This window comes from Companilactobacillus alimentarius DSM 20249 (genome assembly GCF_002849895.1).
Classification (GTDB): domain Bacteria; phylum Bacillota; class Bacilli; order Lactobacillales; family Lactobacillaceae; genus Companilactobacillus; species Companilactobacillus alimentarius.
In genome coordinates, this window is sequence record NZ_CP018868.1 from 1 (window position 1) to 57671 (window position 57671).

Consider the following 57671-nt stretch of genomic DNA (forward strand, 5'->3'; position numbering starts at 1 on the left):
GCTTTTAACTTCGCCACCGTCCGCGGCAAAAACAACCTGGGCGTTCATCAAGCCCAAATAAATCGCAGTAGCTCCAGTAGTTGCTAACGCTTTTACTTTGCTGAACTTCATGTTATTCCTCCTTCCTATCGTCTTCTGATGTTCGTAATTGAATTTGTTCTGCTTGCGTTTCTTCTGGTTCACGCTGATAGAACTTGTTCAATTGTTCCTCGGCAATTTGCTGGCTTGGTAACGGATCAGTGGCTAATTTGACGCGACCATTTTCACTTGTGGCTAAGTAGTATTCTTTTTCAGACTGACCAAGTTCTTGCGTTTCCAAAACATGTAGATTATGTTCGTAACGTCCTAATGCGTTATCAACTTCCAACCCATAAAAACCAAGAAAGCCTTCTAAAAAACTTTCACCAAAAAAGGTCATTTCATTTTTAATTTGCTTATATTGATGAGTTGGCTTATCACTAACTAGCTTTTCAGTTTTTTTGGCGTTCTTGCTGTCTTGATGACGATTAAACCAACTACTGATTTTTAATGGGTCGGTCTTAATCTGACGCTTAACGGTATTTTTGATTAATGCTTTCCGTACCTCGTCAATTGGTTTACCTTCCTGTTTCAATCGGTCTTGTAACTTGTCTTGATCCGCCAATTCTTGTTCGTCTTTAACCACGATAGCTTTCTGGCCATTATGAATTAGCTTGCCATTAATGCCCTGCCAGCTTTCTACTTTCATTGGATCACCTCCTTATATTGTTTGTTGGGTTAGAAATATTAAACAACTAGCTTTCCCCTAACCCGCCCGGTAAAATGGATTGTTAGGAGGGTGACACCTAGAAGTTGCGATTCTAGGTGCTGATCCCCGTTAGCACTACTATTGCTGACGAGGACGCCCTCTTTTTTTATGTGATCTCTGATCCATTCAATTCCTTGTGCTGATATTAGTTTGCTTTTGCCACCCTCCATAATCATATTTTTGGGTACTTCGCCCTTATGACGGCGTAGCCATAAACTTACATAAGAACGACTGCGGCCTAACTTTTGGCTAGCTTGACCAAGGTTATACCATTCTTCTTTTGACACATCTTTTACCCTCCTTTCTTTAACCTATGGCTCTATTATATCGCTAAATGTACTCATTGTGTTCATTTAATTTTACATTTAGATTACAAGTGCATGCCCCCATCTTCATGCCGGTTTCGAGTTTGGTGTTGCCGTTGCTTTTTCGTCATTTCCCACTCGGTTTCTTTCAGTCCACGTTCTTGCTTTTGCCGTTGGTAATCTTCATCACGAGCATATAGAACAGTCATGATCGCATCACTAAAGGCCGTCTTTAAGTAATAGGCTGGACTAACTGGCTTATAATTTAGCGGTTGATAATGCCCCATATTTGCTTTTCTGTACTGGTCGTCCTTGGCTTGTTGCCCTTTTAACTGCTTTTGGATTTTCTCGATCTGACTGTTCTTAATCGTCGGATCGGCTTTGCATTCGCCAAAAAAGAGTTGTTTAGTGCCATCATGCTTTAAAACCCGTTGTAAGTGATGATTTTCTAACTGATCTAAGCTAAGCTGTCCCGATAAATAAGCTAGTCCTTGTTGATGTTCTTGGGGACTGAACACCTGTGGTGGATTTGCTTGCCACTGTTCAATTGTTTCAGCCTGACATGGCTTTAAAGCAGGATCATAGTACATCACGGCTGTATAGGCTTGTTCCTGTTTAGTCATTGGTAATTCATCTAAATCGCCTTTGGGAAAGGCCCTTTTCAATACTTCATGGTATTGCGTTTTAATGACTTGCTTAACGGCCATGATTGTTCGCAATTCTTTGACTGCGCGAGTAATCTTTTGCTGCTCGGTTGGTGAATACTTTTCTAGTAGACCTTGATCAACGTGTTCTAGACTTTCTAAGCTATCATCATGAATCATCAGCGTATATTTAAGCTCGATTTTGACTTCCTTTTCTTGTTGCATTAATAACTTAAAACCAACGTATGGCCGCTTAGTAAAGGTCAATAATTGTTGGGTCAACAAATCATCACGAATGTTCATTAAACGTTCGTTTAATTCACTACCCTTGAAAACTGTTTGTTCGCTATCGGTTTCCTTAATTAATTCCCGTCGTTCAGCCGCGGTTGTCTGTTCAAAATCAAGCTCTGGATAAAGTTTTTTAGTCGTGCGATCAACCACTTTATTTAAGAGTTCATCTGCTTTTTTGAGTGAGCTTTCTTGTTGGTTAATCGTCAATAATTGCTTAGTGACATCTTCACCAACAGCGTGCTTAATTAAGGTACTGTTTTTCCAATTAAATAGCATGCGCCGCTTATCATCTAAACTTTCCAAACTAATATAAGTTTTCAGTTCGTGGCTTAACTCTTTGACCACTTTTTTCTCGTTAAACGAGAAGTGTTTACTTAGGCTATCTAAATGACCTCTATTAATTACTTTTTCTTGGTTATTTTATAGCCAGCTTTGGACTTACGATAGTTCTTAACTTGTTGGTTAAATTCTTTTCTTTCATGCCGCTTACTATTGATTCCCTCATGTTGAGTTGGTGTATCATCTATTCCCTCCTCGATAAATGATTTTTCGCTGATCCGATCGGGAATATTTTTTTGCTCTAAAACTTGATTTACACTAACCGCCCAATTGTGCCGCCATTGATTGATTTTTTCTTTTTTATCCCAATCAACCAACCAAATTTTTCGGTTTCTCACATTCCCTGCAGGGGTCTTAGTTTTTATTACCATGACTATCTAAAATGTATTCGTTTTTGTTTTCTGTCCCCAAGTACCATCGGGGTTAAATGGGCGATTGGTTAACATCACATGAGCGTGCGGATTACCTGGGTGGTCGCGATGAATTGCCACGTCGGCTACCATGCCCTCATCAACAAAATTTTCTTGCACATATTTTGTCAGTAATTCTTTCTGTTCGGATTCACTTAATTCTACCGGTAAAGCCACGTTAAACTCTTTTGCATACCGTGAGTTTGATTTACGATCTTTCTTTTCAACTTCATTCCACAACTGCTCTCGATCACTCGCCCATTCAGGTGAATTTTTTGGCGTCAAAATAAAGCTTTCTGGCATGATCGATCGGGCATAAAAATAGTGGCGACCTTCCTTATCATCAAATAGCTTTTCACCACTTCGATAAGCGGCACTGGCAATCGCACTTCGTCCTTTACCAGCACTAATATTACTAAAACTCATATGAAAAATTGCCATGTCGGTCACCACCTTTCTTGAGTTTATGGGTTTGACTTGTTGTCGCCATCGGCGACTTCTAATACAGGTTTAATGGGTTTAGCACAACGTCATCAAAGATGACGTGTAAGTGCGCATTGACCTCGTTTCACTCGGTCTTCTGATTCTCTTATCTTTAACTTAGTGTATGCCTTCCGCTTCGCTATTTCAACTTTTATACTTTGACTTAACGTTTCCCTATGATATAGTGTCGGTGATTATTTCTAATATGATTGGAGGGATCGTTATGTCTCAAAGTAACTTAGAAAAACAAGAATCTAAATTAAAAGCCCTTAATCAAAAAATTAAGGACGAAAAAATAAGATTGAACAACGGCTAGGTAAACAAATCATCAGTCAAGCCAATTTAGATTATGCTAATTTGTCTAACGATCAGATTAAGCTTTTAGCCAAGCAATTTTCTGAATTTTTAAAGGTAAAGTCCGTAGATCATTAGCCATACGAGATGGGGAAATTCCATGTCTAATCAATATGAAAAACTAGTCGAGCAGCAAGCGCGTTTAAAACAAAAAATTGAGCGAGAAGATTTTAAATTACGACAATCTAAATACTATGAAAATCGGCAAGCCCGCAAAGCCCGTTCTCGCCGATTAATTCAAAAAGGGGCTTTGCTCGAAAAATACTTTCAAGCTGATAACCTCTCGGTCGAACAAACCGAAGAACTTTTAAAAATATTTGCTGACTATGTTAACGCCCATAAACCGGATAAATTAAAAAACGATCAACCTAATAACTAGGCCGATCGTTTTTATTTTCTGGATCATTTTTAGGCTTTACTTCTGGGTTTTGATCTGCAAAATTTTGTAACTGCTTTTGCACCTTTTCTGGATAAGTAATATTTTGGTTTATCCAAGGAAAATGCCTCAAATCGTTCTTAAAAACTTGTCCCTTCTCTCTTGCATAAACAGAGGTAAACTTTTCGCTATTATCATAGATCATGACCTTATCAGATTTAAAGGCCACTAATGGCAAATTATGTTTGGATTGCTGATAACGTTTCTTGATCGTTGCTACTGGAACACCGTGGCCACCTTTTTGTACCCGTTCGTTGACCCTTTGGATAGCTAAATTTTCATCTCGCAAAGCAACATATAATAAAGTCACTTCAAAGCCATTTTTGTGAGCTTTGTCAATCAAATTGAGTTGAGCTTTGCCTCTACCTGCCAGTGTTGTTTCTACGTGAATACTTTGCTGGTGATCTAAAGCATAGTGTAGTTGTTTGATTTCTTCTTTCATGGCTTTTAAGTTGTCACTATCTTTATGCCAATCGCCACCCATTTGTCTTAAAAGTTCATCAGCGTTAATCCGTTTTGTTTTGTCAAACAAGATGGGAAATGTATCGTATAGCGTACTTTTTCCTGCTCCGTTAATACCAGCAACAATTATATATTGGGGTTTATCTATCAACGGACAAAGTCCTTTCGCTTAATAACCTCATCTTGCCTTTTATCTAAAAAGTAGGTATATAAAGCGTCATATACTTTGCGCTTTTCTGGATCTGGCTCATGTAATGACTTATCAAGTAAATCTTTTAAATCAGTTTCTTTGGCAATTTCAAAAAAGTCATTAATTGTGATTGTATCTTTCATGTTCATCACACTTCCCAGTTATTAATTTATTTAATCTGATAAGCCATTAGTCCTCATCTGGATCATTGAGCCAATCAGCGACTTCTTTAGCGTCTTTGAACTCTGTTACTGGTGTCTCTTTGGTAGCCTTTAAAAGGCTTAAATTAGCTCTTTCGGCTTCGCTCAGGGCTGGTTTAAACGGTAATGCTGCGTCAGCTACGATCCGCTTATAAAACATATTGATCGCGGTAGTTGGGTTTAGACCTAACTGGCTTAAAACGGCTTCGGTATTATCTGCCAATTCTTTGTCAATCTGGACTTGTACGCGTTTCTTTTCCTTAACTGCCATGATTTTCTCGCCCCCCTTTATTACTACTCACATTATACTAATCTTTGAGTACCATCTCAATTAGTCTGCTTCTTTAAAAGTTGTGAATTTAAGTTTGCTGTCCTTTCCGCAATGGCACTTATACAACGTTCCTAAAGTGCCCGTAAGCGCATTTTAAAACTCGTTTAATATAATTATGCTCTATCTGTTTAAAACAGCTTAAATGGCCTTATATAGCTTTTTAGTTTTAAGCACGCTCATCGTTAGGGTGTTTGGCCGCATATTCTCTAGCCGCTTGTTTATTCCACCAAACGCCAAATAGGTTTTGCATGGTGCCGTACAAGTAGTTTTCCACGTTCTTGATGTGCTTCTCATTGCTTCTAAGGGCGTTAAAGTAGCGTCTCAAGGCTTTAGTCATCAAAGGCTTCAGTTCCTCATCATCAAGTGGAATTATGACGCCAATGTCCTGATGATCCTTTTCAACTCGATATTTAGCATTCAAGATGATACCAATAAACCGGCGCATTTGTTGCGGGGTACGGCACCAAAAACTAAGTAGTTGCACAGCTTCGGGTTCTAAGAAAACCGGTAAGCCACTGTCTTCATCAGTTAAGAAGTCATTAGCATGGGTCACCAAATCTCGGTTTTGGGTTTCTAGTTCTGCTGGTGAAAAATGGGCTGTGGAAAAGTCCAACTTTTGAGTATCTATATTGTATCTATTAGTATCTAAATTATTAGTATAGTCTAGATCTTGTCTCTTTTTGAGAAGTCCGCTTGTACCAAGGGATTCAGACGTATCAGAAACGGTATCATGCGGGTTTCTCTTTTTGAGAAGTCCGCTTGTACCAAGGGGTTCAACGGTATCATGCGGGTTTCTCTTTTGAGAAGTCCGCTTGTACCAAGGGGTTCAGGCGATTTTAATGGCTCTCGCTTAATATAAACGTCTTTTGCTGTTACTTCCAAATCTGCCAAATATAATCTATTTGGTTCGTTTTTGCCTGATCTTGGATTAAACCCCATATGTTTTTGATACAAAAGGTTCGCGTCCATTAATTCGTGTTTAATCTTATTGATTTTATTATTTGACCAGTTTCGTAAATCTTTTAGTTCATTGTTTGTGTATATGAAATATACGTTGTTATTTTCGTCAACCCAATTATTGCTTAGTGAGTAACTTAGACGATCGCGTAACACCGAATAAAGTAAAATGGCACTATCGCTAAGATCCTTATATTTTTCCCCTTGGAGTAAGATCTGCGGCAAAGCGTAAAACTTTACTTCATAGGCCCTTTTAGCATTTGTAAAGTTGAAGTTTGATTGATCCATAATAAAAGCTCCCTTTCTTAACTGACACACGTCGTCTTAAAGAGAGTTGCTAAAACATCTGACTTGTTTTAAAATACAAATCTGATATGCTTTAACTGAATTACAAAGCGAACATTGGACGTGATCGGCTTTGTAAATTCACCGGCATGTGTCTATTCTGGGTTGCCCATACGGCAACTTTTTTTAATTTCTAACAACAAAAATGGACTAAATAGCATTGGTTAGCCACTTAGCCCATTGGATTCAATTTGTTTTTAACTATCCTTCACTTGTCCCATAGGACTGGTTTGCGGTATAATTAACCTACAAATTAAGAACAATGTTCAGACGATTTTAACTTGGCGGTCTAAATCGTCTGAATCTAAGTAGCTCGCTATTAGCTACTTGCTAAACCTAAAATCCCCGATTCCTCGTGAATCGGGGATTTTTCTGTTTAGCTTGATCTATTTATTCGGTTGTTAAATTAATCTTAGTCTAGCATAGCGCTTACCTACAGGCAACCGTATTTGGTTTAGTGCACTTTACTAGTTTTTACCTAATCACAAATTAATCAAGCGAACAAATTGCGTATTTACTTGTTTGATTAATTATTTATTTATTTAACTGCTAAATTGCATCTATGATTGAAGCTAAGAATTCTGAACGATTTTTAAATCCGTTTTTTCGGGCAGCCGTATCCATTTTTTTAAGTTGACTTTCAGTAATTGAGAAGGTCACAGATCGCTTACGCTCTACTTCCTTTCGGCTGATATTTTTCAAAAATGCGACTGCATCTTTCTTGTTGTCTTTCAATGTAGTTTCGTAACTTTCTCTCATTTCTTCGTCTTTTTTATGGTTGAATGAATCTAAACTCATAATCTAACTCTCCTTACTTGGTTTTATTTGCTAATTCTTGAAAAAGATGATCGGCGTGTTCTATGAACTTTTGATTTTGCTTTAAAATGGATTCATCATGATTGGCTAATTCAAATATTGAAGCGTGCCTTGCAGTAGCTTTATTAAAGAGCTCTCTTTCAGGAATTATAGTTGCGACTGTTTCATCGCCTTCTATGTGTTTTAGCAAATCGCGAGACATGCTTGTATTATGTCTAATCATATTACCGATAAAGAAAAGCTTTGCGTCAACGTAAGTTTCGCCAGTTCGATAGTCAAAAAGTGATTTTCTGAATTTTTCGAGTCGTGTTTCTAGGTCAAACTTGGCATTGTAGCCATGTTCACTGGGTGTAATGGGACTAAGCAGGTAATTACTGATAGCAATAGCGTTTTTAGTGATGGTGCTAAAATCTGGGTGCGTATCAATTAAGATATAGTCATAGTCGGTTAAGCTTAATGAATCGGAGTTGTTTTTAAACCACATGAACAACATCATTTCTTTGTTACTGTTATTTTCTAGATAACTTCCTAAAACATCTAGGTCTATAAAACCGGCTATTAAATCTAGATTCGGTCCGACACTGTCAATTTTTACTTTTTGAGCATTGTCATTTTCTTTAAACGCTTCAGCGATGGTATTGTTTCGTCGTGTTTTTTCAAAAACGGTTGTTAAATTGCACTGATGGTCTAAATCTATTAATAGAACCTTCTTACCATGTTTGGCTAACCAATCACCATAATTTAAAGTCAAGGTTGTTTTACCAACACCACCCTTGATAGCAGTAAAAGTAATAATCTTCATCTTGATACCTCCTTCATCTAGCTTAATTATATCATTAGTAGACAAATAAATAAACAAACAATTTATTAAATAATTAAGCTGACAATTAACTCATTTTTAAAGCTCATTTTTAAAGATTCTATATTTTTTGCGATATCTGATAAAGGTCGTCCGTTTAATCCCTGTATTACGGGCAACATCTACATCACTCATGCCTGCCTGATAAAGTTTAAAAGCATGTTGCAAGCGGGGATCGTCTTGGGTGTATTGGGGTTTGCGTCCATGATATTTGCCCTGCTGCTTGGCCAGAGAAATCCCTTGTTGTTGACGCTCAATGATCCGCTTACGCTCACTTTCAGCCTGGTACTTATACAGTTCAATAATGAGATTGGTCATGAGTTGACGTAAATTGGGGTCAGCAATCCCCGTCATGGACGGTAAATTCAACACATCTAGGGTGGCACCCTTATTTTGAATGGAGTTCATGATCTGAGTTAAATCCTGGTTGTTTCTGCCTAAGCGATCTAGTTCAGTGACCAGGACAATATCACCCTCACGAATATAGGCCAGCATTTTTTGCAGTTCTGGCCGATTAGTGTTAGCCCCACTTAATTTATCCGTAAATAATTTATCAACGTCTTTTAAAGCCGCTAACTGTCGATCTAAATGTTGCTCCTTGGAACTCACACGCGCATAACCGATTTTAGCCATTTCCAGTTCTCCTTTTGGACAGTTCTAATGAACATTTGTAATTCCTAGTATAGCACAGAATCAAAAAAGGCCACTAGGGTATAGCAGAGCGGACCACTTGAAACTTCTAACTCCACTAAAATCCGAGAAATGACCAAGAAAAATGACAACTCTTCGAATATTGTTACTTCAAATTAAAATCAAAAATGATTACCTTAAAAATTGAGGTTTTTTAATTAAAATAATATTATTTTATGCTGTGTTATCCGCAATTCTAAATCTGGATCATAGTGATATTTGATAGCTTTGTAGCAGTATGTAAATAAAATTATTATTCTGATAAAGGCAAGCAACGATTGACAATTCTGAGCGTTATTTTTCGAATCATGGCGTTTTTATATTACAATGATCCTAGAAAAAGTAAAGTTATGGAGGCGATTAGATGAGTGATTTGGATCAGACAAACAGCTATCGATACGTCATTGTTGGTGGCGGAGTGGTTGCTGGCTATGCCGTCAAGGGAATTCGACAGGAAGATTCAGAGGGTGAGATCTTAATTATTTCGCAAGAGGCGGATGTCCCATATGAACGACCGGCACTGAGTAAAAAACTATGGCTAGATGATGAATTTACTGAAGAGAACATTCAGATTGGTGCTGAAAATTATCCCAATGTGACTTTTAAGTTCAAGACAACGGTTACGGCTATTAATCGGCAAGATAAGGTCATTACATTGGACGATAGTGAGCAAATCAAGTATGAACAGCTATTGCTAGCAACTGGCGGAGAACCTAGACAAATCCAGGGACCTTCTGATCCACATGTGCTAGTCTTTAGACAGTGGTCAGATTATCGCAAGTTACGTAAATTTAGTGGTCCGAACAAGCGAGTTGTGATCATTGGTGGTGGATATGTTGGTACAGAGCTCGCATCGTCACTGACCCAAAATGAGACTGAAGTTACGATGATTTTTCCAGAAAAAGCGCTGGGTGAGGGTAAATTTCCTGAGCCTATTCGGACTGAGTATGAAGCCACGTTCAAACGCAATGGTGTCACACTGATGAGTGGTCAGTTTGTCCAATCATATCAACGCCAAGGTGACCACTTGACTCTATTGACAAAGGATGGTACGGTGATCGCAGCCGATACGATCATTGTTGGGTTAGGCGTTACGCCGCGGATTAGTTTAGCTGAAGACAGTTGTTTGGATTTAGCTGATGGTGGTGTGAAAGTTAATGAGTATCTCAATACTAGTGACCCAGCCATCTGGTCTGCTGGAGATATTGCCTCTTATCCAGATCACATCTTGGGTCGGCAACGGATTGAGCACGTGGACCATGCCCGACTTTCTGGTGAATTAGTTGGCCGTAATATGGCAGGTGCTCACATGAGCTATCAGCATACCCCATACTTCTATTCCATGATTTTTTATATTTCCTGGCAAGCAATCGGTAATATTGATCCTAAATTGCAATTGATTTTTGATCGGCGAACGCATGGATCGCTTGTCTATTTCATAGATACCGATAAGTTAGTTGGTGTTTTAGTTTGGAATGTTAAGGTGAATCTTGATGATGTTCGCGCATTGCTTGCGAACGCTCCAGCTACAGATGATCTGGTGGGCTCCATTCGAGAGAAGAAAGCTTAGTATCTGGATGAGATATCGGTGAATCATTGCGTCATCACTAATGTACTTTAGAACAAAATGGCCATCATTAACGATGGCTCAGTAGCAAATAAAAACTAGCCTTGAGTCATTTTAAAGTGCATGAAGTGCAACACAAAAGTTAGACAAAATTGAATATTTTTAAACTGCTAAGGCATGTTCCCTGTATTCGCAGGGAGTCATGCCTTTTGTTTTCGGCTGTTCGTCAAATCAAGTTGATGGCGGTTCAAGTTAACAGTTAGACCATAAATGGTCTAGCTGTTTTTTTATTTGGCTGATGAGCTTGCTCGAAGCCAAAACATTTGAATATTTATACATTCAGTAAAGTTGTTCCAACTACGATATCCATAGGCACTACTTTTTATCTTTTTTGTTCTTCCAATGATTCCCTCTAAAAATCCGTTGGAATATTTAAGCTTCAGTGCATTTAATACTTGTTTACGATATTTTCTTAATGATGTCATTGTTTGATCCATAGCGGTATTGAGTGGATGATAATTGAGTAGTATCTGATTCATTGTATCAGTATCGCCTGTTCTAATAGCCTTTAAAATATCTTGATATACTTCGTAGGACTTGGCGAAACCTTCGTCCAAATCTAAACACTTTGTGATTAAATTTAGATCCGTTTCATAATAACCAACACTGTACTGATACTTAGGGTTTATCTTTTCGATGGAATCGAATGATTCCAAGAATTTTTTCCAATCTCTCTTCATGAACAAGTATTCTTTATTTCTTTTAGGCATTCGTTTCATTACCTGTATTCTAGTTGAATTGAGAGAACGATTCATCATCTGAACGATATGAAATCTATCAACAACGACTTTGGCCTTTGGAAACAACTTTGGTACTAAATTAATGTATCCGGCATTTAAATCCAAAGAAATAGTTTTTACCTGTCTTCTGACTTTCAAAGGAAATCGACTGAAGTATTTACTGATTTGATATGAAGTTCTTCTGGGCAAGATATCACCCGTACGATGATTATCGCTATCTAACCAAATAAAGCTCATTTTGTCAGTAGACATAAATTCATCAAATGCCATGTGCTTAGGAAGATGTTCAGGAAGTGATTTCTTGTGCATCTTGGCTTCTTCATCGATGATACGTTGAACGGTCTTATCGGAGACGTTAAAACGTCTGCCGATATCCTTCAATGATGTATTAAAAGCAGTTTCTGATAAGATCATTTGTCTAACAGGTTGTGCGATTTGACAATATTCCCAAACATAACTAGTTTTGGCTACAAAGATAGAGTTACAAGATTTACATTTATACTTTTGACGTTTCAGACTTATATACGTTGGACGTAATGATAATGATGGAACGACTATCATATTTTTATTAAATCCATTCTTAACTAAGTGGCCTGCAAGGCCACAGTTAAGACAACGGTCAATCTGTTTAGTTAGCATTGCAAAATAGACTAAGGACTTGATGCCATTAACTAACATAAATTTTGGGTCTTCAGTAAAGATAATATTCTCATCTTTCATTTCAAGAGCGTTTCGTATAGACTTATTACTTAGGGACATCATTCAAATTCCTTTCATTGTGAAGCTGTAGAGGGTAGAACATCTAAAGGTATGGATGGTGTCTTTTTGATGTTCTAAAATAGTTTTATTAATAAATGGTATACAAAAATAGAGTTGATGGCAAAATGCCTATCAACTCTATTTATCGTACAGCCGTTTTTTTGTGAGAGCGTAAAATATCTTGTGTAAATGCATAAAAGATTTCTGAATTGTATAGAAATAGGGAATGCCTTCCCTTATGATATTTAGTAACCACAGAAAACATCACAGGAGGCATTCCCCATGAATGAACTTACCACAGAAATTATCGCTGCACTAGCCCAAAAGCAAGATTTGGACGAAGTTTTTCGTCACCACCTCGAAATTGCGATTAACCAGCTGCTTCAAACCGAATTGGCAGAGTTTTTGGGTTACGAACGCTACTCATACGCTGGGATTAACACTGGTAATAACCGCAACGGCAGTTATGAGCGCTCGTTTGATACGAAGTACGGCCAACTTAACTTAACCATTCCTCGAGATCGCAATGGCCGGTTTGAAAATCATACCTTGCCAGCCTACGGTCGGCACAGTGATAATTTAGAAACAACGGTCATTCAGTTGTATACCAAGGAAATTACCACTGCTGAAATTGCCGAACTCATTGAGAAAATGTACGGTGCTCACTACTCCAAAGCCACGGTTTCCAACATGACTAAAGCCGTCAATGAACAGGTTCAAGCTTTCCAGCAACGTCGACTGGCTTCACAATATGTGGCCATCTTCTTAGATGCCACTTACTTGCAGTTAAAGCGGGATACCGTTCAAAAAGAAGCCGTTCATATTGCGATTGGCATTCGTCCAGATGGTACGAAAGAAGTGCTGAACTACCAAGTGGCGCCAACGGAATCGACTGGAATCTGGACTGAACTGCTGGGAACCTTGATCAAGCAGGGCGTTAAAGATGTGCTGTTGTTTGTGGCCGATGGGTTAGTTGGTTTGGATGAAGGCTTGAATCGGCATTTCCCTAAAGCCAAACGACAACGTTGCCTGGTTCATGTTGGGCGGAATCTGATGAACAAAGTTCGCGTAAAAGACCGCAAGGCCGTGATCAGTGACTTTAAACAAGTTCATCGGGCCGCCAACCGTGAAGCAGCCGAACTGAAACTGAATGAGTTCGCCAACAACTGGCATCAGACCTATCCCAAATTAATCAAAGATCTGCTTAAAATGCCGAATTTACTCACTTTCATGGACTTTCCACCAGCTATCCGGCAATCACTATACTCCACTAACCTGATTGAGAACTTTAATAAGCATCTCAAGCGCACCACCCACCACAAAGAACAATTTCCAACGGAAGATTCACTGGATCGCTTCCTGGTTTCTCAGTTTAATGTTTATAACGAGAAGTCTCTGAAGCGGATCCACCGAGGGTTCAAAGGACTCCAGGACATCTTGGAAGCATCATTTATTTAAGTTAGATACATATTATATGTACGAAGGCATTTCATTTACACAAGATTCTTGACGCTACCTTTCAATGGAACTGGTGGTCAAAATCGCATTGTAGTTGCCATGCCCCAAGCTGGTTTTACGCGGGCCTTTTTGTAAAATATATTGAACAACTTGGTTAATATGTTCATCGGTCTCAAAGTCAGCCGGAGTTAAATACGTTTCTTCCAAGTCCTTGACTGACATCGCTTGAATCTTGGCTTGAATTTTTGCTTCATCAGCTGTACTCAGCAGGCGGCCTTGCTTATCGCGACGTGCTTTGACGCGCTGGGTTTCTTTCTCGAGGGCCCGGGTTATTAACGTATCTTTGCCAATTGTTGTTACATGTTCGACGTTAAACGGTAACACGGCTTGGTCCTCTAAGGCATCTCGCAAGTTATAAACGTGACAGACTTTACCAAATAGCTCCTCAGTCGTGACCGCTAGATCACCCTTGAGCTGTTTCTTATTTTCATTAAAGATGGGGGTGCCGGTGTAACCATACCAATTACTATTGACAAACGCTGCCCGAATTTCCTTTTGCATCTTACCAAATTGCGACCGGTGGGCTTCATCAACAAAGAAGATCACCCGTTGCTTTAAAGTCTTACTAAAGCGGGATTGCTTACCGGTTGCCAGCTGGGCTTGCGTTTTTTTGACCGCCCGATGGAGCTTTTGAATCGAGGTGACCAAGACCTTACCGTCATTTTGTTGCAACTTACGCATTAAATCACCGGTATTTTGGGCTTCGTTAATGGCAATATCGTCATTGGCAGCATAGGCACTAAAGTTGCTAGTTGTCTGTTCATCTAAATCCCGCCGGTCAACTAAAAAGATGACCTTATCGACACCAGGATCTTGCGCAGCTAATTTAGCGGTTTTATATGAGGTGAGTGTTTTACCAGAACCCGTGGTATGCCAAACAAAGCCATCTTGATGGTCATGAATTCGGTGCATCACGGCTTCAATCGCATAAATCTGATAAGGCCGTAAGAGAATTAAGCTCTGACGTTCTTGGTCGATGACCGTATATTCACTGACCATTTTGTGGGCCATGGGAATATTAAGGACTTGGCGCGTAAACGCTAAGCCGTTTTCCACGGGGTGATTATCCCGCGTTCGCCAATTGAACAAAAAGGCTTTATTGAAATGATCCGGTTCGGCATTCGCAAAATACGCCGTACTATCCGGCGTCATAATCACAAACATTTGCAACAGCGAGTAAATTCCCGTATATTTACCTTCCTGTGCGTATTTTTCAATTTGATTAAAAGCCTGGTTAAGTTCGACCGTGGCTTTTTTTAGTTCCAATTGAATTAAGGGTAACCCATTAATTAATAAGGTTACGTCAAAACGGCGATCAGGATCGACATCTTGAGTACCAGCTAACCGTGGTCGCACTGCTTGCCGTACCACTTCATAACTAGATTTACCGCCAGCAACGTCCGCTTTCCAAAACAACTCGAGCGTCACCGTGCCCAGCTTAGCATCATCACGTTCAACTTCAACTTTGCCAATGCCATTTTCGGCGGCTAGTAACTTAGCTGCTTCGTAAGGTGTCCGGACCTCAATCGCCCGTTTAACCTGATTAAATTCGGTATCAGTTAAAGGGTGTCCCTGCAATTTAGCATAATTATTGTTATTTAATTTATCACGAAAATTAGCCCATAATTGATCCGGCGTCGCACCATACAGGTCTTTGCGTTCCACCCATTGATTGCTTCCAGTCGTTAAGGTTTTAACAACTTCTTTTTCAAATGACAGTTCCAACATAAAAACATTCCTTCCCCCACCTTTAAATTACTCACTAGTTTATTATACGCGAACAGATTAGCGTTTAGGCTTCATAATTTAATATAGCTAGGATACAAATAAAGCCAAATAGACAAGCATCAAAAAAACGGAAGGTTAATTATTAAGAAGCTGTCCAAGATCTATGATTTTTGATATACTTCTATGTAAAAAGCGAGTTTAAGCTATGAAAAATTATCCCAGCAATACTACTCGGCAACAATTTGAATTAATTCGACCAGCTTTAGAAAATTTTCGTAAGCGAACTAAGCCTCGAAAATATGACCTCTACGAGGTCTTCTGTGCGGTCCTATATGTCTTGAAAACCGGTTGCCAATGGCGTCAAGTCCCCGGTGATTTCCCAGAATGGCGGTCAGTTTACAACTATTACAAAATTTGGTCAACTAAAGCTGAGCCTACGGCTGATTCTTTATTGGAACAAGTTTTAAAAAAATTGTCATTGCTCGGCGAACTTACCAAGGACGTTCAGCTTTAACTTCCTTTATTATCGTTGACGCTCAGAGCGTCAAAAACACCGCTACTGCTGAAAACAAAGGTTACGACGCTGGTAAGAAAATCTCGGGGATTAAGCGCCATCTGGCAGTTGATATCAATGGCTTTCCGCAGGCCATTCACATGACGCGAGCGAACGTCTCTGATCGAGACGGGGCCAGTGCAATGATCGCTTTACATGCCATGCATTTACGCCAGGTTCAAAATGTCTTAGTTGATGGTGGTTATTCAGGCGTTAATTTTCAGCTCGATGTAGCCAGTAATTTAAACGCAACCGTGCAGGTTGCGAAGCGCAATGAGTTGCATCGATTCGAAGTCATGCCCCAACGTTGGGTAGTCGAACGATCTTTTAGTTGGCTAGAGAATTGTCGGCGACTTTGGAAAAATTGTGAGCGTCAATTAACCACCAGTCTGCAAATGGTCGTTTTAGCGTTTTTAGCACTATTACTTAAGAGATTTTAGACAGCTTCTTAGAAATTGCTTTTAGTTTAAAACTTTCGTTGATAAAGAAATTGCAAATTGAATCTGGTTTTGTTGAGACGCGTTTACCAGTCTGGCGTTTGATCCCAGCAAGTAAATAGAACTTCTGGTGATGTCTGACTACTTTGCCAACATAGACGATTCGAGTTTGCTTTGCCTCGCGTTTTGTTAATGCTTTATCTGCGATATTGATTAGCTTGGTTTGAGTTTGGGGTGCTAATTGTTGGTTAGACTGAGTGTCGGAATTTGTTTTACTTGCGAGTACAGTTAGGGTACCTGCGATGATTAACAGGGCAATTGCCCAGATTGAAAATATCAGCTTTTTCATTATTGACTCTCCAAAAAATAATAGACCCTTAGTTTATTATTTTGGGTCTAAACTTTCTGGTATTGGTGAAAGCCAATGCCAGTTTTTTATTGTCTTCTTTTGGGCATACAAAAAGGACCTCACAGTCCAATGTTATGATTTAAGCAACCAAACCAAATCGTACAAAGGAGATACTGTGATGCCCCAATTAAATTCTATCTTAAATCTTCTAAATATAACAGACACAAATATCGATATCTTAAATTCAAATGACAAAGTGATATTCCGTGGCAGTCAAAAGCTCCATATCAAGGTCATCGAAGGAAGATTATCGTATCGCTTGAAGAAATGTCCTAATTGCGGGTTCGATTGCTTGATCAAGAACGGAGCTAGAGAAACCAATGTCCGCTTAGGCAGCCTCAACGGTTCCGAATATCATTTGAAACTCTGGAAGCAGCGCTATTTGTGTAGATCATGTAAAACGACTTGTGGAGCACATACTAACCTGGTAGAAAAGAATCAATCAATGTCTCGTCAAATAGATCAACTGATCATACTTTTGGCAAAACAATCCTTTACCTTCAAATCCATCGCTATGATGCTGGGGATATCTGCTAGCACAGTCGCCAGAAAGATATATGGCAGACTTCAATTACCTAAAAGAGCACGTTTACTACCAAAGAATATCTGCATCGATGAGTTCAGGTCTGCCAATCATTTGTTTTCTTTTATAGCTTGCGATGCAGACTCTCACCAAATGATCACCCTTTTGCCCAATCGTCTTTCGATGAAGATAATCGAACACTTTAAAAGAGAGTATTCATTATCTGAGAGACAACAAGTCGAATCAGTCTCGATAGACCTGAATGCCAATTATCAAGGTGTCATAAGAAGATTATTCCCAAACGCAAAGATAATCGTTGATAGATTCCATATCGTTCAACTGGTCGGAAGAGCGCTGGATAAAGCACGTTTGTCTGTACTGAATAGTCTCAGTGACAAAAAGTCTCGTGAATACAAAGCTCTTAAAAGCCAATGGCGGATGTTCCACTTATTTGATGATGAATTGGATCAAGCCAACATTAGATATATCTTTGGTATCAACGAGTATATGACTCAACAGAATCTTGTAGACATTGGTCTTGATGCCGATCCAGTATTCAAAGATGTATACCAGACTTACCAGAACGTTCTACGTTCAATAAAATCTAAGGACCCTGAATTGCTTAAGCAAACATTGCAAGAATATAAAAACAATGGGAGCTCAATGGATACTGCTATAACCACTTTTAAGAACAACTACAAATATCTAGTCAACAGCTGCGAATTGCCATATTCCAATGGTCCTCTTGAAGGATTGATTGGAAAGATCAAAAAGCTTAAACATAACTGCTATGGGTTCCGGAATCTCCATAACTTCTTTGTGAGGATCAGACTTATCATCGCATAAAAAAACCACACCATAAATGGTGTGGTAAATGCTCTAAAAAGTCTCACCAATACGATTTGACTTAGAGCCATTATTTTTTGGTGGTTTTCGCAAGTCATCAAAAAGCTCACAGAACAGCCCCGTTTAGGCGTGCTCTGTGAGCTTTTCGATTAATAAGTTGTTGCTTCCAATAAGGCTGGTGATTGTGGTTCTTCTTGTTTAAGAACAACCACCTGACTGTTAATCTTTAAGGCACGAGAGATAATTCGGTTGATGTCATTGTATAGGTGGTCATCGACGCTATTGGATAGGTTACCAACGTTAACAATCAGCTTGTTTAGTTGGTTTGTATCAATTGCTTGGTCAATTTCAGCTGTGTCAGTTAATACCCGCTTGTTATTAATGGCAGCAACATCGTCAGTGATTGTTTCAACCTCTTGTTCACTGATTTCGTTGCTAGTGGTCTTTTCAATTTGGGCATTTGTTAAGTCCGTTGGGGATTTGCTAATTTGAATTTCAGATAGAGACAGCTTTTCTGAAATTCGTTTGAATAATGCCAGATTTTTAGGTAATCCCATTAAGACGATTGGAACAGTTAAGTCAATAGTTTCAACCAGATACTTATTGATTTCGCGGTAGTAACGCTCTAAATCAATCTGTTTTTCCTTGCTTGTTTCATTGTGGCCATGGAAAGTTGTTGAACCACCTTGACCAGTAAAGTTAAGTTCACCACCACGTTTTTCTGATCCTAATGTTTCCACTAGGTCGGTTGGGGCGTCTGCATCTAATTTCACGGGTGCAACTGTTTTATCAACAATTTTGAATAGTCTGAATGATGTTCCCTCTAACGCTAACAAGTAATACATCTTGTTTGGTTGCTCACGTAAAATAGATAGTAAGTCGGGAGATTTGCTAATTGTTAACTTTACTTCGTCAACAGTTGTCCGTGGTAAAACGAACAACTCTAAAGTATTACCTTGAATGAATAACGTTATCCCTTGGTATGGTAGGTTCTGATCAATCAAGTTGTCTACCTGACGTTCAAGCTCTTTATAGTTTAATTCAGGGTGTTCCATAGAATATTTTTTAATTTCTGTAAGCGCACTCTTTAAGTGCAGACGCTCATCTTGTTGGTATTTTAATTTATTTAAATTAATACTCAAGGTGAGTACATCTTCATTCGGAGTCAGTGTCTTCAGCAAATTTTTCAGTGTAATTAGTTTTGTCATTTATGTCACGCTCCCTTTGTTTGTATAACTTTATTATAACAAAAAAGTGAGTAGGGAGGGTCAAATGAGTCTGATGCCTACCGTAGCAACTTTCCATTAAGCACCTTGATTTGATTCGAAACGTTTATTTAGCTTCCGCTCGCTATATTCCATTAAGGATGTGGGGTCAATGTCGTATTGACTACAAATTATCAGTACTTGGTCAATGACGTCTGCAAGTTCTTCGTTTAAGTTATCAAACTTTTCATAGGTTGATAGCTTGCGCTCACCTGGATGATCGCGACCGAATTCAATTGAACGGATTGCTCTTGACAGTTCACCAACCTCTTCGGTCAAATAATTTAGCCTAACTGGAGGAGTGTACTTATACCAATCTCGTTGTTTGTAAAAGTCTACTAACCAATTTTCATGATCTTTTAAATTCATCCACAATTCCTCCGTGATATTATTATCGTAGTGCTTTTAATTATATGATTGTGGATTGAAGTCAATATTTGAGACAGATTTTAAGAGACATTCAGAACCGCGTTTACCTTCCACAGCTCAAATAAATCATTAATCGCGATTAATAACTTATTTGAACCCTGGAAAGCATTAAATCAGGCGGCCATTTGGCTCGTAAGTGTTGCAATTTCAACTTGTAAGGGGGTCTGGTAGCCCAGTGAACTATGAATTCTCTTCCTATTTTAGAAAGCATGCACATATTCAAAAAGGACGGCAGCGGCAGTTTCATAATCTTCAAAGACCGGCACTGGATAAACACATTCCTTTTTGAGGGAAGCGTGAAAGGATTCCATTGGCGCATTATCATACGGACAACCCTTACGGCTGTATGAGTGGCGGATATGTAGTTCAGTTAAACGTTGATTGTAATCATCGCTGGTATACTGTGATCCTAAATCCGTATGGATAATCAGGTCCCCAGTAATGGTTCGATTTTTAACCGCGCTTTCAAGGGTCTTTAAGACTAAATCAGTAGCCATCTTTTTTGAGAACGAATAGCCGATAATCCGTCGTGAGTGCAGGTCCATGATGGTTGATAAGTAACACCAGCCATTACGCTTCGTTTGAATATAGGTCATATCAGCGGTCCATTTTTGATTTAAACAAGTGGTTGAGAAATCCTGCTTAAGCAAGTTGGGACGCTGTTCAACCTTGGTTTTGGAAGCCGAAGCCGCTTTCCACTTATTGACGGTAACGGAGTGGATATCCAGTTCCTTCATGAGCCGGGAAATCCGTCGTGGACTGCACCAAAGCTGCAGTGGTTGAAGTTCCAGATTCAATTCATGGTGGATCTTCATAACACCGTATCGCTGCTTAAATTCCGCAAAGATCCGCAGAATCCGTTGTTTCAAGTCTGCATCTTCGGCCCGGCGTTTTGAAGGTTTGGGGGATCGATAACGATAATACTGAGCTCTGGAAACACCGAGGATTCGGCACATCTTGGTTACCTGGTGGTGATGGCTTTCTTGGTGAATGTAATCAAAGATATTGGTTACTTCTGCGCAAGGAAGCCCAGGGCTTTTTTTAGGATTTCGTTCTCCTCAGACAGGGAAGCCAGCCGCTTTTCCATCGCTTTAATTTCGTCTGGCGATTTACCGGATTGAGTTTTGGCTTGGCCCTGGATCCACTTATGAACTGTTGAATAGCCAATGCCATATTCTCTGGCCAGTTGGGCAGCTGATTCGCCTTGCTTATATAGTTTGATGATGTTTTGTTTGAATTCTTTGTCGTAACGAGTTGGCATGTAAAAATTCCTTCCTTTTGAGAGACGATTTATTCATTATACCCTCTCTTAAAAGTTGTCTCAGGAATCAGCTTACATCCAACCGAAAATATCAATCTTTTTTGTTGCGAAAAGTGTACCACCCAATAAGACACCGCTCACAATGAGGGTACTAGCGATCATAAATTTAAAAACAGCTTTTAATGCATCCATAGTTACTCACCTGCTTTCTAGGATCGTTTAACAACAAAGGAAACAATCAGAACTAAAATAACGGCACCGATAATTGACGGAATAAGTGCCATTCCGGCCAAACTCGGTCCCCAAGACCCCAGTAGTGCTTGACCGATGGCTGATCCAATTAAGCCAGCTACAATATTAGCGATCCAACCCATCGATTGGCCGTTGTTCGTAATTGCGCCCGCCAAGGCACCGATGACGGAGCCAACAATAATTGCCCAAATAAAGCCCATGATAAATTCCTCCTAACGTGATGATGGTTATTTGTTACTGACCTAAGTTCAAGTATCAATGAAATGACTGGACACTGACAAGCTGGATATAGTTAAAAGGTAGATTGCAAATTTAATCCGAATTTTTTGACAAATTGGTCAGCATGACCTGATAAGGTGTTTGCCAGTCAAGTATTTTAAGCGGTCGCTGGTTAATTTGGAGTAACGTCGTCGTTAAATCTTGAGCACTAATGTGCTCAAAATAAGTCCCTTTAGGATAAAAAATAGCGTAAATTCCGATTAAAGCGTTCATTACTGCCGCGCTCAGCTGGCGTATAAGCATGGCAGTAATAGGTCTTAATACCGTATTGTGCTTCAAGTGATACTAGACCGCTAAACTCAGTGCCACGGTCCACCGTAAAACTATGCACCGGGCCATTAAAAGTTGCTAGAAACTTAGTTAGGGCTTCATTAACAGTTACTGCTGTCCGGCTTTTTAATCGGTAGGCCCAAAGGAAACGTGATTTGCGATCGATTAAGGTTAATAAAACTGCCTTACTATGCCCACGGGGGCCAACAATTGTATCTAATTCAAAATCACCGATGCGATTACGTCGATTAACCACGATGGGTCGCTGTTCAATTGACCGTCCTAATGATTGATTATATTTAGAACGTTGGTGGCTCTACGTCAACTGGTGTTGAAGAATAAATTTATGGTTCTGTTGCAAAGTTTTCCCAAAAATCTATTTTAGTGTAAAATTGAGAAAAAAGACAGAGAGGACAGAGTAATGAATCATTTTAAAGGCAAACAATTCAAAAAAGACGTCATTATTGTCGCTGTTGGTTACTGGTTACTACCTGCGTTACAATCTAAGCTATCGTGAAGTTCAGGAATTGTTATATGATCGTGGAATAAATGTTTGTCATACTACGATTTATCGTTGGGTGCAAGAGTACAGCAAAGTCCTCTATTATCTTTGGAAGAAGAAAAATAGACAATCCTTCTATTCATGGAAAATGGACGAAACCTATATCAAAATTAAGGGACGTTGGCATTATCTTTATCGTGCAATTGATGCGGACGGCTTAACCTTAGATATCTGGTTACGAAAGAAACGGGATACGCAAGCAGCCTATGCTTTCTTAAAACGACTCCATAAACAGTTTGGTGAGCCGAAAGCAATTGTGACTGATAAAGCACCTTCTCTTGGCTCCGCCTTTAGAAAGTTACAGAGTGTGGGTTTATATACTAAGACAGAGCACCGAACTGTGAAGTATCTTAACAATTTAATAGAACAAGACCATCGACCTATTAAACGACGGAATAAATTTTATCAAAGTCTCCGTACAGCCTCTTCCACGATTAAGGGCATGGAGACCATTCGAGGAATATATAAAAAGAACCGAAGAAATGGAACGCACTTCGGCTTTTCGGTGTCTACTGAAATCAAGGTATTAATGGGAATACCAGCCTAAGATATTTGGAGTTCAGAGAGGTCGCGTTTGATTTTCAAACTTCGCAACAGAACCGATTATTTTATCATAAAATGAATGAACGTGAAAAAATCTGTATTTTTATGAAAATTATTATCAAATTGGATTAAAGGAAAGTTGAGGTCATATGGAAAATCAGCAACTTGCCCGTAAACTAAAACGCCGTCACGTGCAGATGATTGCGCTTGGTGGCGCGATTGGAACCGGGCTCTTTTTAGGATCCGGTTCAGCAATCAAACAGGCGGGACCGTCGATCTTGTTGGCTTATGCCATTGGCGGTTTCTTCTGTTACTTGATGATGCGAGCACTGGGCGAGCTATTATTGTCGGATACGCGCTTACATTCGTTTCTAGAATTCATTAATCGATATTTAGGTAAACGTTTCGAGTTTGCCATTGGGTGGACCTATTGGCTCTGCTGGATCAGTTTAGCTATGGCTGACTTGACTGCGAGTGGTATCTACATTCGTTACTGGTTTCCGTGGATCCCGCAGTGGGTGACACCCTTAATAATTATTTTGATTTTATTAGTATTCAATATGCTCTCCGTCAGTGCGTTTGGCGAACTAGAATATTGGTTTTCGATGATTAAAGTGGTGGCTATCATTGCTTTGATCGTGACGGGGGCTATCTTGATTGGTTCATCGGCCCATGTCGGTGGGCAAACGGTCTCGGTGACAAATTTGGTCAGTCACGGAGGCTTCTTCCCAACAGGTGTCCAGGGCTTCTTGATGTCGTTTTCGCTCGTTATCTTTGCGTTTACGGGCATCGAAATGGTTGGAATTACAGCTGGGGAAGCCGAAAACCCAGAAAAAGAATTACCACGGGCCATCAATAGCTTACCTATTCGAATCTCATTCTTCTACGTGGGCGCTTTATTCGTGATCATGGCAATTTATCCTTGGGATCAGATCACGACCAGTCAGTCACCCTTTGTGCAAGTTTTCAGCGACGTTGGGATCAAAGCCGCGGCCAGCATTATCAACTTCGTGGTTCTGACCGCGGCGCTCTCGGCTTGTAATAGTGCCATCTTCAGTACGAGTCGAACACTATTTACACTTGCGCACGGTGACAACGCGCCGAAATGGATGGGAAAGGTCAATCGTTACAACGTTCCCGCCCGCTCATTGTTATTCTCATCATTGATCTTACTGGTGATCGTGGCGTTGAATTACGTGATTCCAAGTACCGTCTTCACGTTGATCTCTAACGTGGCAACGACCAACTTCATCATTGTTTGGTGTGCCTTGTTGGTGTGCCATTACGTTTACAAACGAACCACTGACAGTACGCATAATCCGTTTAAACTGCCACTGTTCCCTGTTTCCAACATCGCGACCTTGGCCTTCTTTATCGCGGTGACGTTCGTCTTGTGCTTTGATCAAGTTAACCGTTGGGCAGTCATCGGTTCAGTCGTTTGGTTCGTCATTTTATTAGTCATCGAACGAAGTATGCATCGCACCGTTTAAAAACGATAATTGTAATCACCGGTCATCAGTCTTGGTAAACCCAATTAGTTTACCAGCTAATGGCCGGCGATTTTTGTTTGACTAAACCAATCTAGCCAATAGGGTATACCCTAATGGCCAGATACAGTTTACAGAGAATGGTCTGAAAAACAGTTAGACCAGTAAAACCCCTGAGTTTGGACTTACTCCAACTCAGGGGTTCACTTTACTTATTCATCTAATAAATCTTTTTGTTTGGTGCTCAATCACTACTTATTTGATTAACACCATGTAGCTGGATCAAGGAAAAATTAATTTTTCAATTCATATTAAAACTCTATATAGATGAAGAAAATTCAGATGTGTATTTATTTTCACGTTCTTTAAACGCTTCTTTTCCACCTTCAAGAATTTCTATAACATGTTCTCGAATGCCTTTCGACTCCAATAATGTTTTAGAGTTTGGTTTTGAAAATGTGTTTTCGAGAGGGCCGTTAATATAATTAAATTGAACATTGTTTTTATTTGGTGTTTTTGATGAATTTTGATTGGCTACAATAACGTTTTCTGCATCTGAACCAACAACGACGTTTGGATTATGTGTCACTAAAATAATCTGACGTTCTTTCTTTTTTGATTTTAAGTATCTCGTCAAATCTTGATATATTGATCGATTATCTAAACTATCTTCAGGCTGGTCAATAATGACCGGCTTTTTATCCTGGCTAAATTCCAAAATCAAAGTCAAAATAACGAATGCTTTTTTCCCTTGAGACATTTGAGAAAAGTCATCATTATCATATTTAAGAATGTAGTTTAAATTTGTCCATTTTTTTGATAAAACATCTTTTACTAAAGTATCAGCGTCCCCACCGGTATTAAAGCTCAAATGTCTTTCTTGAAAAATAGTTTTTATTAGAGTGTCGCGACATTCATTAAATTCGCTAATAAACCTATCGTTTTCAGCATTTCTCCCCCGAAGATAGTGAATGTTGTCTTCAAAGGGAATATTTGAAAAGTCTATTGCAATTTCAATCTTACCGCCAGCTGGTTTTGCTTTAAAAGTTTGTTTTAGATCATCTTGATATTTTTTGAAATTTTCATAAGTATGAAGTATTTGATTTTGCTTTTCTATTTTTCTAGAGTTAATGTTTTCTTTTTCAGATTCAAATCTTTTAAATTCTACTAGTTTTTCAGATTCAAACTTCTGACTTTTAGATAAACTTTTTAATTCTTGATTATTTTTTAAACTTTTCTGACCGTTTACATAGTCAGGAGATGTAAGAACTTTATTAATGGCTTCTTGAAAAGAATTCAAACGATTATTTTGTTCTGTTTCAATAGATAGCAATTTTTCCTGCCATTTCTGATTTGCTTCCTGTTCCAAAGTACACAAAAAATCAGTTAATCGTTTTTTATAATCAGAATCATTGGTCCCCAAAAGGGGTGACTGTAATTTAATTTTTTTTGCCTTTATAGATGCTAGATCTTGCAAATTTAATTCTGTTAGTCGCTTCTTGTCTGTCAGTTTTTTTAAATTATCATCGGCTTGCTGATATTTTTTTTGGCTTTCAACACTAAAATCAACTTTATCAGATTGTTCTTTTATAGATTCATTTATGCTTTCTAATTGCTTTTTTATCCCTGATTCATCACCTTCTGGTAATTTTAAATTAGTTAGTCGCTGATTTAGTGTTTCCAGTTCTTCAATCAATTGACGAATTTTCGAGTTATTTTCTTGTATGTTTTTCTCATAATTAATTATTTTTTCATAATTACATTCATCTGTCTCCACGGTTGAACGAATTAGTTTGTTTCTAGCTAGATCATTTTCAGCTAGTGTAATCATATAATCTTGTGGAATAAACTCGACTTGTCGATCATTATTTGGTTCACTATCACCCTGCCAATATACCTTAAAGTCAGCATCGTTAAAAGTATGCATATTATAGGTACTTTTATTTTCATTTGAAGTGAACACTTCATTCCCCAGGGACTTTGCGATGGAATTAGTTAGTGTTGATTTTCCATTCGAACGGCCACCAATAATTGTATTCAAGTTAGAGTTAAAATATACACTGGTTGTTTCAGGACCAGTGGGGGAATTGCTTTTTTGTTTAAATTCAACATGATCAATAACAAGATATGAACTCTTAGATTCTGGTTTTTCTAGAGAGAGCGAGACTCTACTTTCAGGTTCAAAAATAATTTGTCTTAATCCTTCGAAAGTTATATCAGATTTTATCCATGAATATTCATCACCGATACCGTTAGTTTCTCCACCCTTTTCAAGCCTATGAGCATCACTTGCCTTAATAACAGGTTTATCTATAGCACAGTCGTATCTTGTATTTTTCTGATAAGTATCACCCTTCTTTTGGCGATTAAGATAATAATCTGTAGATTGAACATCTCCAAAAAGAAAATCAGCAAGCTTATCTAATTCATCAGATAATGGGCCATTTCTCAGGGCCCCTTTGGATCTGTAATCCCCCCCGGCATCTTGGATACTTGGTCTGATTCCGCCATGTCCCCCTGCTGCAAACACCAGTAAATAAGGCTTATCGCTACCAAATTGTGATTTTAAATTATCTTGGATGTTTTTCAGATCAATGGTTGCACTCTGATAGTCGTGTTCATTTTGTAAGTCAGATATTTTTTTAAATGTACCATTCGCATTTGTTTGAGTTAGATTAAGTGATGAAATGAAGTCCTTAACTTGAGATTCGTCAATGTTATTATCAAAAATCAAATGTGCATTTACATGGCCAGCTGGTTCATTACTTACGTTTTCATTCAGTCTAAATTCAACATTGACAAAAAAAGCTTTGTTGGAATTGGGATATTTATCTTTAAATTCTTTAATTATTTCAAACTGATTATCAACCGTAAAATAATCAGTAATCCCAAAAACAGAAATATCCGAGCTTTCAATTTTTTTTAAATAAGTATTAACGTCACAGCCAAATTGTTTATTCATATTTGTATTGAAGGTGTGTAAATGTAAATCCCATTTTCGCCACTCAGAACCCCTATTAATAGCTTTCCTCATCGAAATATTGCTCCTTGATTTTTAATTACACTTTGTACGAGTATATATTCTGTCTTCCATTATAGCGCGTATTTTAATTTCACTAAAATAAACTTGAAATGTTGAGTTTAAAACAGGCGAAGAAATTATGAGGTTACTAGACTTAGATAGGGCGACAAATTTAAGAAGTATGGATAGCAGATATGAACATGTAACCTAAAGTAATGTAGCGTGTTAATATTTGCCAATTATTTTCTATGCTTTTTGAGGTTGCGAACACTATCAGTAATAGTTAGGATTCATTCTTTCACATCATTATGGTTTAAATGAGGTTATTCCCAACTAGTTTTTAATTTGGAGCTTTCTAATTTAGTCTTAATCAAGAACAGTAAATATCACTGTCTTCACGTATAATAGATGCGTAGATCTAAATAGGGGAGATTCTTTTATGTTGGAACTGTCATTTGAAAAAGAAGTTGTTAAAACCTTAACGACTGGAAGCAATCAATGGGTGGAACGAAAAGACCTATATGGTGCGACGCCGGATCAATTATGGGCTAATTTTCGTGACAAATTAAATAACAATAACTATGCTAAATTACAGGGACACCCCCTGACCGATACCGAATTTAATCAAGTTAAACGGGCGATTGAGGTCCGGACGCCTTACGAAGCGGCTAAATTACTAGCCGCTGAAAACGGGATTGGCAAAGTGGAAGTTGAACGTGATGATGCTAAGCTAGGCACGGTGACGCTTGAGTTGTTTTGGAAAGCGGACGTCGCTGGCGGTAAATCTAGTTATGAAGTGGTGCGACAAGCAGTGCGACCACGGTTAGCTGGTACTCAAGATGTCGATCCTGATCGCCGTTTTGACGTAACCCTATTGATTAATGGGTTACCCTTAATTCAATTGGAATTAAAAAAAGCCACGGTCGAACTTAACCAGGCTTTTAATCAAATTGAAAAGTATGCGCAGGAAGGTAAATATACGGGGATTTACTCGCTGTTGCAAATGTTTGTGATTATGACGCCGGATAGTACGGCGTATTTTGCGAATGCCGAACCGGATCATTTCAATAAAGCCTTTTTGTTCAATTGGCGAACGCGGGATAATCACCTCGTGGAAAACGGCTTAGCGTTTACGCGCCAAGTCCTTAATATTCCCATGGCCCACAAAATGGTCAGTGAATATACGGTCATCGACCAAGAACGTCAGAGCTTAATTCTCTTACGGCCTTATCAGATTTATGCGATTGAAGCCGTGATGCACCGGATTCATGACCATCAAGATGGCTTTGTTTGGCATACCACGGGTTCTGGTAAAACACTCACCTCATATAAAACCGCTAAATTAGCGGCGCAAGATCCCGGTGTCGATAAGGTCATCTTCTTAGTTGACCGGCGGGATTTAGACGAACAGACAACCAGCAACTTTAGTGCCTATGCTGCCAATGACGATATTGCCATTAACGAAGCCCAAAATACCGGTGATTTAATGCGTAAGTTGCAACAAAATGACGGTAAGGTCTTGGTCACCTCGATTCAAAAACTTCATCGGGCGGTCAAAAAAACGCAAGCCCAGCTGGCAACCGGTAAGCAATCCCGCTTTAGTAAAACTTTAAAGCAACGGGTGATCTTCTTTGTTGACGAAGCCCACCGGTCGCAGTTTGGTAAGATGCAAAAGGAAATTCGGGCAGCGTTTATCAATAGTAACTGGTATGGTTACACTGGCACCCCCATTTTTAATGAAAATAAGAAACAGCTCAAAGGTGATCTAGCAGTTACGACGGAGGAGCTATTTGGTAAAGTCTGTCATGTTTATAACTTGCGAGACGCCTTAGAGGACCAAGCCGTGTTACCGTTTAATGTGGAACACGTGACAACGATTGGTAAAGACGCTTTAATAACCCGGGCCCGCGAGAAAGAAACACAGCGCGTCAAAGCACGTCGCGATAAGCAAGGCCGCCTGCTGAGTACAGCTGATGAAGCAAAAATTCAAGCCAAGATTCAAGCGATGTCAGTCAAGGACTTGGAAGAAACGTATTTAACTCCGGCTGACTTTGAGACCGATGAACATATTAACCAAGTTGTTCAATATATTTTACAAAAAGGCCCGCGTAAAACCAGCTTGGGGCATGGCAACTACAATGCTATTTTGACCACCAGTTCCATTGAAATGGCGCAACGCTATTATCAAGCCTTTAAAGCCGCTAAAAAGACTGCTCACAATCAGCTAGATCCTGATTGGCCCCGGATTGCGATTACTTATTCATTAAGTGAAAACGAAGATCAGAGTGCGCACAAACATGACCAAATGGCCACCATTTTAAAAGATTATAATCAGCAGTATCACACTAATTTTGATTTAGCCGATCTGAATCTCTATAACGAAGATGTCGCAAAACGGGCCGCCCGGCGTGAGGCGGTCTTTGCTCATTTGAAACCGGATCAGGAAATTAATCTAGTGATTGTGGTGCGGCGGTTATTAACGGGTTTTGATGCCCCTCGGCTAAACACGCTCTTTGTTGACCGCACCTTAGCTTATCAAGAACTCATTCAAGCTTACTCACGCACTAACCGGCTCCAAAACCGAGAATTAAAACAAGAAGGCCAAATTGTCACCTTTAGGGTCCCAGCAATCATGGAAGCGAATGAACGTGAAGCTTACAAGTTATATAGTGGCGAAGGCTCTTTTAATGTCATCATTCGTCCTACTTATCAGCAGGCCGTCTTAAAATTTCAAAAGGCTGTGGTGGATTTAAAAGCCATTGCCCCGACGCCGACGGCGGCCGATGACCTGAAAGGAACCACTGCTAAGGTACAGTTTGTGAAAGCCTTTCGCCAAGTGAATCAGCAATTGAATTCCTTATCCATGTACAACGATTTCACTTGGGAAAACAGTGAAAAGGCCTTTGGTATCGCTCAGCCCGAAGTAGAATCCTATACGGGTAAATATCTGCGGATTAAAGCGGCGGTTACTAACCAAGAGCCTGAGAAAGTCCCTGAAGAATTAGCTGCCTTAGACTTTTCCCTAGCCGTTGGTTCAGTCGTCTTGGTGGATTATGATTATTTGACGCAATTAATTCAAGATTGGATTGATGAACAGCAACAGTACACGACACCTGATCAAGCCCAAGCCCATATGACCGATTACCTGCAAAATAGTGCCAAAGTACAGGCTAGTTTGAATAAATTAGCGGAAACGCAACCGCAACAGGCCCAGTTAATTCGCGAAGCCATGCCTTATATTGAGCAACAAATGCAACAGTCTCAGCAACAGAGCACCCCAAATCAAGCGCCAGTAGCGTTGAATGCTCGGGAGTTGGTGGCTGATTACGCCCAGAAACAATTGGTCAAAAAAACGACGACCTTTGCCCATACGTGGGGCTTAGATCAAGCAGCCCTATTACGGGTGGCACGTGAACACACCGTGGGTACTGATGAATGGCATCATGAACAAGAATTAACGCAGTCAGCGAATTTAGCAGCGGCCTTACAAGCTCAAACTGCCACTGGGCCAAAGATTCCAGCTGTTTTGCCACTATACCGGATTAAGTCCCAGGCCGCTTGGCGACAGTTTATTGAACACGATTTAGCAATTTATCTACAAAAATAAGTGAGGTTAAACAATGTCAGAAAAAACAACGCAAGCTAGTCAACTTGAAAGCGCCCTATGGAATGCGGCCGATGTCTTACGCGGGAAAATGGACGCTTCCGAATATAAAAATTATTTGTTAGGGTTAATTTTTTACCGGTTCCTATCTGAGAAAACCTTAACAACCTTTAGTGATTGGGCAGGTGAAAACGAAAATGTCACCCAGAAATATGCTCAGTATATGGATCCTCAGTTTGAGTTGGAAGGCGTCTCGGTGCAGCCCAGTTTAGTGGAGTATTTGCAAAACACACTGGGCTATTTAATTCAACCTCAGGCGTTGTACACCACCCTGATTGGCAAGATTCAAGCCCATACTTTTGCGTTAGACGATTTATCTCAAGCACTTCATGATCTGGAACAGTCGACACAAAATCTATCTTCAGCGCAAGACTTTTCGGGCTTGTTTGCCGATGTGGATTTAAGTAGTAATAAATTAGGCAGTTCTTTACAACAACGGAATCAAACTATCAGTGATACCATGTTAGCTTTAAATGCGATTGATCTCGTCCATCATCAAGGCGACGTCTTAGGTGACGCCTATGAATACTTAATCGCGCAATTTGCCAGTGATTCCGGTAAAAAAGCGGGTGAATTTTATACCCCGCGGCAGGTGTCCGACATTATTGCCCAGATTGTAACCTATCAGCGTAATGCAGGTGATAACCAAGTGCGGACTATCTATGATCCAGCAGTTGGTTCTGGTTCGCTGCTGTTGAATGTCGGACAGCACGTGCAAAATTCCAGCTTAGTGAGTTATCACGGTCAAGAATTGAACACCACAACCTATAACCTGGCCCGGATGAATTTAATGTTACATGGGGTCTCGTATGACGATATGCACTTACGCAATGGCGACACGTTAAGTAAAGATTGGCCGGTTGACGAACCTTACTTATTTGATGCGGTCGTCATGAACCCGCCCTACTCGGCACACTGGGATAATAGTGACAAACGCTTGTCTGATCCCCGCTTCCGCGACTATGGCGTCTTACCGCCTAAATCTAAAGCTGATTTTGCGTTTCTGCTACACGGCTTTTATCATTTGCAGGAACACGGGACTATGGGCATTGTCTTACCCCATGGCGTATTATTTCGGGGGGCTAAAGAAGGCAAGATTCGCCAAAAGCTCCTGTTAGATAACCGGATTGATGCCATTATTGGACTACCCGCCAATATTTTTCATTCCACTGGTATTCCAACGTTAATCATGATTTTAAAGAAACACAAAACCACTGATGACGTCTTGTTTATTGATGCGTCCCGGGAATTTGAAAAGGACAAGAATCAAAATAAGCTAACGGCAGCGAATATTCAAAAAATTGTGACCACTTATCAAAACCGGCAAGATGTCGATAAATATGCCCATGTGGCCTCACCGGCAGAAATCAAAGATAATGATTATAATTTAAATATTCCGCGCTACGTTGATACGTTTGAACCGGAACCCGAGATTGATCTGAACCAAGTCAAAGCTGATCTAAAGCAACTGGACGAGGAGATCAGTCAGAATGAACAAGCCTTTAATGAATTAGCTAGCCAGTTAGTGGCCACCCAGGTGAATGACCAGTCAAAACCGGAGGCCCACAATGAAGTATAACCAAGCTAAATATCCGCAATTAAGATTTATAGGCTTCATTGATCCTTGGGAACAGCGTAAGTTGGGGAAAATGGGCTATACTTTTACAGGATTAAGTGGAAAAACTAAAGAAGACTTTGGGCATGGGAATGCAAAATTTGTTACTTATATGAACGTTTTTAGTAGTCCTGTCTCCAACTCAGAAATGGTTGAAAATGTTGAAGTTGATTCAAAACAACATCAAGTTGAATATGGCGACGTATTCTTTACAACATCATCAGAAACACCACAGGAGGTTGGAATGTCTTCTGTATGGCTTGAAACCGCTGAGAATATCTACCTAAACAGCTTTTGTTTTGGATATCATCCAATGGTTGAGTTTGACCCTTATTATCTAGCATTTATGTTACGTTCACCAGTGATTCGTAAGAAGTTTATGTTACTAGCTCAAGGTATTTCACGATATAACATTTCCAAAAATAAAGTTATGGAGATGTTAGTGCCAGTTCCTGAAATAGTCGAACAACAAAAAATTGGTTCTTTCTTCAAACAACTTGATGACACTATTACCCTTCATCAGCGTAAGTTAGCTAAGCTTAAGGAACTTAAACAGGGATATTTGCAGAAATTGTTCCCCGAAAATGGCAGCAAGTTCCCGCAATTAAGATTTTCAGGGTTTGCTGACGCTTGGGAAGAGCGTAAGTTAAGTGAAATAGGAAAAATTGTTACAGGAAATACACCTAGTACATCTAATAAAGGCTATTATAATGGCGATTTTTTATTTGTTAGTCCAGCAGATATACAAGAAAATAGGTATGTAAATAAAACAACCACAACGCTCACAGAATTAGGTTTTAAAACAGGAAGGTTAGTTCCAAAAGGAGCAACATTATTTGTTAGTATAGGATCAACAATAGGTAAAATAGGACAATCAATTTGTGATGTAATAACAAATCAACAAATCAACTCAGTAATATCTTTTTCAGATTATGATGATGATTTTATCTACACAAGTATTTTAAATTCATCAACCAAAATAAAACAACTTGCAGCTACTCAAGCCGTACCAATAATAAATAAAAATGAATTTGGAAAATCTATAATTAAAATCCCTAGTTTAGAAGAACAACAAAAAATTGGAGCCTTCTTTAAACAGTTAGATGACACTATCGCTCTTCATCAGCGTAAGCTTGAAAAACTCCAAGAACTTAAAAAAGGGTATCTACAAAAGATGTTTTGCTGATTCTTAATTTGATCAAATTTAGGATCCTATGAAACCCCATGACTTAATTTTTATTGTGCTTGGTCAATACTTAATTCACTTGTATAATGGATTACGCAGGAAGTTTTAAGGGCGGTGGCTGTCTTTTCCCTTGCGAGGTGAGGCCCATGGGAACATGGAATAATCTTCAGGAAGGTTTCACAGTCAGTGAGCGTCTTCCAGACACTCTCGTTGATGTTGCTGTTTGCAATGTTTATTTTAGCGTTGCTAACATACATCGACAAAAGGAACAAATAAAAAAGCCGCCCTGCGTAACTTTGGCTAGGTTACAGGGTGACTCAACTATCATTTTTTAACTAATGCCACCGCCTTTGAAGCGGCTTGCGCGGGAAGTCTTGTTAGCGCAAGACTTCCTTTTTCTATTACATTATAGCATGTCCCTTAAAAACTGGCTAACGTTTTAGTCTTTGATCAGGTTCAGAATCTGGTTGTTTGATTTCTGGATGCTGTTCAGCAAAGGATTTCAGTTGCTTCTGTGTTCGCTCACTGATTTCCTGGTGCACATCGTTTAACTGTTTTTTAAATTGTGCTTTCTGTTGTGGACTAGTTGCTTGTTGAATTTGTTGTTGCAAGCCTTGGTAGGACTTATTAAGATCATGGGCTGATAACTTTTTTAGATCATGCTCAGGCTCTTTTTGGGCTTCTTGTAAGCCTAATTGTTTAGTTAACCCGTCGCTAAGTTCAATCACTTTGTTGCTCACTTGCTGGATCTCACTTAAAGCACTATGGATCACGGCTTTATCTTTAGCCCAGGTGGCCACGTAACCGAGTGAGTAGTTGCTGGTATCAACGCCAATATTTTGCATGGCAACATACGCAACCGCTTCGGCTTGGGTTTCCTGATAGGCTCGTGGCCGATCTTTAAAGGCTGATTTTAAGCCGTGTAGCTGGCTATGCGCATATTCGTGGTATAACGTCTTTAATTTCAAAGCATTGTCGGGCTCATCGCCACCAATGACGATTTCATTAGTATTGGGTTGAAAATATCCCTTAGCCCCATTTAGCGTCGCTAAAGACACTTCACTGACTTTAAGGTCGGTTTGCTGGTTTAAATAATCTTTGAACGCGTTATATAAGCTTGTCACATTCTGATGATCGGCCAAATTTTCTTTGACAAAGTCTTTAGCACTTAACACTGGTTCACCGCTAGTTTGTGCCACATCAAAGACGGGTAGATAGCGATAACCGACAATGGCGCGCTCATCGGTGGTATCAAGATGCTTCTGCTCGGCTGGTGTTAGCTTCTTAATGATCGGAGCCGCAATCCGAATCGCTTTTGCGCCCCGGTTGACGGTGCGGTTAAAAGCCTTCTGCCATTGCTTAAAACCGGCGACTTGAGTGGCTTGAGGATTTTGCGCATAAATTAAATCAATGTTTCTGGCGCTATAACGATGAAATTTAGCCAGGGTATTGAGATACTGTTTAAATTGGTCACTATCAGTTAATTTTAGGATTTGCTGTTCAGCCTGGGCGACTAATTGTGCTTTCCAAGCCTTAACATCTGCTTTATTTGGCATAAGTTACCCCTCCTCATCTTCAAAAATATCATTCAATGTTGGCAATGATCTTATTTGAATCGGGGTCGTGCCATAAAGGGCAACGTAACCGTCAGACAATTTTTGCCAGGCTACTTGATAATAAGCGCCGTTACCAGTGATTTCTTTTAAATACTTGTAGGTTCCTTTAGCTTGCAAAACGGGTAATTCACTGGCTAAAACTGCTAATTCGTTGTTCATTTTATGATCTCCTTTGCTTTGTTAATCTCACCCGTTGTTCAGGTTTACTTTTGGGATTGTAAAAGTGAACCTAAATGACGGGTTAACCAACCGGAACGTAGTGTAGGGCGGTAGGCAGGTTCTAATCAAAATCAAAACTTAATTTATGGCCGTCAAGCTTTAACTTGGCGTCAAACGACTTCCCCTTTTTGCTCTTGAAACCCTTTAATTTGCTGGTTTCACCCTTGGTAACTAACGCTTTAATTGCGGTCTTCCCGAGCGTCTTGCTACTCCATTTCTTGGGTAGGGTAAAGTCCTCGCCTTGCTTGGGTTTCACAATGTAAAACTTTTGTTTATTTATGACAGTTGCTTGTGGTGTTTCTAAAAACACCTCGGCGGCTTTCTGCGCTTGCTGTTGGTGATTAATTTGTTGCTTAATGGCTGCACTGCCGGTTAATTGTGTCGGAACATCAGCAATCAACTTCGCCACAAACTTCTTAATTTGGCTCAAAAAATTATCCGGGGTGCGTTCTTCGGTACTGATTTGCTGTAACGCTTGCTCCCATTTAGCCGTCATTTCTGGACTAGTTAGCAAGGGTTCGAGTTCGACTGCTTTACATAATGTGATCCCGGCTTCACTGACGTGCAGCTTATTTTTTTCAGTGACGAGATAGCCGCGTTTCTTTAACACTTCTAGCACATTGGCCCGGGTCGCACTTGTCCCAATGCCTTGCACGTCTTTGAGAATTGCTTGGGCTTCTTCATCATCAAGCGTTTTACCGGCCGTCTTCATGGCTGTGATTAATGTCCCTTCGGTAAACGGTACTGGTGGGGTCGTTTCTTTTTGCGGCGTTTGTAGATTTGCTTTAACCTGGTCGCCCTGGTGAACGAGTGGTAAAGTGGCTGTTTCTTGCTGCTCGGCTTTGTGATCATCAAATAAAGCTTGCCAGCCTTGCTTAGTTGGGACCTTACCGGTTGCTTTAAAATTGGCGTCGCCAACCTGAGTGATAATGGTGGTTTCTTCGTACTCGTACGGGTCAGCAAACATCGCTAACGTCGTTTTTAAAACTAAGTCATAGACTTGTTGCTGTAATTTAGGTAAGCTGGCTAGTTTCTCTTTAGTCGGCACAACTTTAGTCATGATAATGGCGTAATGTTCTTCAACCTTTTTCCCATTGACGTAACGTTTATTTGGGGTTGTATTGGTTACAGCGACTTGCTTAGAGACTAAACCCAGATACTTCGTCAGATTAGCCACTAAGTACTCAAATTCTTCATCAGTGATATAAGCACAATCGGTGCGGGGGTAACTCAACAACTTGGCTTCATATAAACTTTGAATGGCTGCTAAGGTTTGGCTGGCGCTGGCGTGATAACGTTTATTCATGGCACTTTGCAGACTGGATAGTGAGAATAGTTGGGGACTAGCACGCTTTTTAGCCTGTTTTTGGACGTCCTTGATTAAACCGTCCTGTGAGCCCTTCTGAACGTTTTTAGCTTGCATGAATGCTAGTAGACCTTTTTCATCTTTAAAGCGCTGATAGGGGTCCAATTTTGCGACGAATTTTTGCTGATTGGCTAAAATTTCAGCATTTAGTTCAAAATAGGGTTCCGGCTTAAAGTTTTTGATTGCCTGGTCTCTTTGATAGACCATATACAAGGTTGGCGTCTGCACGCGACCAATTGAGTACACCCCACGCACCCCATTTTTCCTCAACAATAAAGTATATAAGGGACTACCATTCATACCGATCAACCAATCACTAATTTGCCGGGTTTGAGCTTCTTTATAAGCCAAATAGTCTTTGTGCCAATCACCAAGATTTTTAAAGCCGGTAATAATGGCGTCTTTTTCCAAGCTATTCAACCATAGCCGTTTAATGGTCTTCTTTTTAACGTCAATCTGGGCTTGGCTCATGATTGACCAGGCAATATTGGAGCCTTCCCGACCACTATCGGTGGCAACAATAATGGTATCGGCCTTCGTTAACAGGTCTTTGACGACCTTGAATTGATCTTTTTTACTAGCTGACACCACAAACTTGTATTTATCGGGAAAGATCGGTAAATTAGATAGGGCCCATTGCTGGTATTTCTGATCGTATTTATCCGGTGTGGCCAGTTCAACTAAATGTCCGAGACCATACGTCACAAGCGTATTTGCGGGCAAAACAGGGTCACTAACCGTATAGTAACCCTGTTTTTTTGTGCTCTTTTGAAAGGCTTGGACGTATGAACGGGCTTGACTGGGTTTTTCAGCTAAGATAACAGTGGTCATGTTCGTTCACTCCTTGTGATTAAGTTTTTGATCTAATTCTGTTTTGCCTTGTTTAGCCGCTTTCAACCAAGTTTCACGGCGCAATTCTTGTTGTTGCTCTATCGATTGTTGCTTCAAATAATGTTGATACCGGTTGATGGCTTTGAGATCTGCATAGGCTGACCAACGGAATAATAAGCCACCCAGCAGTAAAACTAAGGCCATTAGCGCAGTTCCTAAAAAATCGGTATGGTTCGCCGTGAAAAGCTCTTGGTATAAATCCATTAACATGAGGTAAATTCCCATTATATAGAAGACCATGCTAACTAAGTTATCAAAATAGTAAGACAACTTAGTCCGCCGTGAAGGTGTTGTAAAAGGATCGGTTCGCATATCTTTTTTGGCTTTTTCCAATAACCAGTGTGCGATTTTTTTCATAACTATTTTTCCTCCTAGTGGTTACGGAAATAATTTTGAAACATTCTCATGGCACCCATACCAGTACTTTTAGTCACACCGGTTGAAGCCCAAAAGTCTTTAACGGCGTCAGGTGTTTTGACCACCAGAAAACCGAATCCGATTGAAGCAATAAAAGCAATAAACCCGTATTTAGCCATATTAGTGAAACACCATACTGATAATGACATACAAAGCACCTGGCTAATAATGGAGGCATTGTAATAAATGTACTTCTTCCACCACGTATTACTATAATCAAAGCTTTCAGTCGCCATGCTCATTGCAGCTAAAGGAATTGTCAGGTTATACCAAGCCATATCAGCCACAAACACACACATCTTGATAAAGAACACGACGGTTACGACAGTGAAGATTAGCAGAAACAAAATCTGTAAGGGTAGCGAAACGCCAACATCTTTTAGCCCAGGAACTTTATTCATGCCGCTAATTGATTTAGCAGTGAATTTCTGATCAGAACTAAACATATACTTTAGCAGGGGCAAGGTAATTGAACCTTGAATAAAGCCCTGTAAAAACACGAAAACCGGAATCACGGCCGCTGATTTAATCCCGTCCATGATGATATTAGCCCAAGTAACATCGGTACTTTCATCTGCCTCTTTTAGAATTGTCATCACAATGCGGCCAAGGACGACCACAACGACTAACGATGTCGCAAAGGACAGGAAGATGGCATACCACGTTTTAACAATCGGCAAGCTTTGATTGGCTTGGTCAATGATTGCCTTACAGATGTTGAATAAACCATCTAACAAACCAGACAGTAGCCATTCGAAAAAGTGTGAAATAGCTGATTGAATAATTTCTGTCATTTTAAAATCCTCCTTTGTCTATTTGGGAATGAGTGAGACCGTACCAGTATCACTTTTAGCCAGTGTGTTAATTGGTGTTAGTTTATATTTGTCTGACTGCTTTTTAATCTTAAACAAACGTGTTTCTGTGCCACCTGAAACACTATTTTTACCAATGAACTTAATTTGTTCATTGCCCTTGTTTTCAATCAACTTGTAAGTATAAACTTCGCTAAAGCCCGCTTGGGTAAGTGTTAAGTTGCTTTTTGAAAACTTTGCAGTAGCGGCCATACCATTATCTTTGCTAGAAGCAAACGTCCACTGATGGCTTTGCAAATCTTGTGCTGTAGACTTTCCGCAGGCGGTTAGACCGACAGCAATCAGTAACACTGTCATCACAGCGATTATATATTTCCGATATTTTTTCATTAATACCTCCATTAGCCAAATAAGTTGTTATCGTCGTCCTCTTCTGGCTTCTCTGTTTGACTATCTTTCTTTGAAACCCTCTCTAAGTCGCTGTCTAGGTTGTCCTGCTGTTGCTCCTCCTCTGTTTGAGACATCTTGTTTGCAGCTTTTTTTTGAGCAGTCTCCTTTAATTTTGCTTTCCATTTCGCTACTCTTTGATGAAAGTTGGTTTCCTGGCTGGCTTCTGGTTGGCCTTGATACTCATTCTGTGACAAGTTAACCAAATGATCAGCCCCTGGAAATAGTTTAAATTGGAACGCTTTTGTAGCTTTGACTGGTCGCGCATTGCTAAAGATTAATAAGCTCTGATCTTCGGGCATACGCATAATTTCATCGGGTGTCATGAGTGAACGGCTCGTATAGCTATAACTATCGCTCTTGCTGTGGCTTTCTTCCTTGCTATGACTGGTACTTTCACTACCGGTTTCCACTTTTACGGTCGATTTACCTAACAAATCACTAAAGTATTTCGCAGTCACATCATTAGCGGCATTCAAGCAAATTTTAACGGCATGATTACCTAAGATACTTTCGGCTTTATCCTTGCCATACAAAGCTTGGAGCTGGGTTAAGGTCTGACAAATGGTCGTCACGCCAATACCGTACCCCCGACAGGTAGCTAAAAATTCTTCATATTTTGGGAATTTTCCTAAGTTGACAAATTCATCAAGGATAAAGTCGACTTGGTGGGGCAATTTAGCGTGATGATCGGCGGCTAATTTGTATAATTCATCAAACAATTGTGAGAAAAACAGATTGATGAAGCTTTCATAAGTGTTATCCATGACGGGGATAATTACATATAGAACAACTTTGGCGTTGCCAATCTCTTTTAAATCAAAATCTGAAAAGCTGGTAAAATCGGCCACTTCTTTGTCGACGAACTTAGAAATGGTCGCCAACAGGCTTTCAATAATGCTGGCTTTCATTTCCCCTTTGGCCTTTTTGAAACCTAACTCATAAGCGCGTCTCGCTGGATCAGTCATGGTTAAATCAAGAAATAAGGTGTCTAATGGACTATCTGCACCTTTTTCCTCGGCTTCGACATCATTTTCTTGTAAGACTTGCGTTACGCCCGCCAAATTTCGTTGCTCTGGTGGCCGGTGGTTCATGACAAACAGGATTAGTGCCTTCAAAAGTTGCCGTTGGGTACTAAACCACACATCTTTTTTGCCCTCGGCATTTTCACTCTGAACGATCTTTGTTGCCACGGTTTCGGCTTGAATATCGCGCTGAATATAATCAAAGGGATTGTAGCGGTCACTGTGCGCCATGTTCGCAAAGTTGACGACATGTACTTGATAACCCTGGGCTAGTTTGACACCGGCCGTCTTTTCGTATAATTCACCTTTCGGGTCGGTTACGACAATGCTGTTCTCCGTTTCATTAAACAAGTTGGTAATGACGACTGACTGGGTCTTATACGATCCTGGGCCCCCAACCACAAAGATATTCCGGTTTGGTTTGGTGCTGTTATTCTGGTAAACAATCCGTTTATCCACGATCCCTAAAATTGTCCCGTTCATTGTATAACCCCCTAGCTACGCCTTATCAGCTAACTGGTAATCTTCATCAAGTTTGGCTTTAAGCGCGTTTGCTAATTCAACCTGTACATACTTGGTCTCTACGTTATTTAGGTCATTATTAATCGCGTGGGCTGGTGGTAAGTGTTTGCTCAAATCAAGGTAAACATCTACCAAATATATTAATCCAGACAAGTACACGGACGGCGTGTGAGTGGGGAAAGACAACTGACCAGGTAATGGCTGTTGAAGCACCTGTTTAGCCTGAATCGCGGCTAAGTCATCTAATGCGAGTGCTTTTGATTCAGGAAGTTGCCCAATCGCTGACACCCATTCTGATATTGCAATTAGTAGATCGGCTTCTGCACGAGTATAAGAATTTTTAGTTACGTAGTTTTCTTGTGTCATTTTAAATTCTCCTTTTCCGGTTTCGTTTCGGATTGACTTTTATCGATGAGCATTTTGACGGCCTCTAGGTCAGTCATCGTATTGAAGGAAGTAGTTAAGTCCTTAGGACTGATACTAAAGTAATGGTCACTCAATTCTTTTAGATTACCCCAAGTCGCGCTCCCGTGGGTTTCAGTGTCTGCGGTTTCCCACGCTTTGTGCTTGCTATTGCGTTTCAAAGCAAAATAGATGGTGTATAGGACCACGGCGACACTGACAATAATTAGTACTGGGTTCTTTTGGCCCAAATACAAGTTGTAATAGTGCCAAGGGTGTAAGGCTAATTGTTTTAATACGGTTGGCATATGATCTGCAAACGCCAACTTATAGCGGGACAAGGCCATGACAGAGCCAGCTAAAATCTCCACTAAATACAAGCCAATGATTAGCGTTAGTAGGTACGGCCAACTGGCTTTAACGCTGTTTAATAATTTGTCTTTCATCTAATCACCTACTATCTGTTTAATTCTTTGTTGGTTGGTGCCGGTGTACCGTTGCTTACCATGGATCAAGGTTGGGACTGACGTTAATTGGTATTTTTGAATGTAATGCCGATTCTGCGGTTGGTTCATGTTAATCAAGACAATGTTGTGACTGATTGCGTTGTGCCAATAAATTTGATGGAAAATAGACTGACAATCCGGGCAATCATCGCGATAGAAGAACAACACTTTTTCAGGGTGCTTAGCCAGCGTCACGATTGGCCGCTGTTTTTCCACGTGATTCACGTATTGATGACTAGCAAAACCACTAACGGCTAAAACCACCACGATTACCGCTAGGGCCTTACCAACCCGCTTAATTAAGGTCACTGGCTTTAAAGCTACTACCTAAATTTTGGACTGCGGTGATTCGATCCGTGGTGGTATCGAAGGTCACCTGATAAAGTACCGTCGCCTTTTGCCAGTCGTTGTCGCCACTCTTACTTTCGTAACTGACAACGGCCAAGCCTTTCATATTTTGCCCCTGCTTACTTTGCGTATACAGGTTCAGTTGATTTAACTTAGCTGAAACACTATTGCTATCACCATACGTGCCTTTGTTTGAAAAGTATTGCTGATATAGCTTGTCGGAAATCAAGTCTTTCACGCCATCTTTACGCTGGCCGTAGGTCTTGGGCTTAAAGTTATTCATGACCTTAAAGAACTTGGTGACTACCGTATTAAAGCTAAGTTCAGCCTGACTTTTGTCTTTATTATTTTGGTAGGTCTTATAACTGTCAATTTGGGTGCTCAATAACTGCTTTTGTTGGTTGGCTTTAGTCAATTGCTGGTTAACTTGTCGCTTCTGCTGTTGTAAGCGACTGATCTGCTGTTGTGCCTGTTTAACTTGGCTATGTTGATAGGCATTCGCCCCTAATGACATGATTAAGATCAAACTACCAATCGCAATACTTAAAACCATGCTACGTTTCATTTACTCGTCCTCCTTACTTCTTGATTGGCCGGGCTAACGTTACATCGCTACCACTTAGTAAGCTATAAAAGGCGGTGCCAAAGGTGCTTTCGTTAACCTTGTCGCCTACGCCACCTTGTTCAATGATTTTGGTGGCTTTGCCTTGCCATTTGCCTAGCAGAATGGCAGTGTGACCGTTGTTTCCGGCTCCCGCACCTTGATTGACGATGACAATATCGCCGGCCTTTGCATCATTTTCACTGATTTGTTTCAAATACTGATGACCCCCCTTCGCGTCACTTGCCATTGATCCGGTAAACCAGCCCATGTTGGCCGGTACCTTGTAACCAGCCTTATTCAAGGCTAACCAGACAAAGCCTGAACAATCTGTCCCACCGGTTTTTTTAGGATTCTTTAAATCGCTACCTAAATCGGGGCTAGGGTGGGTTTGAACATAATAGAAGTCGCCCTTCATACTTTCCGCGTTTTTAACAATGCTGCCACCGGAATAGCTCGGGTCACTATCACAACCTAACTCGGTCAGATCGCCGGAACTCGCGTTGTCTAACGTATTACCGGCCACGGGATCACTTGCCCCGAACACGGAATACCAATGATCGGCATAACCGTATCTTTGGCTTAAATACCATTGTTCCGGGTTCTTACTCATACCCTCGTAATCCATTAACCAAGATTTGGTCGCTTTATGCACGTCCGTATATTTAAAAATCTGCTTGTTTGACGCATAGTAACTACTGTTCAATTCTTGGTCGAGATAATCCAACTGCACCCCGAGATTGGTTGCTGATTTGTTTTCTTTGTGGGCTAAGTCCTCCAACTTATCTTTTCGGCCACCTAACCACTGGGCTAAGCCCGTGGCCCCGGAACTGGAATTAACGGACTTGGGATCAAGGCGACTTTCTAGTTGTAAGACCCCCAAGATACCGGCGGCCGCTTGTGGGGTGGCACCATACTTTTGTTTCCAGTGGGCATAAATGTTTTTGGCATTTTCTGTCATGCTCTTACTATCTAACTGTGTTTCTGTAGTGGTTGAGTTATCACAACTGTTTTCTTGCAATTGACCTGTTACTGCCGCAATTAACAAGATGATTAGCAGAATGGCGCCGCCCACAATATAAGCAATCAACTTCCACTTCTTTTTCTTATATTCGAAAGACAGTACTTGCATTTAATCACCCACTTTGTGCTTGGCCTGATCGACTTGTTTTTGCGCTGCTGATTGGTCACTCTGCGCATTCTTTAAGTCCGACTTAGCCGAATCCACCTTCTTGTCTTTGTCCTTATCTTTACTGCCATCAATCTTGTTGGCGTCATCTAACTTCTTTTGGGCGTCACTAACTTCGTTCTTAGCGGCATTGAGGCTTAATAGCGCTTTGAGATACTTGGCTTTAGGGCTGTTCACCCCAGCTAATTTGGTTTGGACGGTCTGGGCGTCTTGCGTATCGTTATGGGCTAGGAAGGCTTGTCCCATTCTCAATAAAACATCAGCGTTCGTCGTAAAGGATAATTGGTTATTGAGCGTATTGGTATCGTAGTTAACGATGGCTTTTTCAAGTTTCAACTGGTCTTTTTGCTTGCTTGTCGCCTTAGTTGGCAATTCCCACTTGGCAACCTGCCCGCTATCCTTGTTGGCATAAGCCGTGTTGACAACCTTATTCAACTGGCTTGGGTCAACCTTTAAAGCTTGCTGGTACTGACCATGCTTTAAAAAGACATTGACTTGCTTAGTTGCAGGATAGCCGGCTCGTTGCATATCTTTTTGTGCTTCTGACCACTTATGATCATTTAAAGCGGTCTGAATTTGACCGCTATATTTTAATCGCGTGACTTGGGCTTGGTTCTGGTTAGCTAAGCTTTGATACTTTCTTTCGTCACTTTTATGGACTAAGCCGACGGCCAAAACGGCCACAATCGCCACTCCGGCCACGCTCAACCATAAACGTTGTTTGGTTTTCTGCTGGGCCGTTTCAACTGCCTGCCATTCGTGATAGCTCACAAAGTCCTCAATGCCGTTAACCACTTCCGTTAACTCATTTAACGACGTAGCGTTAGCTACTTGTTGTAAATAGTCGTCCGGGTGTTTAGCTAGGGCTTCTTTAGGATTGCTTAGTAGCCGTTCATAGGGTGTCCCCGTCAAACAAAATAGAATCAGCGCTTTGTATTTAGCTAAATTGCTATGTTTGTCATCATAAGGCATAAGTTCATTGGCCCGGTAAGCGTACCAAACATGTTGCATGGGGTAATACCACAGATTAGCTGGGTTTAAGGCAATATGATACTGGCTATCGTTAACCACCTTTTGCGCCATAATTTCCTTGGCAATCGCTGACCGGATTGCCTTATTTTCATGTGGTAAATTCTTTAATGATCTGACCTTATCCGGCAAGGTATAAGTTAAAACGACCTTCTGGCCTTGCTCAACCACGTTGACTAACTGCAAGAACTTGGAATCAGTTTGTTTTAATTCGTTTAGCTCACTCAACTGGTCATATCGAAACTGATTGTGATTGAGTTCGAGAATTAACTGGTTTCCCTGTCGCTTGAAGGTGCCAACCTCGATATTCAATAACTGGTTTGGTTTACTCATTTAAAGTCCCTCCTTCCTCCTCGGTGGTAGTTAAAGCGTCAATTTCACTGGGAGTTAAGATCACGCGCTTTTGATAATCCGGTTGTTCGGCTGTCTCACGATTGTATTTTTCTTGGTAAGCTTCTGGGTCGATTAGTCGTAATTCTTCTTCGGTCAATTCGACGCGCATAAAGGCGCGTTGGCTACCATAGATCATCAGGGCTTCGCCTTGTCTACGACGTTCTAGTAGCTTCTTTTCTTTATCCGAGAACGTCATACGCAATTTGGTAATCACATCATCAACGCCTTTACCGTCAAGACCAAAGAATACTTTGGTATAGGAGTTCCCAATAATTGCTTCCCCAATGTTCTGCCCGGTATCTGTCGTGCCTTCGATCACATCTTGAATTTGCTGTGTTCCGGCGATCGCTCCGGCATTGTACTTTCTAAACCGCTTGTATGCTTGGTGGAAAAAGGTGGCGGCCGCTTTGTGCAAGGTCAAAAAGTGAAATTCATCAACAAACAATTTCTTGCGGCTATGCCGATCTTTGGTGATTTCGTCCCACAAATACTGGAAGGTATTCAGATAAGCCGCTGATTGGACTTCCTGTTCACTTTGTAGGGGCTTTAAATCAAAGGAAATGATTTTCCCTTTTAAGTTAACGTTGGTGTGGCCGTCAAATAGGCTGTTAGAACCATGGGTATAACTACCTAAGATGTAGTAGAAGTCTTTAACCCGATTGAATTTGTCGGCGTCCTTATCTGCCAGTTTTTCCAACTCGTCATAAACATTGGATAAGGTCGGCCACTGATCGTCTTTAATCTCTTTTAAGCGGCTATATTTCAAAACGCCACTGTTGACGTAAGCTTGTTTAACCACATCATCAAGGATTGCCAGCTCAACTTGGGTAATCCCGGTTTTAAGGACTTCAAAGAATCCCTTTAATCGCTGGATTTTATCTTTAACTAGTAAATCAAGGTTCGTGACCGCCTCATCGGCGCTTAGGATTTCTTCGGAGAAAATTTGTAGCGGGTTAATTTTGTACTTCGCATTAGAAGTTAAGTGCAAGACTGCCCCACCCAGGGCTTCAACAATCTTGGTATATTCGTTTTCTGGATCAATAATGTAGATTTGATAGTCTTGAATGGCGTAGCGTAGGATTTTCTGAATCATATAGGTGGTCTTGCCGACCCCCGAGGTCCCGATAATCACTTGATTTTGATTTAGGGTCTTGTTGCGATCCAACATATCTACGGCAATTAAGCTGTTGGTATCTTTGTTAACCCCTTCAATATCGCTTCTAGGCTTCAAGTCCAAAATCTCAGCGTCATCAAAAGGAAACATGCTGCTGGCGACTTCGGTATTACTTTCTTTATAGGTGTAATCCCCCATGAGGTTCTCGTTAATTGGCATGGTTGACCAGAAAGCTTGAAAGGTTGCTTTAACGGGCACTAGGGGCTTCATTTGTAGCTTAATCAACGTATTCTTAACGTTTTCGGTTAAGTCATCTAAGTCTGCTAAACTGTTGGCCCGCAGATAAATGAGCATATGTTGGTACACAAATGTGGTAGAATTATCAAGGTATTTATCTAGTTGCATGTTGGCTGAATCAATATAATTTTGCAGAATCTTCTTTTTATACGGGTCGAACGTATTTAACTTCTGCGCTTCCTTATTTTGAATCGTCTTCTTGTAATAGGTAATCATTGAATTGTTACTGGCGCTGTCGATATATTGCACAATGTCGATAACGCCTTTTTTGCGCTTTAACTCTGATAGCCAGTTGCCATACACCCGTTTGGGATAGTCAGCAATCGCTAACACCCGAATAAAATTCTCACCCGACTGAACGTAGGTGGGGTACTGTTCCCAGCTAAACGGAAATAGTGAATGCAAGCTATCGCGATCAATCAGCTTGGTAAAGTCTTCAACCTCCGGTTTTTGTTTATTAACCGCTGGTTCACTATTTTGCTGACTTTCTTTCTTGGTTGGCATGAACAAATCAATGACCTTATCGCCAAAACTCATACTGTTGCCTCCTATCCATTGAAATTGATTAAGTTCTTTAAAATCTCTTGAACTTCTTGACTAGTCAAAACTTTGGCCGTCACATCAAAATCCGTTAACGCATTTTCAATGTCTCGTTTAACCTGTTCGATCTTTTCGTCTAAATGAGTGACCGCTAGGTTTAAGCTCTTAACACTTTTGTCCTTAATTGGCACCTTAACGATTAGCAGATGTTGCTTAGTTGTCATGTTTTTGGATTCCTGGACTTTAGTAAAGTGGTCCAAATAACTGGCTATGAGTTGGATTTTGAACTGTTGCTCCGGGTGATCTTTTTGTAACGCAAGATACCGACGCTTGAGACCATTGAGATAAGCCGTCATATTGACGGGAATCGTCGGTTCTAAGAACTGTAGCGTGTCATCAACACCTTCACCCAAGGTACTCATCAGAAACGCGCCATAGTCCTCAAAAACGTCCTGTTGTTCGGTTTCATTAAGCAGATCAAGGTTGATCCCACTAACTTCCAAAATGCCAACGAGATTACCCGTTTTGGTAACTTCGTAGTTACCATACATACCCACCACCAAGCTCATGTCATCAATGGTCTCTTTGCCACCATTGATTTTAGGCGGTTGGTAATCCCAATCGAGCTTCACTGATTTATTGGCGGTTTTGCTCTTCTTCAAACGCATTTAGTTCACCTCGCTTCTTCGGTTTCAAATAAAACAGTTTCTGACCATTGGCATAGCGGCGTTTCAACTTAAAGTTATCCCGCACTTTAATATTCTTCCGCGCCGCAACTGGCCTAATTGTTAAAATAGCCATGACAACGGTCATGGCTAAGACAACAATCACAATTTTTATCAGGACTAAAATCAGGCCATAGGGTGGGATTGCAATAAAAATCAAGCCCACTAGTCCTGCCAGCGCCGCATAGCCAAAATCCTTCAAGGTGTAGTCTTTCCAGATCCCGTAATCTTTATCCACGTTTTCTGGGAAGATAAATTCTTTTCCTTTCTTCATTTGGCAGGCTCCTTTTTAAATTAAGTGAATAGGCTGTAAACCCAAGGTAAGATCCAGATAATGGCCGCTGCTAAGGCCACTAAGCCAGCTACTCGGCCAACCGCGTGATAAACTTCGGATTTCTCTCGCGGATCGTCTGCGTCAGGCATTCTTTTGATAATAATAAATAGCGCGACACAAATCCCAACTAAAACGACCAAACCAGTTAAAATACCCTGAATTGTCTTACCAGCTTGGGTTAATTTGCTTTTAACTTCGCCACCGTCCGCGGCAAAAACAACCTGGGCGTTCATCAAGCCCAAATAAATCGCAGTAGCTCCAGTAGTTGCTAACGCTTTTACTTTGCTGAACTTCATGTTATTCCTCCTTCCTATCGTCTTCTGATGTTCGTAATTGAATTTGTTCTGCTTGCGTTTCTTCTGGTTCACGCTGATAGAACTTGTTCAATTGTTCCTCGGCAATTTGCTGGCTTGGTAACGGATCAGTGGCTAATTTGACGCGACCATTTTCACTTGTGGCTAAGTAGTATTCTTTTTCAGACTGACCAAGTTCTTGCGTTTCCAAAACATGTAGATTATGTTCGTAACGTCCTAATGCGTTATCAACTTCCAACCCATAAAAACCAAGAAAGCCTTCTAAAAAACTTTCACCAAAAAAGGTCATTTCATTTTTAATTTGCTTATATTGATGAGTTGGCTTATCACTAACTAGCTTTTCAGTTTTTTTGGCGTTCTTGCTGTCTTGATGACGATTAAACCAACTACTGATTTTTAATGGGTCGGTCTTAATCTGACGCTTAACGGTATTTTTGATTAATGCTTTCCGTACCTCGTCAATTGGTTTACCTTCCTGTTTCAATCGGTCTTGTAACTTGTCTTGATCCGCCAATTCTTGTTCGTCTTTAACCACGATAGCTTTCTGGCCATTATGAATTAGCTTGCCATTAATGCCCTGCCAGCTTTCTACTTTCATTGGATCACCTCCTTATATTGTTTGTTGGGTTAGAAATATTAAACAACTAGCTTTCCCCTAACCCGCCCGGTAAAATGGATTGTTAGGAGGGTGACACCTAGAAGTTGCGATTCTAGGTGCTGATCCCCGTTAGCACTACTATTGCTGACGAGGACGCCCTCTTTTTTTATGTGATCTCTGATCCATTCAATTCCTTGTGCTGATATTAGTTTGCTTTTGCCACCCTCCATAATCATATTTTTGGGTACTTCGCCCTTATGACGGCGTAGCCATAAACTTACATAAGAACGACTGCGGCCTAACTTTTGGCTAGCTTGACCAAGGTTATACCATTCTTCTTTTGACACATCTTTTACCCTCCTTTCTTTAACCTATGGCTCTATTATATCGCTAAATGTACTCATTGTGTTCATTTAATTTTACATTTAGATTACAAGTGCATGCCCCCATCTTCATGCCGGTTTCGAGTTTGGTGTTGCCGTTGCTTTTTCGTCATTTCCCACTCGGTTTCTTTCAGTCCACGTTCTTGCTTTTGCCGTTGGTAATCTTCATCACGAGCATATAGAACAGTCATGATCGCATCACTAAAGGCCGTCTTTAAGTAATAGGCTGGACTAACTGGCTTATAATTTAGCGGTTGATAATGCCCCATATTTGCTTTTCTGTACTGGTCGTCCTTGGCTTGTTGCCCTTTTAACTGCTTTTGGATTTTCTCGATCTGACTGTTCTTAATCGTCGGATCGGCTTTGCATTCGCCAAAAAAGAGTTGTTTAGTGCCATCATGCTTTAAAACCCGTTGTAAGTGATGATTTTCTAACTGATCTAAGCTAAGCTGTCCCGATAAATAAGCTAGTCCTTGTTGATGTTCTTGGGGACTGAACACCTGTGGTGGATTTGCTTGCCACTGTTCAATTGTTTCAGCCTGACATGGCTTTAAAGCAGGATCATAGTACATCACGGCTGTATAGGCTTGTTCCTGTTTAGTCATTGGTAATTCATCTAAATCGCCTTTGGGAAAGGCCCTTTTCAATACTTCATGGTATTGCGTTTTAATGACTTGCTTAACGGCCATGATTGTTCGCAATTCTTTGACTGCGCGAGTAATCTTTTGCTGCTCGGTTGGTGAATACTTTTCTAGTAGACCTTGATCAACGTGTTCTAGACTTTCTAAGCTATCATCATGAATCATCAGCGTATATTTAAGCTCGATTTTGACTTCCTTTTCTTGTTGCATTAATAACTTAAAACCAACGTATGGCCGCTTAGTAAAGGTCAATAATTGTTGGGTCAACAAATCATCACGAATGTTCATTAAACGTTCGTTTAATTCACTACCCTTGAAAACTGTTTGTTCGCTATCGGTTTCCTTAATTAATTCCCGTCGTTCAGCCGCGGTTGTCTGTTCAAAATCAAGCTCTGGATAAAGTTTTTTAGTCGTGCGATCAACCACTTTATTTAAGAGTTCATCTGCTTTTTTGAGTGAGCTTTCTTGTTGGTTAATCGTCAATAATTGCTTAGTGACATCTTCACCAACAGCGTGCTTAATTAAGGTACTGTTTTTCCAATTAAATAGCATGCGCCGCTTATCATCTAAACTTTCCAAACTAATATAAGTTTTCAGTTCGTGGCTTAACTCTTTGACCACTTTTTTCTCGTTAAACGAGAAGTGTTTACTTAGGCTATCTAAATGACCTCTATTAATTACTTTTTCTTGGTTATTTTTATAGCCAGCTTTGGACTTACGATAGTTCTTAACTTGTTGGTTAAATTCTTTTCTTTCATGCCGCTTACTATTGATTCCCTCATGTTGAGTTGGTGTATCATCTATTCCCTCCTCGATAAATGATTTTTCGCTGATCCGATCGGGAATATTTTTTTGCTCTAAAACTTGATTTACACTAACCGCCCAATTGTGCCGCCATTGATTGATTTTTTCTTTTTTATCCCAATCAACCAACCAAATTTTTCGGTTTCTCACATTCCCTGCAGGGGTCTTAGTTTTATTACCATGACTATCTAAAATGTATTCGGTTTTTGTTTTCTGTCCCCAAGTACCATCGGGGTTAAATGGGCGATTGGTTAACATCACATGAGCGTGCGGATTACCTGGGTGGTCGCGATGAATTGCCACGTCGGCTACCATGCCCTCATCAACAAAATTTTCTTGCACATATTTTGTCAGTAATTCTTTCTGTTCGGATTCACTTAATTCTACCGGTAAAGCCACGTTAAACTCTTTTGCATACCGTGAGTTTGATTTACGATCTTTCTTTTCAACTTCATTCCACAACTGCTCTCGATCACTCGCCCATTCAGGTGAATTTTTTGGCGTCAAAATAAAGCTTTCTGGCATGATCGATCGGGCATAAAAATAGTGGCGACCTTCCTTATCATCAAATAGCTTTTCACCACTTCGATAAGCGGCACTGGCAATCGCACTTCGTCCTTTACCAGCACTAATATTACTAAAACTCATATGAAAAATTGCCATGTCGGTCACCACCTTTCTTTGAGTTTATGGGTTTGACTTTGTTGTCGCCATCGGCGACTTCTAATACAGGTTTTAATGGGTTTAGCACAACGTCATCAAAGATGACGTGTAAGTGCGCATTGACCTCGTTTCACTCGGTCTTCTGATTCTCTTATCTTTAACTTAGTGTATGCCTTCCGCTTCGCTATTTCAACTTTTATACTTTGACTTAACGTTTCCCTTATGATATAGTGTCGGTGATTATTTCTAATATGATTGGAGGGATCGTTATGTCTCAAAGTAACTTAGAAAAACAAGAATCTAAATTAAAAGCCCTTAATCAAAAAATTAAGGACGAAAAAAATAAGATTGAACAACGGCTAGGTAAACAAATCATCAGTCAAGCCAATTTAGATTATGCTAATTTGTCTAACGATCAGATTAAGCTTTTAGCCAAGCAATTTTCTGAATTTTTAAAGGTAAAGTCCGTAGATCATTAGCCATACGAGATGGGGAAATTCCATGTCTAATCAATATGAAAAACTAGTCGAGCAGCAAGCGCGTTTAAAACAAAAAATTGAGCGAGAAGATTTTAAATTACGACAATCTAAATACTATGAAAATCGGCAAGCCCGCAAAGCCCGTTCTCGCCGATTAATTCAAAAAGGGGCTTTGCTCGAAAAATACTTTCAAGCTGATAACCTCTCGGTCGAACAAACCGAAGAACTTTTAAAAATATTTGCTGACTATGTTAACGCCCATAAACCGGATAAATTAAAAAACGATCAACCTAATAACTAGGCCGATCGTTTTTATTTTCTGGATCATTTTTAGGCTTTACTTCTGGGTTTTGATCTGCAAAATTTTGTAACTGCTTTTGCACCTTTTCTGGATAAGTAATATTTTGGTTTATCCAAGGAAAATGCCTCAAATCGTTCTTAAAAACTTGTCCCTTCTCTCTTGCATAAACAGAGGTAAACTTTTCGCTATTATCATAGATCATGACCTTATCAGATTTAAAGGCCACTAATGGCAAATTATGTTTGGATTGCTGATAACGTTTCTTGATCGTTGCTACTGGAACACCGTGGCCACCTTTTTGTACCCGTTCGTTGACCCTTTGGATAGCTAAATTTTCATCTCGCAAAGCAACATATAATAAAGTCACTTCAAAGCCATTTTTGTGAGCTTTGTCAATCAAATTGAGTTGAGCTTTGCCTCTACCTGCCAGTGTTGTTTCTACGTGAATACTTTGCTGGTGATCTAAAGCATAGTGTAGTTGTTTGATTTCTTCTTTCATGGCTTTTAAGTTGTCACTATCTTTATGCCAATCGCCACCCATTTGTCTTAAAAGTTCATCAGCGTTAATCCGTTTTGTTTTGTCAAACAAGATGGGAAATGTATCGTATAGCGTACTTTTTCCTGCTCCGTTAATACCAGCAACAATTATATATTGGGGTTTATCTATCAACGGACAAAGTCCTTTCGCTTAATAACCTCATCTTGCCTTTTATCTAAAAAGTAGGTATATAAAGCGTCATATACTTTGCGCTTTTCTGGATCTGGCTCATGTAATGACTTATCAAGTAAATCTTTTAAATCAGTTTCTTTGGCAATTTCAAAAAAGTCATTAATTGTGATTGTATCTTTCATGTTCATCACACTTCCCAGTTATTAATTTATTTAATCTGATAAGCCATTAGTCCTCATCTGGATCATTGAGCCAATCAGCGACTTCTTTAGCGTCTTTGAACTCTGTTACTGGTGTCTCTTTGGTAGCCTTTAAAAGGCTTAAATTAGCTCTTTCGGCTTCGCTCAGGGCTGGTTTAAACGGTAATGCTGCGTCAGCTACGATCCGCTTATAAAACATATTGATCGCGGTAGTTGGGTTTAGACCTAACTGGCTTAAAACGGCTTCGGTATTATCTGCCAATTCTTTGTCAATCTGGACTTGTACGCGTTTCTTTTCCTTAACTGCCATGATTTTCTCGCCCCCCTTTATTACTACTCACATTATACTAATCTTTGAGTACCATCTCAATTAGTCTGCTTCTTTAAAAGTTGTGAATTTAAGTTTGCTGTCCTTTCCGCAATGGCACTTATACAACGTTCCTAAAGTGCCCGTAAGCGCATTTTAAAACTCGTTTAATATAATTATGCTCTATCTGTTTAAAACAGCTTAAATGGCCTTATATAGCTTTTTAGTTTTAAGCACGCTCATCGTTAGGGTGTTTGGCCGCATATTCTCTAGCCGCTTGTTTATTCCACCAAACGCCAAATAGGTTTTGCATGGTGCCGTACAAGTAGTTTTCCACGTTCTTGATGTGCTTCTCATTGCTTCTAAGGGCGTTAAAGTAGCGTCTCAAGGCTTTAGTCATCAAAGGCTTCAGTTCCTCATCATCAAGTGGAATTATGACGCCAATGTCCTGATGATCCTTTTCAACTCGATATTTAGCATTCAAGATGATACCAATAAACCGGCGCATTTGTTGCGGGGTACGGCACCAAAAACTAAGTAGTTGCACAGCTTCGGGTTCTAAGAAAACCGGTAAGCCACTGTCTTCATCAGTTAAGAAGTCATTAGCATGGGTCACCAAATCTCGGTTTTGGGTTTCTAGTTCTGCTGGTGAAAAATGGGCTGTGGAAAAGTCCAACTTTTGAGTATCTATATTGTATCTATTAGTATCTAAATTATTAGTATAGTCTAGATCTTGTCTCTTTTTGAGAAGTCCGCTTGTACCAAGGGATTCAGACGTATCAGAAACGGTATCATGCGGGTTTCTCTTTTTGAGAAGTCCGCTTGTACCAAGGGGTTCAACGGTATCATGCGGGTTTCTCTTTTTGAGAAGTCCGCTTGTACCAAGGGGTTCAGGCGATTTTAATGGCTCTCGCTTAATATAAACGTCTTTTGCTGTTACTTCCAAATCTGCCAAATATAATCTATTTGGTTCGTTTTTGCCTGATCTTGGATTAAACCCCATATGTTTTTGATACAAAAGGTTCGCGTCCATTAATTCGTGTTTAATCTTATTGATTTTATTATTTGACCAGTTTCGTAAATCTTTTAGTTCATTGTTTGTGTATATGAAATATACGTTGTTATTTTCGTCAACCCAATTATTGCTTAGTGAGTAACTTAGACGATCGCGTAACACCGAATAAAGTAAAATGGCACTATCGCTAAGATCCTTATATTTTTCCCCTTGGAGTAAGATCTGCGGCAAAGCGTAAAACTTTACTTCATAGGCCCTTTTAGCATTTGTAAAGTTGAAGTTTGATTGATCCATAATAAAAGCTCCCTTTCTTAACTGACACACGTCGTCTTAAAGAGAGTTGCTAAAACATCTGACTTGTTTTAAAATACAAATCTGATATGCTTTAACTGAATTACAAAGCGAACATTGGACGTGATCGGCTTTGTAAATTCACCGGCATGTGTCTATTCTGGGTTGCCCATACGGCAACTTTTTTTAATTTCTAACAACAAAAATGGACTAAATAGCATTGGTTAGCCACTTAGCCCATTGGATTCAATTTGTTTTTAACTATCCTTCACTTGTCCCATAGGACTGGTTTGCGGTATAATTAACCTACAAATTAAGAACAATGTTCAGACGATTTTAACTTGGCGGTCTAAATCGTCTGAATCTAAGTAGCTCGCTATTAGCTACTTGCTAAACCTAAAATCCCCGATTCCTCGTGAATCGGGGATTTTTCTGTTTAGCTTGATCTATTTATTCGGTTGTTAAATTAATCTTAGTCTAGCATAGCGCTTACCTACAGGCAACCGTATTTGGTTTAGTGCACTTTACTAGTTTTTACCTAATCACAAATTAATCAAGCGAACAAATTGCGTATTTACTTGTTTGATTAATTATTTATTTATTTAACTGCTAAATTGCATCTATGATTGAAGCTAAGAATTCTGAACGATTTTTAAATCCGTTTTTTCGGGCAGCCGTATCCATTTTTTTAAGTTGACTTTCAGTAATTGAGAAGGTCACAGATCGCTTACGCTCTACTTCCTTTCGGCTGATATTTTTCAAAAATGCGACTGCATCTTTCTTGTTGTCTTTCAATGTAGTTTCGTAACTTTCTCTCATTTCTTCGTCTTTTTTATGGTTGAATGAATCTAAACTCATAATCTAACTCTCCTTACTTGGTTTTATTTGCTAATTCTTGAAAAAGATGATCGGCGTGTTCTATGAACTTTTGATTTTGCTTTAAAATGGATTCATCATGATTGGCTAATTCAAATATTGAAGCGTGCCTTGCAGTAGCTTTATTAAAGAGCTCTCTTTCAGGAATTATAGTTGCGACTGTTTCATCGCCTTCTATGTGTTTTAGCAAATCGCGAGACATGCTTGTATTATGTCTAATCATATTACCGATAAAGAAAAGCTTTGCGTCAACGTAAGTTTCGCCAGTTCGATAGTCAAAAAGTGATTTTCTGAATTTTTCGAGTCGTGTTTCTAGGTCAAACTTGGCATTGTAGCCATGTTCACTGGGTGTAATGGGACTAAGCAGGTAATTACTGATAGCAATAGCGTTTTTAGTGATGGTGCTAAAATCTGGGTGCGTATCAATTAAGATATAGTCATAGTCGGTTAAGCTTAATGAATCGGAGTTGTTTTTAAACCACATGAACAACATCATTTCTTTGTTACTGTTATTTTCTAGATAACTTCCTAAAACATCTAGGTCTATAAAACCGGCTATTAAATCTAGATTCGGTCCGACACTGTCAATTTTTACTTTTTGAGCATTGTCATTTTCTTTAAACGCTTCAGCGATGGTATTGTTTCGTCGTGTTTTTTCAAAAACGGTTGTTAAATTGCACTGATGGTCTAAATCTATTAATAGAACCTTCTTACCATGTTTGGCTAACCAATCACCATAATTTAAAGTCAAGGTTGTTTTACCAACACCACCCTTGATAGCAGTAAAAGTAATAATCTTCATCTTGATACCTCCTTCATCTAGCTTAATTATATCATTAGTAGACAAATAAATAAACAAACAATTTATTAAATAATTAAGCTGACAATTAACTCATTTTTAAAGCTCATTTTTAAAGATTCTATATTTTTTGCGATATCTGATAAAGGTCGTCCGTTTAATCCCTGTATTACGGGCAACATCTACATCACTCATGCCTGCCTGATAAAGTTTAAAAGCATGTTGCAAGCGGGGATCGTCTTGGGTGTATTGGGGTTTGCGTCCATGATATTTGCCCTGCTGCTTGGCCAGAGAAATCCCTTGTTGTTGACGCTCAATGATCCGCTTACGCTCACTTTCAGCCTGGTACTTATACAGTTCAATAATGAGATTGGTCATGAGTTGACGTAAATTGGGGTCAGCAATCCCCGTCATGGACGGTAAATTCAACACATCTAGGGTGGCACCCTTATTTTGAATGGAGTTCATGATCTGAGTTAAATCCTGGTTGTTTCTGCCTAAGCGATCTAGTTCAGTGACCAGGACAATATCACCCTCACGAATATAGGCCAGCATTTTTTGCAGTTCTGGCCGATTAGTGTTAGCCCCACTTAATTTATCCGTAAATAATTTATCAACGTCTTTTAAAGCCGCTAACTGTCGATCTAAATGTTGCTCCTTGGA

Annotated in this window: 56 protein-coding genes and 7 pseudogenes (1 of these 63 running past the window's edge); 14 read left to right on the forward strand and 49 right to left on the reverse strand. The window is 39.9% G+C overall.

From position 1 onward, the window contains the following. The 5 genes and pseudogenes from LA20249_RS11255 to mobQ (LA20249_RS12110) all read right to left on the reverse strand — a co-directional run. Window positions 1-111 (reverse strand): annotated as a pseudogene (locus tag LA20249_RS11255) (CagC family type IV secretion system protein); the annotation flags it as partial. A gap of 1 nt (window position 112) precedes the next feature. Beyond that, a complete protein-coding gene (locus LA20249_RS11260) occupies window positions 113-727 on the reverse strand; it encodes a hypothetical protein (RefSeq protein WP_020967646.1) in 615 nt (204 codons plus the stop codon). A 38-nt stretch (window positions 728-765) separates the two neighbouring features. Beyond that, window positions 766-1074: a hypothetical protein gene (locus tag LA20249_RS11265; protein WP_082272744.1), complete on the reverse strand. Its 309-nt coding sequence runs from the start codon at window positions 1072-1074 to the stop codon at window positions 766-768. An 83-nt stretch (window positions 1075-1157) separates the two neighbouring features. Next, on the reverse strand, window positions 1158-2372 hold the full coding sequence (locus LA20249_RS12105) for a nicking enzyme TraA protein (RefSeq protein WP_418236102.1): 1215 nt from the start codon (window positions 2370-2372) through the stop codon (window positions 1158-1160). A gap of 56 nt (window positions 2373-2428) precedes the next feature. Then, window positions 2429-3217 (reverse strand): annotated as a pseudogene (mobQ, locus tag LA20249_RS12110) (MobQ family relaxase). A 265-nt stretch (window positions 3218-3482) separates the two neighbouring features. Between mobQ (LA20249_RS12110) and LA20249_RS11275 the strand changes: the two are divergent. Together LA20249_RS11275 and LA20249_RS11280 are read left to right on the forward strand one after the other, a co-directional pair. Continuing rightward, window positions 3483-3691: pseudogene (locus tag LA20249_RS11275) on the forward strand (hypothetical protein). Window positions 3692-3713: 22 nt separating this feature from the next. Then, window positions 3714-3992: a hypothetical protein gene (locus LA20249_RS11280; protein WP_041095822.1), complete on the forward strand. Its 279-nt coding sequence runs from the start codon at window positions 3714-3716 to the stop codon at window positions 3990-3992. On the opposite strand, the gene LA20249_RS11285 is transcribed toward LA20249_RS11280, so the two are convergent. From LA20249_RS11285 to LA20249_RS11315, 7 genes and pseudogenes are all read right to left on the reverse strand, one after another. Beyond that, on the reverse strand, window positions 3982-4662 hold the full coding sequence (locus LA20249_RS11285; protein WP_010012556.1) for a zeta toxin family protein: 681 nt from the start codon (window positions 4660-4662) through the stop codon (window positions 3982-3984). The genes LA20249_RS11280 and LA20249_RS11285 overlap by 11 nt on opposite strands. Continuing rightward, window positions 4659-4844 carry a hypothetical protein gene (locus LA20249_RS11290; protein WP_010620892.1) on the reverse strand — a complete coding sequence of 62 codons (186 nt, stop codon included), beginning with the start codon at window positions 4842-4844 and terminating at the stop codon, window positions 4659-4661. Before LA20249_RS11290 ends, LA20249_RS11285 begins: the two co-directional genes overlap by 4 nt. Window positions 4845-4890: 46 nt before the next feature. After that, complete coding sequence (locus tag LA20249_RS11295) at window positions 4891-5172, reverse strand: type II toxin-antitoxin system RelB/DinJ family antitoxin (protein ID WP_010014831.1); 282 nt, start codon at window positions 5170-5172, stop codon at window positions 4891-4893. A gap of 226 nt (window positions 5173-5398) precedes the next feature. After that, window positions 5399-6477: pseudogene (locus LA20249_RS11300) on the reverse strand (replication initiator protein A). A gap of 606 nt (window positions 6478-7083) precedes the next feature. Beyond that, window positions 7084-7332 (reverse strand): ribbon-helix-helix domain-containing protein, encoded by a 249-nt coding sequence (locus LA20249_RS11305; protein WP_002825834.1) that lies wholly within the window; start codon window positions 7330-7332, stop codon window positions 7084-7086. A 13-nt stretch (window positions 7333-7345) separates the two neighbouring features. After that, window positions 7346-8152 (reverse strand): ParA family protein, encoded by an 807-nt coding sequence (locus LA20249_RS11310; protein WP_010010267.1) that lies wholly within the window; start codon window positions 8150-8152, stop codon window positions 7346-7348. Window positions 8153-8248: 96 nt separating this feature from the next. Next, window positions 8249-8842 (reverse strand): recombinase family protein, encoded by a 594-nt coding sequence (locus LA20249_RS11315; RefSeq protein WP_034528490.1) that lies wholly within the window; start codon window positions 8840-8842, stop codon window positions 8249-8251. A 421-nt stretch (window positions 8843-9263) separates the two neighbouring features. Between LA20249_RS11315 and LA20249_RS11320 the strand changes: the two genes are divergently transcribed. Next, window positions 9264-10469, forward strand: coding sequence for an NAD(P)/FAD-dependent oxidoreductase (locus LA20249_RS11320; protein ID WP_057738166.1), 1206 nt, complete (start codon window positions 9264-9266; stop codon window positions 10467-10469). A 284-nt stretch (window positions 10470-10753) separates the two neighbouring features. On the opposite strand, the gene LA20249_RS11325 is transcribed toward LA20249_RS11320, so the two are convergent. Further along, window positions 10754-12025 (reverse strand): ISL3 family transposase, encoded by a 1272-nt coding sequence (locus tag LA20249_RS11325; RefSeq protein ID WP_057738193.1) that lies wholly within the window; start codon window positions 12023-12025, stop codon window positions 10754-10756. Between the two features lie 282 nt (window positions 12026-12307). Between LA20249_RS11325 and LA20249_RS11330 the strand changes: the two genes are divergently transcribed. Beyond that, on the forward strand, window positions 12308-13483 hold the full coding sequence (locus LA20249_RS11330) for an IS256 family transposase (RefSeq protein ID WP_057738164.1): 1176 nt from the start codon (window positions 12308-12310) through the stop codon (window positions 13481-13483). 60 nt (window positions 13484-13543) lie between these two features. Here the strand turns inward: LA20249_RS11330 and LA20249_RS11335 are convergent. Next, window positions 13544-15271, reverse strand: a pseudogene (locus LA20249_RS11335) (DEAD/DEAH box helicase family protein); the annotation flags it as partial. A 205-nt stretch (window positions 15272-15476) separates the two neighbouring features. Here LA20249_RS11335 and LA20249_RS11340 point away from each other — a divergent pair. Next, window positions 15477-16264, forward strand: a protein-coding gene (locus LA20249_RS11340) for an IS5 family transposase (RefSeq protein WP_101836923.1) whose coding sequence is annotated in 2 segments (ribosomal slippage) — window positions 15477-15735 and window positions 15735-16264 — 789 coding nt in all. Because the reading frame shifts where the segments join, the coding sequence is not laid out codon by codon here. Here LA20249_RS11340 and LA20249_RS11345 read toward each other — a convergent pair. Beyond that, window positions 16251-16610 carry a hypothetical protein gene (locus LA20249_RS11345; protein ID WP_057738140.1) on the reverse strand — a complete coding sequence of 120 codons (360 nt, stop codon included), beginning with the start codon at window positions 16608-16610 and terminating at the stop codon, window positions 16251-16253. The two genes, LA20249_RS11340 and LA20249_RS11345, sit on opposite strands and share 14 nt — an antisense overlap. Window positions 16611-16788: 178 nt before the next feature. Here LA20249_RS11345 and LA20249_RS11350 point away from each other — a divergent pair, with 178 nt between their 5' ends. Then, window positions 16789-18039, forward strand: a complete 1251-nt coding sequence (locus LA20249_RS11350) for an ISL3 family transposase (RefSeq protein ID WP_056945266.1) — start codon at window positions 16789-16791, stop codon at window positions 18037-18039. A 149-nt stretch (window positions 18040-18188) separates the two neighbouring features. Here the strand turns inward: LA20249_RS11350 and LA20249_RS11355 are convergent, their stop codons facing one another. From LA20249_RS11355 to LA20249_RS11385, 6 genes and pseudogenes are all read right to left on the reverse strand, one after another. After that, window positions 18189-19247, reverse strand: coding sequence for a baeRF6 domain-containing protein (locus tag LA20249_RS11355; protein ID WP_057738138.1), 1059 nt, complete (start codon window positions 19245-19247; stop codon window positions 18189-18191). Between the two features lie 96 nt (window positions 19248-19343). Continuing rightward, on the reverse strand, window positions 19344-19673 hold the full coding sequence (locus tag LA20249_RS11360) for a MazG nucleotide pyrophosphohydrolase domain-containing protein (protein WP_057738135.1): 330 nt from the start codon (window positions 19671-19673) through the stop codon (window positions 19344-19346). Between the two features lie 260 nt (window positions 19674-19933). Beyond that, window positions 19934-20737 (reverse strand): IS3 family transposase, encoded by an 804-nt coding sequence (locus LA20249_RS11365; protein WP_101836924.1) that lies wholly within the window; start codon window positions 20735-20737, stop codon window positions 19934-19936. 5 nt (window positions 20738-20742) lie between these two features. After that, window positions 20743-20994: an IS3 family transposase gene (locus LA20249_RS11370; RefSeq protein WP_014081540.1), complete on the reverse strand. Its 252-nt coding sequence runs from the start codon at window positions 20992-20994 to the stop codon at window positions 20743-20745. Between the two features lie 209 nt (window positions 20995-21203). Next, a complete protein-coding gene (locus LA20249_RS11380; RefSeq protein ID WP_057738131.1) occupies window positions 21204-21446 on the reverse strand; it encodes a GlsB/YeaQ/YmgE family stress response membrane protein in 243 nt (80 codons plus the stop codon). Window positions 21447-21558: 112 nt separating this feature from the next. Next, window positions 21559-22105 (reverse strand): annotated as a pseudogene (locus LA20249_RS11385) (IS30 family transposase); the annotation flags it as partial. Window positions 22106-22216: 111 nt separating this feature from the next. On the opposite strand from LA20249_RS11385, the pseudogene LA20249_RS11395 reads away from it, so the two are divergent. After that, a pseudogene (locus tag LA20249_RS11395) lies at window positions 22217-22904 on the forward strand (IS6 family transposase). Window positions 22905-23049: 145 nt separating this feature from the next. Continuing rightward, a complete protein-coding gene (locus LA20249_RS11400; protein ID WP_057738128.1) occupies window positions 23050-24390 on the forward strand; it encodes an amino acid permease in 1341 nt (446 codons plus the stop codon). A 316-nt stretch (window positions 24391-24706) separates the two neighbouring features. Here LA20249_RS11400 and LA20249_RS11405 read toward each other — a convergent pair whose 3' ends face one another. Beyond that, window positions 24707-27421 (reverse strand): TrlF family AAA-like ATPase, encoded by a 2715-nt coding sequence (locus LA20249_RS11405; protein ID WP_057738125.1) that lies wholly within the window; start codon window positions 27419-27421, stop codon window positions 24707-24709. Between the two features lie 427 nt (window positions 27422-27848). Between LA20249_RS11405 and LA20249_RS11410 the strand changes: the two genes are divergently transcribed. From LA20249_RS11410 to LA20249_RS11750, 4 genes are all read left to right on the forward strand, one after another. Next, entirely contained in the window at window positions 27849-31016 is a 3168-nt protein-coding gene (locus LA20249_RS11410; protein ID WP_101836926.1) for a type I restriction endonuclease subunit R, read from the forward strand. A 13-nt stretch (window positions 31017-31029) separates the two neighbouring features. Then, window positions 31030-32652 (forward strand): type I restriction-modification system subunit M, encoded by a 1623-nt coding sequence (locus LA20249_RS11415; protein WP_057738192.1) that lies wholly within the window; start codon window positions 31030-31032, stop codon window positions 32650-32652. After that, window positions 32642-33874, forward strand: coding sequence for a restriction endonuclease subunit S (locus LA20249_RS11420; protein ID WP_057738191.1), 1233 nt, complete (start codon window positions 32642-32644; stop codon window positions 33872-33874). The genes LA20249_RS11415 and LA20249_RS11420 overlap by 11 nt, the downstream gene beginning before the upstream one ends. A 213-nt stretch (window positions 33875-34087) precedes the next feature. Beyond that, the gene (locus tag LA20249_RS11750; RefSeq protein ID WP_230083882.1) at window positions 34088-34150 is read left to right on the forward strand and encodes a putative holin-like toxin; all 63 of its coding nucleotides are present in this window, start codon (window positions 34088-34090) and stop codon (window positions 34148-34150) included. 155 nt (window positions 34151-34305) lie between these two features. Here the strand turns inward: LA20249_RS11750 and LA20249_RS11435 are convergent, their stop codons facing one another. The 20 genes from LA20249_RS11435 to mobQ (LA20249_RS11530) form a co-directional block, all read right to left on the reverse strand. Further along, complete coding sequence (locus LA20249_RS11435) at window positions 34306-35430, reverse strand: ArdC-like ssDNA-binding domain-containing protein (protein WP_057738189.1); 1125 nt, start codon at window positions 35428-35430, stop codon at window positions 34306-34308. Window positions 35431-35433: 3 nt separating this feature from the next. After that, on the reverse strand, window positions 35434-35649 hold the full coding sequence (locus LA20249_RS11440; protein WP_003679901.1) for a hypothetical protein: 216 nt from the start codon (window positions 35647-35649) through the stop codon (window positions 35434-35436). Window positions 35650-35770: 121 nt separating this feature from the next. Further along, complete coding sequence (locus LA20249_RS11445) at window positions 35771-37906, reverse strand: type IA DNA topoisomerase (RefSeq protein WP_057738188.1); 2136 nt, start codon at window positions 37904-37906, stop codon at window positions 35771-35773. A 6-nt stretch (window positions 37907-37912) separates the two neighbouring features. Further along, window positions 37913-38323 (reverse strand): hypothetical protein, encoded by a 411-nt coding sequence (locus tag LA20249_RS11450; RefSeq protein ID WP_003660151.1) that lies wholly within the window; start codon window positions 38321-38323, stop codon window positions 37913-37915. A gap of 14 nt (window positions 38324-38337) precedes the next feature. Further along, window positions 38338-39177 (reverse strand): conjugal transfer protein TrbL family protein, encoded by an 840-nt coding sequence (locus tag LA20249_RS11455; protein WP_057738187.1) that lies wholly within the window; start codon window positions 39175-39177, stop codon window positions 38338-38340. 18 nt (window positions 39178-39195) lie between these two features. Next, window positions 39196-39585, reverse strand: a complete 390-nt coding sequence (locus tag LA20249_RS11460) for a hypothetical protein (protein ID WP_057738186.1) — start codon at window positions 39583-39585, stop codon at window positions 39196-39198. An 11-nt stretch (window positions 39586-39596) separates the two neighbouring features. Further along, entirely contained in the window at window positions 39597-41150 is a 1554-nt protein-coding gene (locus LA20249_RS11465) for a VirD4-like conjugal transfer protein, CD1115 family (RefSeq protein WP_057738184.1), read from the reverse strand. Window positions 41151-41165: 15 nt separating this feature from the next. Beyond that, a complete protein-coding gene (locus tag LA20249_RS11470) occupies window positions 41166-41555 on the reverse strand; it encodes a hypothetical protein (RefSeq protein WP_057738183.1) in 390 nt (129 codons plus the stop codon). Further along, a complete protein-coding gene (locus LA20249_RS11475) occupies window positions 41552-42037 on the reverse strand; it encodes a hypothetical protein (protein WP_057738182.1) in 486 nt (161 codons plus the stop codon). The genes LA20249_RS11470 and LA20249_RS11475 overlap by 4 nt, the downstream gene beginning before the upstream one ends. Then, window positions 42038-42406, reverse strand: coding sequence for a thioredoxin family protein (locus LA20249_RS11480; RefSeq protein ID WP_057738181.1), 369 nt, complete (start codon window positions 42404-42406; stop codon window positions 42038-42040). It lies immediately after the preceding gene. Beyond that, window positions 42393-43010, reverse strand: coding sequence for a hypothetical protein (locus LA20249_RS11485; protein WP_057738180.1), 618 nt, complete (start codon window positions 43008-43010; stop codon window positions 42393-42395). Before LA20249_RS11485 ends, LA20249_RS11480 begins: the two co-directional genes overlap by 14 nt. 13 nt (window positions 43011-43023) lie before the next feature. Further along, window positions 43024-44178: a phage tail tip lysozyme gene (locus tag LA20249_RS11490; protein WP_057738179.1), complete on the reverse strand. Its 1155-nt coding sequence runs from the start codon at window positions 44176-44178 to the stop codon at window positions 43024-43026. After that, a complete protein-coding gene (locus tag LA20249_RS11495) occupies window positions 44179-45597 on the reverse strand; it encodes a type VII secretion protein EssB/YukC (protein WP_057738178.1) in 1419 nt (472 codons plus the stop codon). Next, complete coding sequence (locus LA20249_RS11500; protein ID WP_057738176.1) at window positions 45590-47605, reverse strand: VirB4 family type IV secretion system protein; 2016 nt, start codon at window positions 47603-47605, stop codon at window positions 45590-45592. The genes LA20249_RS11495 and LA20249_RS11500 overlap by 8 nt, the downstream gene beginning before the upstream one ends. Window positions 47606-47616: 11 nt before the next feature. Further along, on the reverse strand, window positions 47617-48276 hold the full coding sequence (trsD, locus tag LA20249_RS11505; protein ID WP_016381866.1) for a TrsD/TraD family conjugative transfer protein: 660 nt from the start codon (window positions 48274-48276) through the stop codon (window positions 47617-47619). After that, the gene (locus tag LA20249_RS11510) at window positions 48245-48607 is read right to left on the reverse strand and encodes a hypothetical protein (RefSeq protein ID WP_057738174.1); all 363 of its coding nucleotides are present in this window, start codon (window positions 48605-48607) and stop codon (window positions 48245-48247) included. Before LA20249_RS11510 ends, trsD begins: the two co-directional genes overlap by 32 nt. Before the next feature lie 20 nt (window positions 48608-48627). Next, on the reverse strand, window positions 48628-48963 hold the full coding sequence (locus LA20249_RS11515) for a CagC family type IV secretion system protein (protein ID WP_057738172.1): 336 nt from the start codon (window positions 48961-48963) through the stop codon (window positions 48628-48630). A 1-nt stretch (window position 48964) separates the two neighbouring features. Then, window positions 48965-49579, reverse strand: a complete 615-nt coding sequence (locus LA20249_RS11520; RefSeq protein WP_020967646.1) for a hypothetical protein — start codon at window positions 49577-49579, stop codon at window positions 48965-48967. 38 nt (window positions 49580-49617) lie between these two features. After that, window positions 49618-49926, reverse strand: a complete 309-nt coding sequence (locus LA20249_RS11525) for a hypothetical protein (protein WP_082272744.1) — start codon at window positions 49924-49926, stop codon at window positions 49618-49620. Window positions 49927-50009: 83 nt separating this feature from the next. Next, on the reverse strand, window positions 50010-52070 hold the full coding sequence (mobQ, locus tag LA20249_RS11530) for a MobQ family relaxase (RefSeq protein WP_057738170.1): 2061 nt from the start codon (window positions 52068-52070) through the stop codon (window positions 50010-50012). Between the two features lie 251 nt (window positions 52071-52321). Here mobQ (LA20249_RS11530) and LA20249_RS11535 point away from each other — a divergent pair, with 251 nt between their 5' ends. Then, a complete protein-coding gene (locus LA20249_RS11535; protein WP_083477898.1) occupies window positions 52322-52549 on the forward strand; it encodes a hypothetical protein in 228 nt (75 codons plus the stop codon). 22 nt (window positions 52550-52571) lie between these two features. Then, the gene (locus tag LA20249_RS11540; protein ID WP_041095822.1) at window positions 52572-52850 is read left to right on the forward strand and encodes a hypothetical protein; all 279 of its coding nucleotides are present in this window, start codon (window positions 52572-52574) and stop codon (window positions 52848-52850) included. Here LA20249_RS11540 and LA20249_RS11545 read toward each other — a convergent pair. The 7 genes from LA20249_RS11545 to LA20249_RS11575 form a co-directional block, all read right to left on the reverse strand. After that, a complete protein-coding gene (locus tag LA20249_RS11545; RefSeq protein ID WP_010012556.1) occupies window positions 52840-53520 on the reverse strand; it encodes a zeta toxin family protein in 681 nt (226 codons plus the stop codon). The two genes, LA20249_RS11540 and LA20249_RS11545, sit on opposite strands and share 11 nt — an antisense overlap. Next, on the reverse strand, window positions 53517-53702 hold the full coding sequence (locus tag LA20249_RS11550; protein WP_010620892.1) for a hypothetical protein: 186 nt from the start codon (window positions 53700-53702) through the stop codon (window positions 53517-53519). Before LA20249_RS11550 ends, LA20249_RS11545 begins: the two co-directional genes overlap by 4 nt. A gap of 46 nt (window positions 53703-53748) precedes the next feature. Then, window positions 53749-54030 carry a type II toxin-antitoxin system RelB/DinJ family antitoxin gene (locus LA20249_RS11555; RefSeq protein WP_010014831.1) on the reverse strand — a complete coding sequence of 94 codons (282 nt, stop codon included), beginning with the start codon at window positions 54028-54030 and terminating at the stop codon, window positions 53749-53751. 226 nt (window positions 54031-54256) lie between these two features. After that, the gene (locus LA20249_RS11560) at window positions 54257-55336 is read right to left on the reverse strand and encodes a replication initiator protein A (protein ID WP_010014830.1); all 1080 of its coding nucleotides are present in this window, start codon (window positions 55334-55336) and stop codon (window positions 54257-54259) included. 606 nt (window positions 55337-55942) lie between these two features. Then, complete coding sequence (locus LA20249_RS11565; protein WP_002825834.1) at window positions 55943-56191, reverse strand: ribbon-helix-helix domain-containing protein; 249 nt, start codon at window positions 56189-56191, stop codon at window positions 55943-55945. 13 nt (window positions 56192-56204) lie between these two features. Then, window positions 56205-57011 (reverse strand): ParA family protein, encoded by an 807-nt coding sequence (locus tag LA20249_RS11570; RefSeq protein ID WP_010010267.1) that lies wholly within the window; start codon window positions 57009-57011, stop codon window positions 56205-56207. Window positions 57012-57107: 96 nt separating this feature from the next. Then, window positions 57108-57671, reverse strand: partial view of a recombinase family protein gene (locus LA20249_RS11575; protein ID WP_034528490.1) — the 3' portion only. Its footprint extends 30 nt past the window's final position; 564 of the gene's 594 nt are visible here — the last part of the coding sequence; its start codon lies beyond the right edge, outside the window; the stop codon is at window positions 57108-57110.

Bases quoted from the DNA above. Each gene is read 5' to 3' on its own strand.
- LA20249_RS11260 (WP_020967646.1), bottom strand. From the start codon at position 727: ATGAAAGTAGAAAGCTGGCAGGGCATTAATGGCAAGCTAATTCATAAT.
- LA20249_RS11280 (WP_041095822.1), top strand. From the start codon at position 3,714: ATGTCTAATCAATATGAAAAACTAGTCGAGCAGCAAGCGCGTTTAAAA.
- LA20249_RS11290 (WP_010620892.1), bottom strand. From the start codon at position 4,844: ATGAAAGATACAATCACAATTAATGACTTTTTTGAAATTGCCAAAGAA.
- LA20249_RS11295 (WP_010014831.1), bottom strand. From the start codon at position 5,172: ATGGCAGTTAAGGAAAAGAAACGCGTACAAGTCCAGATTGACAAAGAA.
- LA20249_RS11305 (WP_002825834.1), bottom strand. From the start codon at position 7,332: ATGAGTTTAGATTCATTCAACCATAAAAAAGACGAAGAAATGAGAGAA.
- LA20249_RS11310 (WP_010010267.1), bottom strand. From the start codon at position 8,152: ATGAAGATTATTACTTTTACTGCTATCAAGGGTGGTGTTGGTAAAACA.
- LA20249_RS11315 (WP_034528490.1), bottom strand. From the start codon at position 8,842: ATGGCTAAAATCGGTTATGCGCGTGTGAGTTCCAAGGAGCAACATTTA.
- LA20249_RS11320 (WP_057738166.1), top strand. From the start codon at position 9,264: ATGAGTGATTTGGATCAGACAAACAGCTATCGATACGTCATTGTTGGT.
- LA20249_RS11325 (WP_057738193.1), bottom strand. From the start codon at position 12,025: ATGTCCCTAAGTAATAAGTCTATACGAAACGCTCTTGAAATGAAAGAT.
- LA20249_RS11330 (WP_057738164.1), top strand. From the start codon at position 12,308: ATGAATGAACTTACCACAGAAATTATCGCTGCACTAGCCCAAAAGCAA.
- LA20249_RS11345 (WP_057738140.1), bottom strand. From the start codon at position 16,610: ATGAAAAAGCTGATATTTTCAATCTGGGCAATTGCCCTGTTAATCATC.
- LA20249_RS11350 (WP_056945266.1), top strand. From the start codon at position 16,789: ATGCCCCAATTAAATTCTATCTTAAATCTTCTAAATATAACAGACACA.
- LA20249_RS11355 (WP_057738138.1), bottom strand. From the start codon at position 19,247: ATGACAAAACTAATTACACTGAAAAATTTGCTGAAGACACTGACTCCG.
- LA20249_RS11360 (WP_057738135.1), bottom strand. From the start codon at position 19,673: ATGAATTTAAAAGATCATGAAAATTGGTTAGTAGACTTTTACAAACAA.
- LA20249_RS11370 (WP_014081540.1), bottom strand. From the start codon at position 20,994: ATGCCAACTCGTTACGACAAAGAATTCAAACAAAACATCATCAAACTA.
- LA20249_RS11380 (WP_057738131.1), bottom strand. From the start codon at position 21,446: ATGGGCTTTATTTGGGCAATTATTGTTGGCTCCGTCATCGGTGCCTTG.
- LA20249_RS11400 (WP_057738128.1), top strand. From the start codon at position 23,050: ATGGAAAATCAGCAACTTGCCCGTAAACTAAAACGCCGTCACGTGCAG.
- LA20249_RS11405 (WP_057738125.1), bottom strand. From the start codon at position 27,421: ATGAGGAAAGCTATTAATAGGGGTTCTGAGTGGCGAAAATGGGATTTA.
- LA20249_RS11410 (WP_101836926.1), top strand. From the start codon at position 27,849: ATGTTGGAACTGTCATTTGAAAAAGAAGTTGTTAAAACCTTAACGACT.
- LA20249_RS11415 (WP_057738192.1), top strand. From the start codon at position 31,030: ATGTCAGAAAAAACAACGCAAGCTAGTCAACTTGAAAGCGCCCTATGG.
- LA20249_RS11420 (WP_057738191.1), top strand. From the start codon at position 32,642: ATGAAGTATAACCAAGCTAAATATCCGCAATTAAGATTTATAGGCTTC.
- LA20249_RS11435 (WP_057738189.1), bottom strand. From the start codon at position 35,430: ATGCCAAATAAAGCAGATGTTAAGGCTTGGAAAGCACAATTAGTCGCC.
- LA20249_RS11440 (WP_003679901.1), bottom strand. From the start codon at position 35,649: ATGAACAACGAATTAGCAGTTTTAGCCAGTGAATTACCCGTTTTGCAA.
- LA20249_RS11445 (WP_057738188.1), bottom strand. From the start codon at position 37,906: ATGACCACTGTTATCTTAGCTGAAAAACCCAGTCAAGCCCGTTCATAC.
- LA20249_RS11450 (WP_003660151.1), bottom strand. From the start codon at position 38,323: ATGAAAAAAATCGCACACTGGTTATTGGAAAAAGCCAAAAAAGATATG.
- LA20249_RS11455 (WP_057738187.1), bottom strand. From the start codon at position 39,177: ATGACAGAAATTATTCAATCAGCTATTTCACACTTTTTCGAATGGCTA.
- LA20249_RS11460 (WP_057738186.1), bottom strand. From the start codon at position 39,585: ATGAAAAAATATCGGAAATATATAATCGCTGTGATGACAGTGTTACTG.
- LA20249_RS11465 (WP_057738184.1), bottom strand. From the start codon at position 41,150: ATGAACGGGACAATTTTAGGGATCGTGGATAAACGGATTGTTTACCAG.
- LA20249_RS11470 (WP_057738183.1), bottom strand. From the start codon at position 41,555: ATGACACAAGAAAACTACGTAACTAAAAATTCTTATACTCGTGCAGAA.
- LA20249_RS11475 (WP_057738182.1), bottom strand. From the start codon at position 42,037: ATGAAAGACAAATTATTAAACAGCGTTAAAGCCAGTTGGCCGTACCTA.
- LA20249_RS11485 (WP_057738180.1), bottom strand. From the start codon at position 43,010: ATGAAACGTAGCATGGTTTTAAGTATTGCGATTGGTAGTTTGATCTTA.
- LA20249_RS11490 (WP_057738179.1), bottom strand. From the start codon at position 44,178: ATGCAAGTACTGTCTTTCGAATATAAGAAAAAGAAGTGGAAGTTGATT.
- LA20249_RS11495 (WP_057738178.1), bottom strand. From the start codon at position 45,597: ATGAGTAAACCAAACCAGTTATTGAATATCGAGGTTGGCACCTTCAAG.
- LA20249_RS11500 (WP_057738176.1), bottom strand. From the start codon at position 47,605: ATGAGTTTTGGCGATAAGGTCATTGATTTGTTCATGCCAACCAAGAAA.
- trsD (WP_016381866.1), bottom strand. From the start codon at position 48,276: ATGCGTTTGAAGAAGAGCAAAACCGCCAATAAATCAGTGAAGCTCGAT.
- LA20249_RS11510 (WP_057738174.1), bottom strand. From the start codon at position 48,607: ATGAAGAAAGGAAAAGAATTTATCTTCCCAGAAAACGTGGATAAAGAT.
- LA20249_RS11515 (WP_057738172.1), bottom strand. From the start codon at position 48,963: ATGAAGTTCAGCAAAGTAAAAGCGTTAGCAACTACTGGAGCTACTGCG.
- LA20249_RS11520 (WP_020967646.1), bottom strand. From the start codon at position 49,579: ATGAAAGTAGAAAGCTGGCAGGGCATTAATGGCAAGCTAATTCATAAT.
- mobQ (WP_057738170.1), bottom strand. From the start codon at position 52,070: ATGGCAATTTTTCATATGAGTTTTAGTAATATTAGTGCTGGTAAAGGA.
- LA20249_RS11535 (WP_083477898.1), top strand. From the start codon at position 52,322: ATGATTGGAGGGATCGTTATGTCTCAAAGTAACTTAGAAAAACAAGAA.
- LA20249_RS11540 (WP_041095822.1), top strand. From the start codon at position 52,572: ATGTCTAATCAATATGAAAAACTAGTCGAGCAGCAAGCGCGTTTAAAA.
- LA20249_RS11550 (WP_010620892.1), bottom strand. From the start codon at position 53,702: ATGAAAGATACAATCACAATTAATGACTTTTTTGAAATTGCCAAAGAA.
- LA20249_RS11555 (WP_010014831.1), bottom strand. From the start codon at position 54,030: ATGGCAGTTAAGGAAAAGAAACGCGTACAAGTCCAGATTGACAAAGAA.
- LA20249_RS11560 (WP_010014830.1), bottom strand. From the start codon at position 55,336: ATGGATCAATCAAACTTCAACTTTACAAATGCTAAAAGGGCCTATGAA.
- LA20249_RS11565 (WP_002825834.1), bottom strand. From the start codon at position 56,191: ATGAGTTTAGATTCATTCAACCATAAAAAAGACGAAGAAATGAGAGAA.
- LA20249_RS11570 (WP_010010267.1), bottom strand. From the start codon at position 57,011: ATGAAGATTATTACTTTTACTGCTATCAAGGGTGGTGTTGGTAAAACA.